The sequence below is a fragment of the uncultured Bacteroides sp. genome (assembly GCF_910585845.1).
In the GTDB taxonomy this organism is placed as follows: Bacteria; Bacteroidota; Bacteroidia; order Bacteroidales; family Bacteroidaceae; genus Bacteroides.
Window position 1 is genome coordinate 57672 of record NZ_CAJUHF010000002.1, and the last position, 57671, is coordinate 115342.

43 protein-coding genes and 1 tRNA gene (1 of these 44 only partly in view) are annotated in these 57671 nt (G+C 47.6%); 26 read left to right on the forward strand and 18 right to left on the reverse strand.

Annotated features, from left to right (window positions below; all coding sequences use genetic code 11):
- Positions 1-76 carry the 5' portion of a hypothetical protein gene (locus QZ323_RS01050; RefSeq protein ID WP_294632082.1) on the reverse strand. Its footprint begins 50 nt before the window's first position, so 76 of the gene's 126 nt are visible here — the first part of the coding sequence; the start codon lies at positions 74-76; the stop codon falls past the left edge of the window.
- 321 nt (positions 77-397) lie between these two features.
- The gene (locus QZ323_RS01055; RefSeq protein ID WP_294632083.1) at positions 398-1360 is read right to left on the reverse strand and encodes a site-specific integrase; all 963 of its coding nucleotides are present in this window, start codon (positions 1358-1360) and stop codon (positions 398-400) included.
- Between the two features lie 939 nt (positions 1361-2299).
- On the opposite strand from QZ323_RS01055, the gene QZ323_RS01060 reads away from it, so the two are divergent.
- Positions 2300-3376: a M20 family metallo-hydrolase gene (locus tag QZ323_RS01060; protein ID WP_294632190.1), complete on the forward strand. Its 1077-nt coding sequence runs from the start codon at positions 2300-2302 to the stop codon at positions 3374-3376.
- Between the two features lie 377 nt (positions 3377-3753).
- Here the strand turns inward: QZ323_RS01060 and QZ323_RS01065 are convergent, their stop codons facing one another.
- Genes QZ323_RS01065 through dut form a run of 4 tightly spaced genes read right to left on the reverse strand, consistent with a single transcriptional unit; the run spans position 3754 to position 7846 of the window.
- Complete coding sequence (locus QZ323_RS01065; RefSeq protein WP_294632085.1) at positions 3754-5058, reverse strand: peptidoglycan DD-metalloendopeptidase family protein; 1305 nt, start codon at positions 5056-5058, stop codon at positions 3754-3756.
- Positions 5055-5645 (reverse strand): DUF4292 domain-containing protein, encoded by a 591-nt coding sequence (locus tag QZ323_RS01070; RefSeq protein WP_294632086.1) that lies wholly within the window; start codon positions 5643-5645, stop codon positions 5055-5057. Before QZ323_RS01070 ends, QZ323_RS01065 begins: the two co-directional genes overlap by 4 nt.
- Positions 5642-7393 (reverse strand): tetratricopeptide repeat protein, encoded by a 1752-nt coding sequence (locus QZ323_RS01075; protein ID WP_294632191.1) that lies wholly within the window; start codon positions 7391-7393, stop codon positions 5642-5644. Before QZ323_RS01075 ends, QZ323_RS01070 begins: the two co-directional genes overlap by 4 nt.
- 18 nt (positions 7394-7411) lie before the next feature.
- Positions 7412-7846: a dUTP diphosphatase gene (gene dut, locus QZ323_RS01080; protein ID WP_294632088.1), complete on the reverse strand. Its 435-nt coding sequence runs from the start codon at positions 7844-7846 to the stop codon at positions 7412-7414.
- A 152-nt stretch (positions 7847-7998) separates the two neighbouring features.
- On the opposite strand from dut, the gene QZ323_RS01085 reads away from it, so the two are divergent.
- Positions 7999-9327, forward strand: coding sequence for a deoxyguanosinetriphosphate triphosphohydrolase (locus tag QZ323_RS01085; RefSeq protein WP_294632090.1), 1329 nt, complete (start codon positions 7999-8001; stop codon positions 9325-9327).
- Between the two features lie 24 nt (positions 9328-9351).
- Here the strand turns inward: QZ323_RS01085 and QZ323_RS01090 are convergent, their stop codons facing one another.
- Entirely contained in the window at positions 9352-10344 is a 993-nt protein-coding gene (locus QZ323_RS01090; RefSeq protein WP_294632091.1) for a GNAT family N-acetyltransferase, read from the reverse strand.
- Positions 10345-10401: 57 nt separating this feature from the next.
- Positions 10402-11241, reverse strand: a complete 840-nt coding sequence (locus QZ323_RS01095) for a 1-acyl-sn-glycerol-3-phosphate acyltransferase (RefSeq protein ID WP_294632092.1) — start codon at positions 11239-11241, stop codon at positions 10402-10404.
- A gap of 229 nt (positions 11242-11470) precedes the next feature.
- Between QZ323_RS01095 and QZ323_RS01100 the strand changes: the two genes are divergently transcribed.
- From QZ323_RS01100 to QZ323_RS01170, 15 genes are all read left to right on the forward strand, one after another.
- Positions 11471-11974 (forward strand): RNA polymerase sigma factor, encoded by a 504-nt coding sequence (locus QZ323_RS01100; RefSeq protein WP_294632094.1) that lies wholly within the window; start codon positions 11471-11473, stop codon positions 11972-11974.
- 855 nt (positions 11975-12829) lie between these two features.
- The gene (gene mraZ / locus QZ323_RS01105) at positions 12830-13303 is read left to right on the forward strand and encodes a division/cell wall cluster transcriptional repressor MraZ (protein WP_294632095.1); all 474 of its coding nucleotides are present in this window, start codon (positions 12830-12832) and stop codon (positions 13301-13303) included.
- A gap of 35 nt (positions 13304-13338) precedes the next feature.
- Complete coding sequence (gene rsmH / locus QZ323_RS01110; RefSeq protein WP_294632096.1) at positions 13339-14253, forward strand: 16S rRNA (cytosine(1402)-N(4))-methyltransferase RsmH; 915 nt, start codon at positions 13339-13341, stop codon at positions 14251-14253.
- 39 nt (positions 14254-14292) lie between these two features.
- The gene (locus QZ323_RS01115) at positions 14293-14661 is read left to right on the forward strand and encodes an FtsL-like putative cell division protein (RefSeq protein WP_294632098.1); all 369 of its coding nucleotides are present in this window, start codon (positions 14293-14295) and stop codon (positions 14659-14661) included.
- Positions 14662-14701: 40 nt separating this feature from the next.
- Positions 14702-16828: a penicillin-binding protein gene (locus tag QZ323_RS01120; protein WP_294632100.1), complete on the forward strand. Its 2127-nt coding sequence runs from the start codon at positions 14702-14704 to the stop codon at positions 16826-16828.
- 54 nt (positions 16829-16882) lie between these two features.
- The gene (locus tag QZ323_RS01125) at positions 16883-18334 is read left to right on the forward strand and encodes a UDP-N-acetylmuramoyl-L-alanyl-D-glutamate--2,6-diaminopimelate ligase (RefSeq protein ID WP_294632101.1); all 1452 of its coding nucleotides are present in this window, start codon (positions 16883-16885) and stop codon (positions 18332-18334) included.
- Positions 18335-18488: 154 nt separating this feature from the next.
- On the forward strand, positions 18489-19757 hold the full coding sequence (mraY, locus tag QZ323_RS01130) for a phospho-N-acetylmuramoyl-pentapeptide-transferase (RefSeq protein WP_294632103.1): 1269 nt from the start codon (positions 18489-18491) through the stop codon (positions 19755-19757).
- Positions 19758-19889: 132 nt separating this feature from the next.
- Positions 19890-21224, forward strand: a complete 1335-nt coding sequence (gene murD, locus QZ323_RS01135; RefSeq protein WP_294632105.1) for a UDP-N-acetylmuramoyl-L-alanine--D-glutamate ligase — start codon at positions 19890-19892, stop codon at positions 21222-21224.
- A gap of 25 nt (positions 21225-21249) precedes the next feature.
- A complete protein-coding gene (locus QZ323_RS01140; RefSeq protein WP_294632107.1) occupies positions 21250-22548 on the forward strand; it encodes an FtsW/RodA/SpoVE family cell cycle protein in 1299 nt (432 codons plus the stop codon).
- A 24-nt stretch (positions 22549-22572) separates the two neighbouring features.
- On the forward strand, positions 22573-23736 hold the full coding sequence (gene murG, locus QZ323_RS01145) for an undecaprenyldiphospho-muramoylpentapeptide beta-N-acetylglucosaminyltransferase (protein WP_294632109.1): 1164 nt from the start codon (positions 22573-22575) through the stop codon (positions 23734-23736).
- Between the two features lie 94 nt (positions 23737-23830).
- Positions 23831-25210 (forward strand): UDP-N-acetylmuramate--L-alanine ligase, encoded by a 1380-nt coding sequence (gene murC / locus QZ323_RS01150; RefSeq protein WP_294632193.1) that lies wholly within the window; start codon positions 23831-23833, stop codon positions 25208-25210.
- Between the two features lie 98 nt (positions 25211-25308).
- Positions 25309-26049, forward strand: a complete 741-nt coding sequence (locus tag QZ323_RS01155; RefSeq protein WP_294632110.1) for a cell division protein FtsQ/DivIB — start codon at positions 25309-25311, stop codon at positions 26047-26049.
- An 84-nt stretch (positions 26050-26133) separates the two neighbouring features.
- Entirely contained in the window at positions 26134-27561 is a 1428-nt protein-coding gene (gene ftsA / locus QZ323_RS01160) for a cell division protein FtsA (protein ID WP_294632112.1), read from the forward strand.
- 122 nt (positions 27562-27683) lie between these two features.
- Positions 27684-28997, forward strand: coding sequence for a cell division protein FtsZ (gene ftsZ / locus QZ323_RS01165; protein WP_294632113.1), 1314 nt, complete (start codon positions 27684-27686; stop codon positions 28995-28997).
- A gap of 110 nt (positions 28998-29107) precedes the next feature.
- Complete coding sequence (locus QZ323_RS01170; RefSeq protein ID WP_294632114.1) at positions 29108-29557, forward strand: GatB/YqeY domain-containing protein; 450 nt, start codon at positions 29108-29110, stop codon at positions 29555-29557.
- Positions 29558-29701: 144 nt separating this feature from the next.
- Here QZ323_RS01170 and recO read toward each other — a convergent pair whose 3' ends face one another.
- Positions 29702-30436 (reverse strand): DNA repair protein RecO, encoded by a 735-nt coding sequence (recO, locus tag QZ323_RS01175; RefSeq protein ID WP_294632115.1) that lies wholly within the window; start codon positions 30434-30436, stop codon positions 29702-29704.
- A gap of 519 nt (positions 30437-30955) precedes the next feature.
- On the opposite strand from recO, the gene QZ323_RS01180 reads away from it, so the two are divergent.
- The 3 genes from QZ323_RS01180 to gyrB all read left to right on the forward strand — a co-directional run bounded on the left by QZ323_RS01180 (position 30956) and on the right by gyrB (position 33489).
- Positions 30956-31027 (forward strand) — tRNA-Glu (locus QZ323_RS01180).
- Positions 31028-31067: 40 nt separating this feature from the next.
- Positions 31068-31322, forward strand: coding sequence for a 30S ribosomal protein S20 (rpsT, locus tag QZ323_RS01185; protein ID WP_294632116.1), 255 nt, complete (start codon positions 31068-31070; stop codon positions 31320-31322).
- A 205-nt stretch (positions 31323-31527) separates the two neighbouring features.
- A complete protein-coding gene (gene gyrB / locus QZ323_RS01190; protein ID WP_294632117.1) occupies positions 31528-33489 on the forward strand; it encodes a DNA topoisomerase (ATP-hydrolyzing) subunit B in 1962 nt (653 codons plus the stop codon).
- 343 nt (positions 33490-33832) lie between these two features.
- On the opposite strand, the gene QZ323_RS01195 is transcribed toward gyrB, so the two are convergent.
- The 3 genes from QZ323_RS01195 to gpmI all read right to left on the reverse strand — a co-directional run bounded on the left by QZ323_RS01195 (position 33833) and on the right by gpmI (position 36687).
- Positions 33833-34414 carry a DUF3109 family protein gene (locus tag QZ323_RS01195; RefSeq protein WP_294632119.1) on the reverse strand — a complete coding sequence of 194 codons (582 nt, stop codon included), beginning with the start codon at positions 34412-34414 and terminating at the stop codon, positions 33833-33835.
- A gap of 9 nt (positions 34415-34423) precedes the next feature.
- Positions 34424-35026 carry a hypothetical protein gene (locus tag QZ323_RS01200; RefSeq protein WP_294632120.1) on the reverse strand — a complete coding sequence of 201 codons (603 nt, stop codon included), beginning with the start codon at positions 35024-35026 and terminating at the stop codon, positions 34424-34426.
- 146 nt (positions 35027-35172) lie between these two features.
- Entirely contained in the window at positions 35173-36687 is a 1515-nt protein-coding gene (gpmI, locus tag QZ323_RS01205) for a 2,3-bisphosphoglycerate-independent phosphoglycerate mutase (protein WP_294632121.1), read from the reverse strand.
- A gap of 223 nt (positions 36688-36910) precedes the next feature.
- On the opposite strand from gpmI, the gene QZ323_RS01210 reads away from it, so the two are divergent.
- From QZ323_RS01210 to QZ323_RS01220, 3 genes are all read left to right on the forward strand, one after another.
- On the forward strand, positions 36911-38467 hold the full coding sequence (locus QZ323_RS01210; protein ID WP_294632123.1) for a PQQ-binding-like beta-propeller repeat protein: 1557 nt from the start codon (positions 36911-36913) through the stop codon (positions 38465-38467).
- A gap of 172 nt (positions 38468-38639) precedes the next feature.
- A complete protein-coding gene (locus QZ323_RS01215; RefSeq protein WP_294632125.1) occupies positions 38640-39695 on the forward strand; it encodes a thioredoxin-like domain-containing protein in 1056 nt (351 codons plus the stop codon).
- 16 nt (positions 39696-39711) lie between these two features.
- A complete protein-coding gene (locus tag QZ323_RS01220) occupies positions 39712-40638 on the forward strand; it encodes a magnesium transporter CorA family protein (protein ID WP_294632127.1) in 927 nt (308 codons plus the stop codon).
- Positions 40639-40824: 186 nt separating this feature from the next.
- On the opposite strand, the gene QZ323_RS01225 is transcribed toward QZ323_RS01220, so the two are convergent.
- Positions 40825-41445: a ribonuclease HII gene (locus QZ323_RS01225; RefSeq protein ID WP_294632195.1), complete on the reverse strand. Its 621-nt coding sequence runs from the start codon at positions 41443-41445 to the stop codon at positions 40825-40827.
- A 143-nt stretch (positions 41446-41588) separates the two neighbouring features.
- Between QZ323_RS01225 and QZ323_RS01230 the strand changes: the two genes are divergently transcribed.
- From QZ323_RS01230 to QZ323_RS01240, 3 genes are all read left to right on the forward strand, one after another.
- On the forward strand, positions 41589-41867 hold the full coding sequence (locus tag QZ323_RS01230; protein WP_294632129.1) for a LysO family transporter: 279 nt from the start codon (positions 41589-41591) through the stop codon (positions 41865-41867).
- Entirely contained in the window at positions 41864-42469 is a 606-nt protein-coding gene (locus tag QZ323_RS01235; RefSeq protein ID WP_294632130.1) for a lysine exporter LysO family protein, read from the forward strand. Before QZ323_RS01230 ends, QZ323_RS01235 begins: the two co-directional genes overlap by 4 nt.
- A 153-nt stretch (positions 42470-42622) precedes the next feature.
- Positions 42623-46702 carry a hybrid sensor histidine kinase/response regulator transcription factor gene (locus QZ323_RS01240; protein ID WP_294632132.1) on the forward strand — a complete coding sequence of 1360 codons (4080 nt, stop codon included), beginning with the start codon at positions 42623-42625 and terminating at the stop codon, positions 46700-46702.
- A 138-nt stretch (positions 46703-46840) separates the two neighbouring features.
- Here QZ323_RS01240 and QZ323_RS01245 read toward each other — a convergent pair whose 3' ends face one another.
- The 5 genes from QZ323_RS01245 to QZ323_RS01265 all read right to left on the reverse strand — a co-directional run bounded on the left by QZ323_RS01245 (position 46841) and on the right by QZ323_RS01265 (position 57641).
- Positions 46841-49420, reverse strand: coding sequence for a glycosyl hydrolase 115 family protein (locus QZ323_RS01245; protein ID WP_294632134.1), 2580 nt, complete (start codon positions 49418-49420; stop codon positions 46841-46843).
- Positions 49421-49878: 458 nt separating this feature from the next.
- Positions 49879-51828, reverse strand: a complete 1950-nt coding sequence (locus QZ323_RS01250; protein WP_294632136.1) for a RagB/SusD family nutrient uptake outer membrane protein — start codon at positions 51826-51828, stop codon at positions 49879-49881.
- Positions 51829-51839: 11 nt separating this feature from the next.
- Entirely contained in the window at positions 51840-54902 is a 3063-nt protein-coding gene (locus tag QZ323_RS01255) for a TonB-dependent receptor (RefSeq protein WP_294632138.1), read from the reverse strand.
- A gap of 532 nt (positions 54903-55434) precedes the next feature.
- Entirely contained in the window at positions 55435-55755 is a 321-nt protein-coding gene (locus QZ323_RS01260; protein WP_294632139.1) for a heavy metal-binding domain-containing protein, read from the reverse strand.
- Positions 55756-56420: 665 nt separating this feature from the next.
- Positions 56421-57641, reverse strand: coding sequence for a cysteine desulfurase (locus QZ323_RS01265; RefSeq protein ID WP_294632141.1), 1221 nt, complete (start codon positions 57639-57641; stop codon positions 56421-56423).
- Between the last annotated feature and the right edge of the window lie 30 nt (positions 57642-57671).

Genomic DNA, 57671 nt, shown 5'->3' on the forward strand with positions numbered 1-57671 from the left:
ATATATTCATACAACCACCCATCACTATTTCTTTTTTGATAGCATCGTAATTCCCAATAGCGTCTAAACTTCCCATTTTTTTTACAACAAGTCCTTCAAAAAACCATTTTCAGGATTCATCTCTTCCCAAGAGATGAATTGGGGCTGCAAAAGTATGACAAACAGGGATAATCTCCAAATAGTTACATGCTTTTTTTATTTTTTTGCACGAAAAGGAGGTATCGGTATATCGAACTGCATATCAATTTATAGAGTCGGACTTTTATATTGATATATTGCTTCTGAGCTATTCCACCCCCGTTTTGGGGTAATATACTCCTATCCAATCCATCTCTTGTTTATAGAAAAATTATCTCCTCAGTCCATCTCTTGGGAAGAGATGAACCACTTTCTTATTCTAAATTGAGTTTAGAATCAACCTATTAGCATTGTCTATTATAGACGTATCGAGTGACGTCAGATAAATCAACGTCGTGTTTTCCGAATCATGCCCCATGCCTTCGCTAATGACGGAAAGAGGAATGTTCTTGCTTTTGGCTACGCTTGCCCACGAGTGACGGGCTACGTACATACTCAAGGGAATAGACGTCCTCGATATCTCCCTGATAAATTTCAACTTTCGATTGATCAGATGGAGTGCATTGATGTATTGCTTCCGCTCTTTCGTTCCCTTTTCCCGAATGATCGGAAGCAGATAGGGAGAACACGGCATTACAGGATACTTGTCAAGTATATCCTGCATGTACTTTTCCCATCTCACCCAAAGCAGTTGTCCTGTTTTCTTACGACGATAGGTAATCATTCCGTTTTTCAAATCGTCTTTCTTCAGATAAGCCATGTCGATGAAAGACATTCCGCGGGTGTAGAAACTGAACAGGAACATGTCGCGGGCATAATCCAGTAAAGGTGCGGAAGAAAGATCCATCTGCCTGATGCTACGGATCTCTTTTAAGGAGAGACCGCGACGGGCTGTCTTTCCGATGCCCGTATATACAGATTTAAAAGGATGGTTCTGTGCGGTCAGCCCTTTTTCTACAGCACGGTTGTAGACGGCACGCAAGATTCGATTGTAAAAGGAGATAGTGTTCATGCTCACTCCGGTCTCTTTGAGATAGGCTTCGTAGGAAACCAGCAGATCCGCATCGAACTCTTTCCACAAGACATCCTTGCCCTGGCGGAAACGCATGAAGCTGTTGAGCGTACTGGTGTAGGTCTCGCCGGTACGTACTTTGCCCAGTTCGTACATGCGGCGGATCACTTCTTGCATGAACGGTTGCAGAAAGTCGTTTGAAGAGATACCCGTTCTCACTCTCTTGTCCCTTGTGGCAGGGAGACTGAATTTGTTCTTGATAGATGACATAACTATTTTTATATTAAATGGATTAATAAAAAGACTTGTGCAGCCGGCAATATACTTCTACATACAGGAAATATTGCATTCTTATCACATGCAAAGTAAAGGAAACGGTTCATCCGACATTTGGGGTGGCTAAAGTTCACGTTTGTGTCGCTAAACCTTAGCTTTGTCATGCTAAACCTTAACTTTGTCATGCCAGACCTTAGCTTTAACTCAGATAGAAGTTTGTGTACATGACTACTACAACTACAGACCGTAGTGAATACGCGAAACCGACGTACCGCATACGACAAACCACGGACAGGAATGTAAGCGTCTCCGGGGTTACAGGTAAATAGGTTCACCTTCCACAAGATGTTTCACCATAATCTTCTGTGTATGACACGATTAACAAATAGGTGAAAGATGTGAGGGATGAAATAGGGTATTTATTGGTTCTTCGTCACTTTTGGGGCAGTAAAATATACTAAACACCTTTATCTATAGACTATACCAGCTTATTTAAGGGAATAAAATTAAAGCTATCAAAAGACACATGTTCAATAGGACAAGCATTACCTTGTTAGGCAATAAATTTACTAGCTTTAACACATGAACTGCCCCAAAAGTGACGAAGAACCTATTTATTTTTAATTGTTGTGTTAGTTCGGAGGAATGCATCATACCATAACTAAGAAGTAATGAAAGGCTTCATTACATTACTTGTTATACCCCTTTACATTACTTGTTATGCCCCTTTACATTACTTGTTATGCCTCATTACATTACTTGTTATGAGACAGATGTAATTCAATTTAGAGCCTGTTTGAATTTTCTTCAAAAAGTTTTTTCTTCACAAAATTTAAACAGGTTCTTAATTCCGCCAACAAGTTTTCCTATTGTCAAATTATTATTCTTATATTTGCAACCATTCCCAACGATAACGACATAAGAAATATAATGATGAACTACGACATCCCCACAATGGTTTCGGAAGCAATCGGGCTACTTAAGTCACTGATTGCCATACCGTCACTCAGCCGTAACGAAGAGCAGGCAGCAGACTACCTGCAAAACTATATCGAGCTGCAAGGAATGACAACCGGACGTAAAGGAAACAACATCTGGTGCCTCAGTCCGATGTTCGACTTGAAAAAGCCTACTCTGCTGCTGAACTCGCACATTGACACTGTAAGACCCGTAAACGGATGGCGGAAAGATCCCTTCAATCCGGTGACGGAAAGCAACGGCAAACTATATGGGCTGGGCAGCAACGATGCCGGTGCAAGCGTGGTCAGTCTGCTGCAAGTGTTCCTGCAACTCTGCCGCACCACGCAGAAGTATAACCTGATCTATCTGGCTTCGTGCGAAGAAGAGGTCTCCGGCAAAGGCGGCATCGAATGTGTGTTACCCGAACTCCCTCCCATCAATTTTGCCATCGTGGGCGAACCGACCGAGATGCATCCCGCCATCGCAGAGAAAGGATTGATGGTACTCGACGTCACCGCTTACGGCCGTGCCGGACATGCCGCGCGAAACGAAGGAGACAATGCTATATATAAGGTATTGGAAGACATCGCCTGGTTCCGCGACCATCAGTTCGAGCGAGTCTCCCCGCTATTGGGTCCCGTGAAGATGAGTGTGACGCAAGTCAATGCAGGCACCCAACACAATGTCATCCCCGACCGATGCACCTTTGTCGTAGACATCCGGAGTAACGAATGCTACAGCAATCAAGAGCTTTTTGCGGAAATACAAAAACATATCTCCTGCGAAGCCAAAGCGCGCTCCTTCCGCCTCAGCTCGTCCCACGTAGAGGAGCAGCACCCGATTGTGCAACGCGCCATCGGCATGGGACGCGTCCCCTTCGGCTCTCCTACCCTTTCGGATCAGGCGCTGATGCCTTTCCCCTCGCTAAAGATGGGTCCCGGAAAGAGCAGCCGCTCCCATACGGCAGACGAGTTTATCTTCATCCAAGAGATAGAAGAGGCTATTGCGCTATATCTGCAATTACTGGACGGGGTAGTCCTTCCCGCCTGAACCCCTAAAACAAAACATGAAAACATTACCTGATATGAGAAGAGCCGGAGGTAACGGAATCCGGATATAATGCAGACATCGGAATGAAGCAAGTTATGCAGGGAATCTGCAATTATCGGCCGAGAAGCAAGAGGCAACTCCATTCCTATGCTTTGGGATTCACACTTCCATGCTTTGGGAGTCACGTTCCCATGCTTTGGGATTCACATTCCCAAGCCGTGGAATTGACGTAACCCAATTTAGGTAACCGCAGTATATGGCTGAGGCAGATGATTAGAATGGCTGAAAAGTAGCACCTAAGCAACATTTGTCCGACAAAAAGAAAGGCAACAGACGACAATCCGCCCGCACTGATGCGACAAAACAGGGACAACAAGTCAGCGGCCAAGCCATAGCTCCGGATTCAGTTTCTCCTTCTCCTTCCTCAACTGGAAATGCAGGACGGTACGTCCGTTATCCGCATTGTCTGAGAAAATCTGTCCGATGGTTTGGCGTGTGGTCACCGTGTCTCCTGTCTTCACAGAAGCGGAAGAGAGATTGCAATAGACGGAGATGTAGTTCCCGTGGCGGATAAGTACATTGAAGAGACCGTTCAACTGGAAGACAGCCGCTACCTTTCCGTTGAAAATGGCCCGTGCCTGCGCACCGGGCTTGCCCTGAATGTCGATGCCTTTATTGTCCAGCTTCACATTGCGGAGTCCCTCTACGGAGTATTGACCGTAACGGCTCGTGATGATATATGGTCCGGTGACAGGCATGGGCAACTTGCCCCGGTTGTTGACAAAACTGCCGGAAAGCTCACGGTCTTCCTTGTTCATGGTATATGTTTCGAGGGGCGCGGCCTTCTTCGCACCATTCCCTGAGGATGTAGTGGCTTTGGCTCCCTGTCCGGAAACTTTCTTAGCCGCAGCTGCTTCCTTGCGCGCCTCTTCGGCGGCACGCTTGCGGGCTTTCTCTATCTCTTCGGCTACCAGGCGGTCGATGCGTGCATTCAGCTGGGCAGCTTCCTTACGCTTCTTGTTCAGTTCGTTCTGCAGGCCGCGCTGTTTCTTCTGCAGGTTGGCAACCAGTGTCTTCTTCTCTTTCTCCTGAGCCTCCAACTTCTCCTTCTCCCGCTCGCGCTCTTTCAGCAGATCGGCTTTGGCACGCTTCACACCCTGAAGTTCCTCTTTCTTCCGGTTTACCTGTTCCTGCTTCTTCAAAATCTCCTCACCCTGAAGGCGCTGGTAATCGGCATACTCGCGCACATAACGCAGGCGGCGGTAGGTCTGTGAGAAGGTCTTGGCAGAAAGGATGAACAGGAGCTTGTTCTGGGCGGATCGGTTCTTATAGAGATATTGTACGGAAGCCTCATACTTCTTCTTCTTATCTTTCAGGTCGCTCTGCAGACGCACCAACTGCCGTTCCAATTTGGATAGTTCGCGGTCGATGGTCTCCATGTCGTTATTGATGGCAAGTATATAGCGTTTCCGCTCTTCAATCTGACCAGTGAGAGCAGCAAGCCCGTTCAACTGGCTGCCGACATCCTTCTTTGTTGTCTTCAAAAGCATTTCCGATTCGGCAATCTGCTTTTGCAATGCGCCCCGTTTGTTCTCCAACTCCTTAATCATCTTGTTGGACTGGGCACAAAGCGGCAGAAGCAACCAGAAACAACCGATAAAGATACAAAGAAAGTGTCTCATAGCTTCATCAACATTTCTAACAGTTCAGTCCATTCCACTTTCACGTAACGAGAAGAGAGTTGGGGCGGTTTCAACGTTATCTCCTTATCGGAGAAGTCCGACAGCACGATTTTTCCTTTCTCCAGCGAAGGTATACCCAGATCTTTCCCGGTCAGGTAGTTCTTTGCTCCGGGCCTGGAGGCGTCAAAAAGCATCTTCTCCAAATGGGCGAAGTCGGCCTTCTTGGGCAGAATGCCTTTCAGCTCTTTGCGTGACGCCTGCACATAACGCTTCCCCATACGGTCCACCAGCAATATGTCATCGGGAGTGATCTCTAAACGTGCCACCTCGCTACGAAGAATCGGCATAAGGAAAGAGAACTGTACCCGCTCGGCACTGATGAGCTTCATCGTGCCGTTCACCGTGATGCTTCCTCCTTTATTAGGAACGGTCAGCTGTACCTTGGAAGATAAATAACGCGGTTCTCCCCACGATGATACCGCCTTCCGGGGAGTCTTACATCCGGAGAGACCTATCAGCAGGCTCAAAAGAAGCAAAAGAGACAGGACATGCCCCGTTGCCTTGTATTTGCCGTATAATGCTTTCATTCTGGTATATATTTCTTTTTCTCAATCTTCTTCTTCAGGGTATTGGACTGATTGTCCATCTCCAGTGCCTGCTTCCAGTACTTCAAGGCTCCCTCCACGTCACCGGTCATGTAGTAGATATCGCCACAGTGCTCCACGATGGTACTGCTTTCGGCACCGTTGTTCTTCATTGCGTCGTCTATATAGAGACGTGCTTCGGCATAATTGCCTTTCTCGAACAGTATCCAGGCATACGTATCCAGATAAGTGGAATTCTTCGGCTCCGCCTTCACTGTCTTATAGCTCATCTCCTCCGCTTTGTCCAGGTCGCGACGTTCCAAAGAAAGGTAGTAGGCATAGTTGTTCAGCGCTCCTATATTGGCTGCATTGTAGACCAGTGCGGAGTCGTATGCGGCGTATGCCTCGGCATTCATCTTCTTTGTGTGATAGATGTCGCCCATGATGGAATAGAAGTCCGAAACCATCTCTTTCTTACTGGCATCCGTGACGTTCTTCAAAGCTTCTTTGCAGACGGCGAGAGCATCATCGGAACGCTCCGCCTGATTGTAGCCGATGGCGAGATAGAAGTAGAACTCAAGCATTTCGGGATTAGCCTCGACACCTGCCTCACACAAACGGATGACCTCCTGATAATCTTCTTTGCTGACAGCCTCGCCAAGCAACATCATGCGGGCAGCCGTATGGGTGGGGTCAATGTTCAGTATCTGCTTCAATACCGGCAACGTTTCCTTGTTCATCTGTTTGGAAAGCAGGTATTGCACGTAGAGCATGGACATCTGCGCATCGTCCTGGTCCTGCTTCAGAATACGGTCGAACAGGGAAATCACGCGCGTACTGTCCCTGCCTGCCCTCTCGTTCTCGACAACAAACTGCCGCATTACGTTCAACTTGGTATCCGAAGGTACCTTCTTGTTCAGCAGAAGCGTGTCGAGTTGCTGCCTATAAAGCTCCTTCTGCCCGGTCTGGTCGTAGTAGGAGGCAAGCGAATACATGGCAAGCGCATTGTCCGGCTCGGCGGAAAGTACTTTCCGGTAGAGGTTATACGCCTCTTCCTTCTTACCGTTCTGCATATAGACATCGCCCAACACCACCTGATAGCGCATGTCCAGCGGATATTCCTCCACCAGACTCTCTATTTCGTGGAAAGCACTCCGGTTATCCTTCATCTGCAGATAGATGCGGAACTTCTCCATACTGAGTTGTTCGTTCTTCCCGGTCTTCTCTTCCAAGCGGTTAAGGGTGGTGATCACTTTCTGGTAGTCTTCTTGGTCGTTGTAGATATCCAGCAAACTGTACAGCGGATCCAACTTACCGGAGAAGCGCACAGACATACCTTCCAGCAGGTCGACCGCTTTCTGCGTCTCGTTCTGTTGCTGGTAGAGGCTTGCCAACCCCTGACTGTACCAATAATTGTCCGGCTCATTCTTCACAGCTTTCTCCAATGCCGCCAATCCCTGAGGCACCTGCTTGAGAAACAGATAATACTGCGAGATTTCATACAGAGCAGACGAGGCATCCGGATTGATGTTCAAGCAGTGCTTCAGCATGTCGAAAGCCGCCCCATACTCCTTTTGTGTCTTCAAGCGGGAAGCTTCCAGAAAGAAATAGTCGTATTTACGCTGTTCTTCAGGCGTAAGCACAACCTGCGACCCGGAAACCGTTCGCAACTTCTTTCCTCCCCGGCGGGAGGTGCCGCACGACATCAGCACCACGCACAATAGGATAAACGGTAATATCTTACATTTCATTGTCATTCCGAATTAATCTTAACTTTTACCCGTATGGCCGAAACCGCCGGCACCACGCACCGTTTCATCCAGTACCTCCACTTCCTGCCATACGACTTGCTCATGACGGGCTATCACCATCTGGGCGATACGCTCCCCATCTTCTATCACAAATACCTCCGATGAAAGGTTCACCAGAATAACGCAAATTTCACCCCGGTAGTCGGCATCAATGGTTCCCGGAGAGTTCAATACCGTGATTCCCTTCTTGAGAGCCAGCCCACTACGCGGGCGGACTTGTGCCTCGAAGCCGGGAGGCAGGGCGATATATAATCCGGTAGGCACCATGCAGCGCTGCATCGGAGCTAAGGAGATAGGTTCTGAAAGATTGGCACGGAGATCCATTCCCGCTGATTGTTCGGTGGCGTAAGCCGGAAGCGGGTGTTTCGATTTATTAATGATTTGTACGTTCATGACACAATGATGAATGATAAATTGGGGCGAAAATACAGATTTTAAAGCAAAATAGTGATACATTTGCAGTTAAATAATAACAAAGGGCGGATGCCACCACATCCGCTTCTTACCATATTGTAAATTGCAACTCAAAATCTGTAGTTATCACCATGAACTGGAATACCCTCATATCTGCCAAGCGTTTCGGACTGGAAGAGTTTCATCAGGAACGTCACGAGAACCGCTCTGAATTTCAACGCGACTATGACCGACTTGTTTTCTCGGCACCTTTCCGCCGCCTGCAGAACAAGACACAAGTATTTCCCCTGCCGGGCAGCATCTTCGTGCACAATAGGTTGACACACAGTCTGGAGGTCTCTTGCGTAGGACGCTCGTTAGGGAACGACGTAGCCAAGGCACTTCTTTCGCGACATCCCGAACTGCAACAAACCTCCTATTTGTCCGAAATAGGTTCCATCGTATCTGCCGCCTGTCTGGCGCATGACTTGGGTAATCCTCCTTTCGGACACTCCGGCGAACGCGCCATATCCACCTTCTTCTCTGAAGGGAAGGGAATGTGGCTGAAAGAAGAGCTGTCTGCCGCCCAATGGGAAGACCTGACGCACTTTGAAGGAAACGCAAACGCTTTCCGCCTGCTGACCCACCAATTTGTGGGAAGGCGCAAAGGGGGCTTTGTGCTGACTTACTCCACGCTTGCCAGCATCGTGAAATATCCCTTTTCATCGAGCCTGGCAGGCAAGAAGTCGAAGTTCGGCTTCTTCACGACCGAAGAAGAGAGTTTCCGCCGCATTGCCGAAGAGTTGGGCATGAAACAGCTTAATGAGAGTCCATTGAAGTACGCCCGACACCCGCTTGTCTACCTGGTAGAGGCAGCGGACGACATCTGTTATCAGATGATGGATATCGAAGACGCCCATAAACTGAAGATACTGACCACCCGCGAAACGCAAGAGTTACTTCTGTCCTATTTTCCGGAAGAGCGCAAGGCACACATGCTCAAGACACTGGGTTTCGTAAGCGACATCAATGAACAAATTGCCTACTTACGCTCCTGCGTCATCGGCCTGCTCATCAACGAATGCGCGCAAACGTTTCTGGAGAATGAAGAGAAGATACTGGAAGGAGAGTTTGAAGGCAGCCTCATCAAGCACATCTCCGAACTACCGGCAAAGACTTATAAGCATTGCGAGGCACTCTCGATGGAGAAGATCTACCGTTCGCGGGATGTATTGGACATTGAGCTTGCCGGTTTCCGTATCATCAGTACCCTGCTCGACCTGATGATCGATGCCGTACGTTCGCCGGAAAAGGCTTACTCGCAGTTGCTCATCAACCGTGTTTCGGAGCAATACAACATAAAAGCGCCTGCACTCTACGAAAGAATACAGGCGGTATTGGATTACATATCCGGCATGACGGATGTCTTTGCACTCGATCTATACAGAAAGATCAACGGGAACAGTCTCCCTGCGGTGTGAGCATGTTCCCTGCCCACGCCTCTTTCATTTACAAGAGTTAGAGAAGAAGACTTTATTCACCCCGGAGGTAAATTTGCATGCCTCCGGTTCATTTTCGATGAACGACTGAATGTGCCGTATGCGTTTCTCTGCCAAGATTTCGTCTACGGCAATCAAGATACCTGTTTCCTCTACATCGCCGAAACCATAGTTGATGGCAGTGCCGAACATACGCATCGTGGGGCTTAAACTCATATAGGCGTTCACCAAGGGAGGAATGTTATACCCCAACTTACGTATCTCACTGTTCAATATCTTATAATCTTCTTTGAACGTATCCTTACAGAAGAGAGTTGCCAAATCCTCTTCATTAGCTTCCATTTCCAGCGGTTTCATCGGAGTAATCAAAGATTCCTTATCGGCAAAATGCTTCTTCAAGAAATAAAGAATCATGTCGCGCCCCTGACGGTGATAACTGGGGTACATGGTCACCTTGCCAAAGAAATACTTCACATTGGGCATCACTACCGTCAGCGCTCCCAAACCATCCCAAAGATTGTCTAAAGCAAACAACCCTTTGCTTCCGGCACGGGTGGACTGATACTCGACAGTCACAAACGAACGTCCCAATTCTATAGTAGTAGGAAGATATTCCTTTAGAAACTTCTCGGAGAAGTTGAACATGTGTGCCGTAGCCAATATGGGCGAACCATTTTCATCGAACCGTACATCCGTTCCCAGAATATAGCGATAACCTCCCAAGATCTCTTCTGCCTCCGGATTCCAGACAATCAGCTGTTTATAAGGGTTCTCCATGATATCATATTCATCGATATCCAACGATTTTCCCGTTCCGCCGCCTGCTGCCCGGAAAGCGATCTCACGCAAACGTCCGATTTCCTTCATCGTGTTCGGAGAGTCCTGAGACGTAACGATATATATCTGGTTATGGCTTTTGTTCGTCATGCGCAGACGTTTCTCCTCGGTGAGTTCTGCTTTTAACAATTCCTTACTTATAGGTTCAATAATCTCTTCCATACAATTCTGTTAGTTGTTCATCGTCAATCGGTAAACGCCGACCAATAATTCTTATATTTACGATTTCTGGTTTTCAATCCCCAATTTGTACACAATGTCTTTCACATATTCCGCCCACTCGACAGGAGTCTTCGATTTATCGAAAGTCTGCCAAGGTATGGGCTTTCCGATGGTGACGGTAAAGGTCTTATGCCGATTCTTCAGCATTTCATCGGCGAGGTAAAGCATTGCAATGTTAAATTTGATACCCAAGAATTTACAGATGTTCGCCAAATTATAAAAAAAGTCGGAATTACGTCCCTCGAAATGGACGGGTACCACATCTCTCTGAAACTGTACACTCTTTACAATGAAAGTCTTCTTCCAGTCCAGATCGCGTATTACTCCGTTCCGGCGCCGGGAACACAATCCGGCAGGAAACATGATCAGCTGGTTGTCCGACAAGAAACCGGCTTCCACCATCTTCGGAAAATCTTTTGCTTGCTTGCCCGTCTTATTAATAGGTATGCAAAGTGGTGCCAACCCGTGCAGGTTCATCAGCAGGTCGTTGACCATGTATTTCACCTTGCCATCATAAAAAGAGCCCAGCACGTAACCCAGTGCCACACCGTCCTGTCCCCCCAACGGATGGTTGGAGACAAAAGTATATAATCCTTCTTTCGGCAGGTTCTCTTCTCCCTTGACCACAATCTTGGCATCAAGAAACTCCAGACAGGCTTTCAAGAAGTCCACCCCCTCCTTATCCCTCGATTCGCGCAAGAACACGTTCAGTTCTTCCTGATGAACGATTCTTTTCAGATAAGAGACAACGAATTTTGGGATATACTTATAGTACTTCGGAGCCTTTTCGCGAAGCACTTTATCAATATCAATCAGAAACAAAGAGTCGTCAGTCATTCTTTTTAAGATGAAATGATTGTGCAAATTTAGCTCATCTTTTTAATTATACGCAATAAAACAGGGGAAAACTACACCTGAAAACAAACAAAAGGCGCCTAAAAACTACTAATTGATAGTTTTCGCCCTAAAGATTGCCAGAAATACGTCTGCCGGAGTGAGCTAACTTCCGTAAAATTGCAGTGTCAAAATTAAAACGAATCTATAACCATTATTTAAAAAGAACGATATGAACAGTATTACATTTCAAAAGGATTTGCTCGGAGTACAAAACGACCTGTTACGCTTTGCCTATAAATTAACCTCCGACCGTGAAGAAGCCAACGACCTGTTGCAAGAAACTTCATTAAAGGCATTAGACAATGAAGACAAGTACACGCCCGACACTAATTTCAAGGGCTGGATGTACACCATTATGCGCAATATATTCATCAATAACTACCGAAAAGTGGTACGCGACCAGACTTTCGTAGACCAGACCGATAACCTCTATCACCTGAATCTCCCGCAAGACTCTGGTTTCGAGAGCACTGAAAGCGCTTACGACCTGAAAGAGATGCACCGCGTAGTAAACGCACTGCCCCGCGAATATAAGATTCCATTTTCAATGCACGTTTCCGGTTTCAAGTACCGCGAGATTGCGGAGAAGCTCGGTTTACCGTTAGGAACAGTCAAAAGCCGCATCTTCTTCACACGCCAGAAACTGCAGCAAGAACTGAAAGATTTCAGATAACCTAATCCTTAACTATCGAACGTTCTGAAGAACCTATTCCTTAACCATACATATATAAACGTTCTCCTGATTGAATTTCTCAAATAGCCACTAACTAAGAGGGGGCGGAAAACTTGAAAAAGTCTTCCGCCCCTCTCTTTTAGGGACAAGCAGCCCGCCGGACAAGCACCCGAAAACTATCAAAACACCACCTGAAAGCTATCAATACTACACCTGAAAGTTATCAACTATCATCCAGAACAAATTAATAATCAAACAATTACAACACAGCACTCAGATAAAAATAAGAGCATGCACAATCAGGGGATAAATATCATCCATTCCGGATATAACAATCGGTAGAATAAGAATGAATTTTGCCTCGTGAGACGAATAAAATCATCCCATGAGACGATTTTTTTCAGCCCACGGAACGATTTTTTTCGGCTCATGAGACAAATTTATTCAGCTCATGAGACAAATTTAGCCGTTTTGCAAGATAAACATCACCACTTTCACGCGCTTTTATCCGGACATCCTACCTGCCATATTCATCTGCACGGCAAACAGAAAGAAGGCTATGCCTGGAATCTCGTTCTATAGATGCAGATTTTAATAGCGTACATTTTAATCCCCTATGTTTTATCTTTCAGCTCTTTCTGATTTTAGCAAACAGCTAAAACGGAGAAGCCACAAAGAAGAAGGCAAAGAAGCAGTTATTCCCCACCCAGAGAGCGTTCCAACACCCTATTCATTATCAATGGAATAAGCTATAAACAGGTTGTTGAAAACTTCTCTGAAAGTTTTTAGTTAAAACATGTGGGGGATTGTGGGGAAATGTGTACTTTTACCGTCGCTTATTATAATAAGGTAACAATGATACGTTTTTTGGGCAACATAGAAGCAAAAACCGACGCTAAGGGACGCGTATTTATCCCCGCCGGATTCCGGAAGCAGCTGCAATCTGCCTCCGAAGAGAGGCTTGTGCTGCGCAAAGACGTATTCCAGGATTGCCTCATACTCTATCCGGAAAGTGTCTGGTTCAAGACCCAAAACCAGTTGCGGAAACGCCTGAACAAGTGGAACGCCCGACACCAACAAATCTTCCGGCAGTTTGTGAGCGATGCAGAAATTGTGGTTCCTGACGGGAACGGACGTATCCTGCTGCCCAAGCGTTATCTGCAAATGGCAGGCATACAGAATGACGTACGCTTCATCGGTATGGATAACACCATCGAAATCTGGGCCAAAGAGAAAGCCGAACAACCGTTTATGAAACCTGAAGAATTCGGCGAGGCACTGCAAGACATCCTGGGCGATGAAGATTATTGGGAAGACGAAGAGGAGTAAAAGGAGTGAAGAACAAACAGTTGATTGAAAATCGGATGGAAAAAGAAGAATTGATATACCACGTACCAGTACTACTGATGCCGAGCGTGGACGGAATGGATATCCGCCCGGACGGGACGTATGTAGACGTTACCTTTGGTGGTGGAGGACACTCGCGCGAAATACTGTCGCGGCTGGGAGACGGCGGACGATTGCTGGGATTCGACCAGGACGAAGATGCAGAACAGAATATCGTGAACGATCCGCATTTCATCTTCGTACGGAGCAATTTCCGGTATCTGCACAATTTCCTGCGTTATCATGGGATTGAAGAGGTAGATGCCATACTCGCCGACCTGGGTGTATCTTCGCACCACTTCGACGACTGTGAACGGGGATTTTCATTCCGTTTTGACGGTGCACTGGACATGCGCATGAACAAACGGGCGGGATATACTGCGGCTGACATCATCAACAACTATGACGAAGAACGGCTGGCTGACATCTTCTATCTGTATGGAGAACTGAAAAACAGCCGTAAACTGGCATCCGCACTCGTGAAAGCACGGGGTAAACAGAAGATTACGACCATTGCAGAGTTCTTGGAGGTTGTGAAACCCTTCTTCGGCCGCGAACGGGAGAAAAAAGAGCTTGCCAAAGTCTTTCAAGCATTGCGCATCGAAGTCAACCAGGAGATGGAAGCACTAAAAGAGATGTTATATGCCGCAACCGAAGCTTTGAAACCGGGTGGGCGACTGGTGATAATCACCTACCACTCACTGGAAGACCGGATGGTGAAGAATATGATGAAGACCGGAAACGTGGAAGGCAAGATGGAGAAAGACTTCTTCGGAAACGTGCAGTCTCCCTTCCGGTTGGTGAACAACAAGGTGATCGTGCCAGATGAAGCTGAAATAGAACGCAACCCAAGGTCGAGAAGTGCCAAACTGAGGATAGCGGAGAAGAAGTGACGACAATGTTTAGAGTTGAAACGATTAGTGACGAAAGAAATGGAAGAAAAACAAGGATACGAAAATACAGAGCAGACAGAAAAGGCGAAGAAGACAAAAGGGCATACTTCGCTGAAGAATATCATCGGAGGCGATATTCTCGCCACGGACTTTTTCCGCCGTCAGACCAAAATGCTGGTGTTGATCGTGGTGCTGGTACTGTTCTATATACACAACCGTTATGCCTGCCAGCAACAGATGATAGAGATAGACAAACTGAAAAAAGAACTCATAGACATTAAATACGATGCCCTCACCCGCAGTTCGGAGCTGATGGAACGGAGTCGGCAATCGCGTATCGAAGAGTACATCGCAACCAAAGAGAGCGATTTGCAAACTTCAACCAATCCACCGTATTTAATCAGATAAGGCAAGGTAAGAAAAAGGTTTAGTCAACCCCAATAAAAGAATGGCAGTAAACAGGAAAAATATCATGATCCGCTATTTCTTCGTAGTCCTCATCATGGGACTGCTCGGGATAGCTATTATCATAAAAGCCGCAATCATCATGTTTGCCGAAAGGAAATACTGGCATGATGTGGCGGACCGTTTCGTCAAGGAGAATGTGACCGTCAAACCCAACCGCGGGAATATCCTTTCCGCCGACGGCAAGCTGATGGCAAGCTCCCTGCCCGAATACCGCATATACATGGACTTCAAGGCAGGAGGATACACCAAAGATACCATGTTAGTGAACCATCTGAACGAGATTTGCGAAGGGTTGCACAAAATATTCCCCGACAAAAGCGTCGCCGAATTTAAAGCACACCTTCAGAAAGGACGCAAAAAGGGCAGCCGAAACTACCTGATTTATCCGAAACGAATCTCATATATTCAATATAAGGAAGCAAAACGGTTACCCGTATTCAACCTGAACAAGTACAGAGGGGGATTCCACGAACAGACGTACAACCAGCGCAAAAAGCCTTTCGGCTCACTCGCTGCCCGTACGCTGGGCGACCTTTATGCCGACACCGCACAGGGGGCAAAGAATGGTATCGAACTCTCGTTCGACACCTTGCTGAAAGGACGTAACGGCATCACCCATCGGCAGAAAGTGAGAAACAAATACCTGAACATCACGGATATTGCTCCCGTGGATGGCTGCGACATCATAACCACTCTCGATGTAGGCATGCAAGACATCTGCGAAAAAGCGTTGGTAGACAAGCTGAAAGAGATCAATGCCAACGTAGGTGTCGCCGTACTGATGGAAGTGGAGACCGGTGAAATCAAAGCGATAGTCAACATGACAAAAGCTGGAGACGGAAGATACTACGAGATGCGCAACAACGCTATCAGCGACATGATGGAACCAGGCTCTACTTTCAAGACCGCCTCCATCATGGTGGCATTGGAGGATGGGAAAATCACTCCGGATACGGAAGTGGATACAGGCAACGGCATCATGAACATGTACGGAAGCCAAATGAGGGATCACAACTGGCACCGAGGAGGATATGGAAAAATCGACGTTACACGCATACTGGAAGTATCCTCCAACATAGGCGTCTCCTACCTCATCGACAAATACTACAAGGACAATCCGCAAAAGTATGTAGATGGGTTGAAGCGTATGGGCATCGACCAAACTCTTCAACTCCAGATTTCCGGAGAAGGGAAACCGAATATCAAAGGACCCAAAGAGAAGTATTTTGCCAAAACCACTCTGCCTTGGATGAGTATCGGGTATGAGACACAGATTCCGCCTCTCAATATCCTAACCTTCTATAATGCTATTGCCAACAATGGCGTTATGGTTCGCCCTAAATTCGTGAAAGCGGCAGTGAAGGATGGCGAAGTGGTGGAAGAATACCCCACTGAGGTGATAAATTCGAAGATATGCTCCGACCACACCCTGGCGCAGATACGCGAAATTCTGGAGAAAGTCGTTTCACAGGGACTGGCAAAGCCGGCAGGAAGCAAGCAGTTTGCCGTGGCAGGCAAGACCGGCACGGCACAGATTTCTCAGGGTACAGGCGGATATAAAAGCGGACAGGTCAACTATCTGGTTAGCTTCTGTGGTTATTTCCCGGCAGATGCCCCGAAGTACAGCTGTATCGTTTCCATCCAAAAGCCGGGTCTTCCCGCTTCGGGAGGTCAGATGGCAGGTAGCGTATTCGGAAAAATTGCCGAAAGAGTGTATGCAAAAAATCTGCGGTTCGACATCCGGAGCGCCATAGATAGCACTACGAATGTCATTCCTGTCGTAAAAGCCGGAGAGATGAACGAAGCTTTACAGGTTTTGCACAGCCTGGACGTCCCCGTACAGAAACACTTCTCTTCGCACAAAGGAGAGAAAACGTGGGGACATACTCAGGCTTCGCCCAACTCTGTCATACTGCAGAGCAAGGAAGAAAACAACCCGAATGTCGTTCCCAGTGTCATCGGAATGGGAGCGAAAGATGCAGTCTTCTTACTGGAAAGTAGAGGGCTGAAAGTGAGACTAAACGGAGTAGGAAAAGTGAAACAGCAGTCAATACCGATCGGCAATCGTGTGGTAAAAGGGCAAACAGTGTTCCTTACCCTTCGCTGACAGAGGATAAGCAGTTGGTTTTAGAAAAAGAGCATAATATATATATAATAAGGTATGGTATTAAGAGAATTACTGAGGACAATACAACCGATACAAATTATCGGAAGCACAGAAGCGGAAATAACGGGAGTGAACATAGACTCTCGCCAGATAGAAGCCGGACATTTGTTTATGGCCATGCGCGGCACCCAGACGGACGGCCACACTTACATTTCTGCTGCAATAGAGAAAGGAGCTGTCGCCGTGCTTTGTGAAGACGTGCCTGAGACGCAAAAAGAGGGTGTTACTTATATTCAAGTGAAGGATAGCGAAGATGCCGTAGGCAAGGTAGCTACTGCTTTCTACAACGATCCGACCTCCAAGATAGAGTTGGTAGGCGTGACCGGAACAAACGGGAAAACTACCATCGCCACCTTATTATATCATACCTTCCGTTATTTTGGTTACAAAGTAGGCTTGATATCCACCGTCTGCAACTACATAGACGACCTGCCCATACCGACCGAGCATACCACTCCAGACCCCATCACCTTGAACCGGCTGCTGGGACAGATGGCGGACGCCGGATGCAAATATGTCTTTATGGAAGTCAGTTCACACTCTATCGCTCAGAAACGCATCAGCGGCCTGCGTTTTGCAGGAGGTATCTTCTCCAACCTGACGCGTGACCATTTGGACTATCACAAGACAGTGGAGAACTACCTGAAAGCTAAAAAGAAGTTTTTTGACGATATGCCCAAGAATGCATTCTGCCTGACTAACCTAGATGATAAGAATGGACTTGTCATGACGCAGAACACCCGTTCTAAAGTGTACACCTACTCTTTGCGAAGCCTCTCCGACTTCAAAGGCAAGATTCTGGAGTCGCATTTCGAAGGGATGCTTCTCGACTTCAATAATCAGGAACTGGCAGTCCACTTTATCGGACGTTTCAATGCCTCAAACCTGTTAGCCGTGTTTGGTGCCGCCGTATTGCTCGGCAAGAAGGAGGAAGATGTATTGGTTGCGCTCAGCACCCTGCACCCGGTTGCCGGACGTTTCGACGCTATCCGCTCGCCAAAGGGGTATACCGCCATCGTGGATTATGCACATACACCGGATGCACTCGTCAATGTATTGAATGCGATTCATGGCGTGCTCGAAGGAAAAGGGAAAGTCATCACCGTAGTAGGTGCAGGCGGTAACCGCGACAAAGGCAAACGCCCCATCATGGCGAAAGAAGCCGCTAAAGCAAGCGACCGCGTGATCATTACTTCCGATAATCCGCGCTTCGAAGAGCCGCAAGACATCATCAACGATATGCTTGCCGGACTGGACAAGGACGATATGCGAAAAACCATCAGCATAGCCGACCGACGCGAAGCCATTAAGACAGCCTGTATGCTGGCACAGCCTGGCGATGTAATTCTTGTAGCCGGAAAAGGGCATGAAAACTATCAGGAGATAAAAGGAGTGAAACACCACTTCGATGACAAAGAGGAACTGATGCAAGTCTTTAAGTCCTGAGTTTATGAGTTCCAGAGTCCTCGGATTCTCGAATCACTCACAATTCTAAGAGGTAACAAGGTTAAAGGCTCAACGGCTAAAAAGCCCCAAAACTTTAAAGAATAGAAACTTAAAGACCTAAGAATTTAAGAACCTAAAAAATTAGAAACTTAAAATGCTATATTATTTATTTCAATGGTTGGATAAATATGACATTCCCGGTGCGGGTATGTTCGGATATACATCATTTCGGGCACTAATGGCGATCATCTTGTCGTTACTCATCTCAAGCATCTGGGGCGACCGTTTCATCAAACTGCTGAAGCGGAAACAGATCACGGAAACGCAGCGCGATTCCCGTATCGACCCGTTCGGGGTAAACAAAGTAGGCGTGCCGAGCATGGGTGGTGTGATTATCATCGTTGCCATCCTCATCCCATGCCTGTTGCTAGGTAAACTGGAAAATGTCTACATGATCCTGATGCTTATCACCACGATATGGCTGGGATCACTGGGATTTGCCGACGATTACATCAAGATCTTCAAGAAAGACAAGGAAGGCCTGCACGGAAAATTCAAGATCATCGGGCAGGTAGGTTTAGGATTGATTGTCGGTTTGACGCTTTACCTCAGTCCGCAGGCAGTCATTCGAGAAAACATCGAGGTACAAAAGCCTGGACAGGAAATGCAGGTGATTCATGCCAGACAGGACATCAAGTCCACACAGACCACTATTCCATTTTTCAAGAGCAACAACCTGGACTATGCCGACCTCGTAGGCTTTATGGGCGAACATGCACAAGCTGCCGGTTGGGTATTATTTGTGATCATCACAATCTTTGTAGTGACAGCAGTCAGCAACGGAGCAAACCTGAACGACGGCATGGACGGAATGGCAGCAGGAAACTCTGCAATCATCGGACTGGCTTTAGGAATACTGGCATACGTATCCAGCCACATCCAATATGCCGGCTATCTGAACATCATGTATATACCAGGATCGGAAGAACTGGTGATCTTTATCTGTGCCTTCATTGGTGCCCTGATCGGTTTTTTATGGTATAATGCTTATCCGGCACAAGTGTTCATGGGTGATACGGGTAGCCTGACAATTGGAGGAATCATAGCAGTGATTGCCATCATCATACACAAAGAGTTACTGATTCCCATCCTTTGCGGTGTGTTCTTGGTAGAGAATCTATCAGTCATCATGCAACGGTTCTATTATAAGACAGGAAAACGGAAAGGAGTGAAACAACGGCTATTCAAGCGGGCGCCCATTCACGATCACTTCCGCACGTCCATGAGCCTGATAGAGCCGGGGTGCACAGTGAAGTTCACGACACCGGAACAATTGTTCCATGAGTCGAAGATTACAGTCCGCTTTTGGATTGTGACTATTGTGTTAGCAGCAATAACGATTATAACATTAAAAATCAGATAACAGTGTTACTGGTTGCAAGCTATAAGCTGCAAGTGCTCGCTACCGGTAACCGATAAAAAACAAACTTGTAGCAACTGTCAGCCCCTGTTACAAACAGTAACCCGTAGCTGGCAGACAGTAATTGAAAAAAACATGAGTAGAATTGTTGTATTAGGAGCTGGAGAAAGCGGTGCAGGTGCCGCCGTACTTGCCAAAGTGAAAGGGTTTGATACGTTCGTATCCGACATGTCAGCCATCAAAGACAAGTACAAGGCATTGCTGAACAAGTATGACATTGCCTGGGAAGAGGGACAACACACAGAGGAATTGATTTTGAACGCTGATGAGGTGGTGAAAAGTCCCGGTATCCCCAACGATGCTCCGATGATACTGAAACTGAAAGAACAAGGCACGCCCATTATCTCTGAGATAGAGTTTGCCGGGCGCTACACTGCCGCTAAAATGATTTGTATTACCGGGTCTAACGGTAAGACCACTACCACCTCGCTCATTTACCATATTTTCAAGAGTGCAGGACTGAATGTGGGCTTGGCGGGAAACATCGGCAACAGCCTTGCCTTGCAAGTGGCAACGGAACAACATGATTATTATGTAATTGAACTTAGTTCTTTCCAGCTGGATAACATGTACAACTTCCGCGCCAACATTGCCGTATTGATGAACATCACACCCGACCATTTGGACCGTTACGACCATTGCATGCAGAAGTATGTGGACGCCAAGTTCCGCATCACGCAAAACCAGACATCGGAAGATGCCTTCATTTTCTGGAACGATGACCCTATCATCAAGCGCGAACTGGCAAAACATGGGCTGCGCGCCCACCTCTATCCGTTCTCTGCCGTAAAAGAAGACGGTGTCATCGCATACGTAGAAGACGGAGAAGTGGAAATCAATGAACCGATAGCCTTCAATATGGAACAAGAAAGGCTTGCCCTGCAAGGTACGCACAATCTGTATAATTCGCTTGCTGCCGGTATCTCTGCCAATCTTGCCGGAATAAAGAATGAGTATATCCGTAAGGCATTGTCCGACTTCAAAGGTGTAGAACATCGATTGGAAAAGGTAGCAACCGTACGCGGGGTAGAGTTTATCAACGATTCCAAGGCTACAAACGTGAACTCATGTTGGTATGCTTTGCAAAGCATGAAGACCAAAACCGTGCTCATCTTGGGTGGGAAAGACAAAGGTAACGACTATACAGAAATAGAAGACTTGGTACGCGAAAAGTGCTCTGCACTGGTCTACATGGGATTGCACAATGAAAAGTTGCACGACTTCTTCGACCGCATGGGATTGCCCGTTGCCGAGGTGCAAACCGGTATGAAGGATGCTGTAGACGCCGCCTATCGCCTGGCAAAGAAAGGTGAAACGGTGTTGTTAAGTCCCTGTTGTGCCAGTTTCGACCTCTTCAAGAGTTATGAGGACCGCGGTGACCAGTTCAAAGAGTGCGTAAGAGCATTATAATTTTAATTACTAATTTTGTGAAGCATTGGATTTATTAAAAAGCATATTTAAAGGCGACAAGGTCATCTGGATCATTTTCCTTTTCCTTTGTATCATTTCTATCATAGAAGTGTTCAGTGCCGCGTCTACCCTGACGTATAAAAGCGGAGACCACTGGGGACCAATCACACAACACAGTATCCTACTGATGGTAGGTGCAGTCATTGTGGTGTTGGTGCACAATATACCTTATAAATGGTTTCAGGTCTTTCCGGTATTTCTGCTTCCGATCTCTATCGGATTGCTTGCCTTTGTCATGCTGATGGGTATCGTTACCGGTGACCGTGTTAACGGTGCCGCCCGCTGGATGACATTCATGGGAATCCAGTTCCAGCCATCGGAGATAGCTAAAATGGCAGTTGTCATTGTCACCGCTTTCATTCTCTCGAAGGGACAAGATGAAGACGGTGCCAGTCCGAAGGCCTTCAAGCGCATCATGATAATCACTTGCATCGTTTGCGGACTTATCCTACCGGAGAATTATTCGACAGGAATATTGCTGTTCGGCACGGTTTATCTGATGATGTTCATCGGACGGGTATCTGCCCGCAAACTATTGATACTGGGAGGAGGGCTTCTCGCTTTTGTTGCGATATTTGTCACCTTTCTGCTGGCCACGCCAAACGATACCCTTGAAAAGATTCCAATGGGCCATCGTTTCACGACAGTAAAATCTCGTATAGCCGACTTCACGGACAAAGGAGAAATACCTGCCGCCAAATATGACATAGACGGAAATGCACAGGTAGCGCATGCCCGCATAGCCGTAGCCACAAGCAATGTCGTCGGCAAAGGTCCGGGCAACTCTGTACAACGCGACTTCTTGAGCCAGGCATTTTCTGATTTTATTTATGCCATTATTATTGAAGAATTGGGGTTGGTGGGTGGAATTGTTGTCGTGTTTCTCTACATCTGTCTGCTGATACGTGTAGGACGCATTGCTAGAAAGTGTGACCGTACTTTTCCGGCTTTCCTGATTACAGGGATCGCCTTGTTGCTTGTCACGCAAGCACTGTTCAATATGATGGTAGCCGTAGGATTGGCTCCCGTCACGGGACAACCGCTTCCACTTATCAGCAAAGGCGGAACTTCCACATTCATCAACTGCGCTTATATCGGCATGATATTGAGTGTGAGCCGCTATACTGCAAGATTAGATGAACAACAAAAGAACGGCGCGCAAACACCAATGCAGATAGAAGCCCTCAGTGAGGAAAACAGTGATGTGCAAACAGCTGCCGAACCGACTGCTGAAGTATTGAACAGTGATGCTGAATTTGAATAAATTAAAGCTAATAGAAGACTGGATATGGAAACTAAGAATAACGGGCCGCGCATCATCATCAGCGGCGGAGGTACAGGAGGACACATCTTCCCCGCAGTATCTATTGCCAATGCTATCAAGGAGCTTCGGCCTGACGCCGAAATCCTCTTTGTAGGTGCAGAAGGACGAATGGAGATGCAACGTGTGCCCGATGCAGGATATAAAATCATCGGTTTGCCCGTTGCCGGGTTCGACCGAAAACATTTATGGAAAAATGTTGCTGTTATCGTGAAATTACTGCGAAGCCAGTGGAAGGCGCGCAAGATAGTAAAAGAATTCCGCCCGCAAGTGGCCGTAGGTGTAGGAGGTTATGCCAGTGGTCCTACCCTGAAGGTGGCAGGCATGATGGGGGTGCCAACTCTGATACAAGAGCAAAACTCCTATGCAGGAGTAACTAACAAGTTGTTAGCCCAAAAGGCACGTAAAATTTGCGTGGCATATAACGGAATGGAGAAATTCTTCCCCGCTGACAAGATCATTATAACCGGAAACCCTGTCCGCCAGAATTTGCTGGCTAACAAACCGGAGCATGGAGAAGCAGTAGCTTCCTTTGGTTTCAATCCGCAAAAGAAAACCATACTGATATTAGGAGGCAGTCTCGGTGCACGTAGTATCAATCAGACAATGATTGCCGCACTGGATGCTATAAAAGCACATAGCAACGTCCAGTTTATCTGGCAAACGGGAAAGATATACATCCAACAAATCAAGGATGCCATTACTACGGCAACCGGAGAAGCCGTACGCAATTCGCGTATTTCAGCGATCCCGAACCTGTATGTAGCGGATTTCATCAAAGACATGTCCAGTGCATATTCGGCTGCTGATCTGGTTATTTCACGTGCTGGAGCCGGTTCCATATCTGAATTTTGCCTATTAGGCAAACCTGTTATTCTGGTACCTTCTCCTAATGTGGCAGAAGACCATCAAACAAAGAATGCCTTGGCGCTGGTAGATAAAGAAGCGGCTATCTATGTGAAAGACGCAGATGCAATGGAACAATTAGTCTCTACTGCTCTTGAGACAGTGGCCGACGATGAAAAACTAAAGGTTCTGAGTAAGAACATATCCACATTGGCTTTGCCTGACTCGGCAGCTATAATTGCAAAAGAAGTATTGAAACTGGCAGCATGTAGCCCGGATGAATAACAGTCCTGCACCTGCACTAAGAGCATAATGTGCGTATGGACAAGAAACTATCGCCCATATATACTGCCAGATAATTAAAATAAGAAAGAACATGCTGAATATAGAGAACATCAAATCCGTATATTTTGTTGGCGCCGGCGGCATTGGCATGAGCGCCTTGATACGTTATTTCCTATCAAAAAACAAACTCGTTGCCGGCTACGACCGTACACCGAGCGAACTGACCAAAAACCTGAAGGAAGAAGGTGCACAAATACATTATGAAGAGAATGTAGCCCTTATCCCCGAAGCCTGCAAAGACCAGACTACAACATTAGTGGTATACACTCCGGCCGTGCCACAAGAGCATGCCGAACTGGTCTATTTCCGCAACAACGGTTTTGAAATACAGAAACGTGCACAAGTTCTGGGAACCATCACGCATAGCAGCAAGGGTTTGTGCGTTGCTGGAACACATGGTAAAACCACTACCAGCACAATGGCAGCCCATTTTCTTCACCAATCACACGTAGGATGTACGGCGTTTCTCGGAGGTATTTCCAAGAACTATGGAACCAACTTACTGTTATCTTCATGTAGCCCCTACACAGTTATCGAAGCAGATGAGTTTGACCGTTCATTCCATTGGCTGTCACCTTATATGAGCGTAATTACGGCTACGGATCCTGATCATCTGGACATCTACGGCACCGAAGAAGCCTATTTAGAAAGTTTCCGACACTATACTACTCTCATTCAACCAGGCGGTGCCTTGATTATCCATAAAGGAATAAGTCTGCAACCGGCAACAAATCCCGACGTACGCGTTTACACCTATTCACGTACAGAAGGTGACTTCCATGCTGAGAATATCCGTATCGGAAATGGCGAAATCCTCATCGACTTTGTAACTCCCGATACACGCATCAACGACATCTGTTTAGGTGTACCCGTCAGTATCAATATCGAAAATGGCATAGCAGCTATGGCGCTTGCCCACCTTAACGGTGTAACAGACGAAGAGATCAAACGTGGCATGGAAAGTTTCCGCGGTGTAGACCGCCGTTTCGACTTCAAGATCAAGAATGACAAGGTGGTATTCCTGAGCGACTACGCCCATCACCCTGCCGAAATAGCCCAAAGTGTAAAGTCTATCCGCGACCTGTATCAGGACAGAAAGATCACAGCTATCTTTCAACCGCATCTTTATACACGTACTCGTGATTTCTATAAGGACTTTGCCGACAGTTTGTCTCTGCTCGATGAAGTAATTCTCACAGATATCTATCCGGCTCGTGAACAACCTATCCCCGGTGTCAGCAGCAAATTGATATATGACAATCTGCGTTCGGGTATTGCAAAATGCATGTGTAGAAAAGAAGATATATTGGAGTTGCTCTCCCAAAAACAGATTGAAGTTCTGATCACGTTAGGTGCCGGTGACATTGACAATTATGTACCCGAAATTACAAAACAACTTAATTCGAGAATATAAGGATAAAGCATGAAAAATTTAGTTGCGTATCTTTCATACTTACATAACGTAACTAAATACTCATTCTTTATTCTTAATTCTTCATTAATATAAAGATTATGCTAAAGCGAATCCTATTACTCATCGTTCTGCTGCTCATCAGCACATATCTGGTGGTAGCCATCACAGCTTTCAACCGGAAGCCTGCCGGTCAGGTGTGTCATGACATGGAATTGGTTATCCGGGATACAGCTTACGCCAGTTTTATAACCAAAAAGGAGGTGACGGGCATACTGGAGAAGAAAGATATTCTCCCCATAGGCAAACCCATGGACCACATTCGCAGCAAAACTCTGGAAAAAGAACTTGCACAACATCCCCTTATCGATGAAGTGGAATGTTATAAGACTCCCAGTGGAAAGATCTGCGTAGAGGTTAGCCAACGGGTTCCCATCCTAAGAGTGATGAGTACCAACGGAGAAAACTACTATCTGGACAACAAAGGAGAAGTGATGCCTCCCAATGCAAAATGTATCGCCCATCTTGCCATTGTAACTGGAAAAGCAGAAAAGTCGTTTACCATGAGGTATTTATATAAGTTTGGTGTATTTTTGCAGAACAATAAGTTTTGGAACGCACAAATCGAGCAGATACATGTGCTTCCCGACCGAAATGTGGAACTGGTACCGCGCGTAGGGAACCACATCATCTATTTGGGCAAGTTAGACGATTTTGAGCATAAGCTCGATCGGGTAAAGACTTTCTATGAGAAAGGGTTAAATAAGGTAGGCTGGAACAAATATTCTCGCATCAACGTTGAATTTAGCAACCAGATTATCTGTACAAAACGAAAAGAATAAGTGAACAAGAAGACAAGCGAACAAGTTAGCAAAGCATTTGTTTCTATGATTTGTCTACTTGTCAATTAAATAATATAAAAAAATATGGCAACAACAGAATTTATCGCTGCTATTGAATTAAGTTCTTCCAAGATTTCCGGCATTGCAGGAAAGAAGAATGGTGACGGAAGCATGCAAGTGCTGGCTTATGCGCGTGAAGATGCCACTTCGTTTATTCACAAAGGAGTCATCTACAACATTGACAAAACCGCACAAGCCCTGACCTCCATCATCAATAAACTGGAAAGTCAACTGAATAACTCCATTGCCAAAGTATATGTCGGCATCAGCGGACAGTCATTGCGCACGGTAAAGAACACGGTAAGCCGTGTACTCGAAGAAGAAGGGATTATCTCGCAAGAGTTGGTTGATGCAATCTGTGACGAGAACCTCGAGATCCCATTGATAGACATGAGCGTGCTGGATGTGGCACCGCAAGAATATAGAATTGATAATAATTACCAAGCCGACCCAGTGGGCGTGGCTGGTAAACGCATCACTGGTAACTTCCTGAATATTGTGGCACGTGCTTCGCTCAAAAAGAATCTGGAACACAGCTTTGAACAAGCCAAAGTGGAGATTGCCGATTTGGTTATTGCGCCAACAGCTTTGGCAAAGGCTGTACTGACCGAAAGCGAGATGCGCTCCGGTTGCGCATTGATAGACTTTGGGGCAGATACTACTACTATACAAGTTTACAAGAACAACATCCTCCGTTTCCTCAGCGTGCTTCCGTTGGGTGGAAATAATATCACCCGTGACATCACCTCCCTGCACATGGAAGAGACCGAAGCCGAAATACTGAAACAGAAGTATGGCGACCTGCTCTACAAAGAAGAAGAAAGTGAGACCCCTGCTGTCTGCCTACTGGAAGACGGTCGCAGCATAGAAATCAATGCATTGAATAACATCATTGAAGCACGTGCCGAAGAAATCATTGCTAACGTATGGAACCTGTTGCAACTGTCTGGCTATGAAGACAAGCTACTGGCAGGTATCATCCTCACAGGCGGAGGTGCTAATCTAAAAAATATGGAAACAGTATTCCATAAACGCTGTAAGATTGACAAGGTGAAAACCGCGAGGTTCATCCACAATAGCATTTATGGTTTTAACGATGTACTGAAGAAAGACGGTATGCAGAATACACTGCTCGGATTGCTTGCTGCAGGAAACGAGAATTGCTGCCTGCAAGAAGTGAAACCTACTCCTGCCGCCAACGTTACCCCTTCGAAATCTGTCGATATGTTTGAAGACGATGAAGCCCTAAAAGAACAGGAAGTTGCCGCTCGTGCAGCGAAAGCCCAACGAGAGAAGGAAGAAAAGGAACGCCGTGAACGGGAGCGTAAGGAGAAAGAACGTAGAGAAAAAGAAGAGAAGAAGAAAAAGAAAAAAGAAGGTCCTAACTGGTTTGAGAAAGCTTTTGTTAGAATTTCAAATGAAATTTTCTCGGAGAGTGATGATATAAAGTGAATTCTGAATTTCAAATTATGACTTATAATATATAAAGTACGATATATGTCGCATGGCAATTCATAATTCATCAATCCTATAACGTATAAACAAAATTATAAATCACATAAATTCCATTAATCATGGACGATATAGTACAATTCGATTTCCCGACAGATTCCCCAAAGATTATCAAAGTAATCGGTGTAGGTGGTGGTGGTGGAAATGCCGTCAATCACATGTATCGGGAAGGTATACATGATGTGACATTCGTTCTGTGTAACACGGACAACCAAGCGTTGAAAGCCTCTCCCGTTCCCGTGAAACTGCAACTGGGCCGTTCTATCACTGAGGGGTTAGGAGCAGGAAACCGTCCCGAACGTGCCCGCGAAGCTGCCGAAGAGAGTAGCGAAGAGATCAAAGCATTGTTGGACGATGGGACAAAGATGGTATTCATCACTGCCGGAATGGGTGGAGGAACCGGAACGGGAGCTGCTCCCGTCATCGCCCGCATCGCCAAAGAAATGGATATCCTCACCGTCGGCATTGTCACCATACCTTTCATTTTCGAGGGTGAGAAGAAAATCATCCAGGCACTGGACGGCGTGGAACGTATCGCCCAGCATGTAGATGCACTACTGGTCATCAACAACGAGCGCTTACGGGAAATCTATTCCGACCTTACATTTATAAATGCTTTTGGAAAAGCAGATGATACGTTGTCCATTGCTGCTAAGAGTATTGCTGAAATCATCACCATACGCGGAACGGTGAATCTAGACTTTGCCGATGTGAAAACCATACTCAAGGACGGTGGTGTAGCAATCATGAGTACCGGTTTCGGTGAAGGAGAAAGCCGTGTGACAAAAGCCATTGACGATGCCCTACATTCGCCGTTACTGAACAACAACGATATTTTTAACGCCAAGAAGGTGATGCTGAACGTATCCTTCTGCGAAACTTCAGAACTCATGATGGAAGAGATGAACGAAATACATGAATTCATGAGTAAGTTCCGCGAAGGTGTAGAGGTCATATGGGGTGTAGCAATGGACAATACACTGGAAACCAAAGTAAAGATTACCGTACTTGCCACCGGATTCGGCGTAGAAGATGTTCCCGGCATGGATAGCGTGCTCGAAAAACGTAGTCAAGAGGAAGAAGAACGGCAACTTCAACTGGAAGAAGAAAAAGAAAAGAACAAAGAGCGTATCCGCAAGGCATACGGTGAAAGTGCCAGTGGCATCGGGAGCAAGAACGTCCGCAAACGCCGTCATATCTACATCTTCAATCCTGAGGATCTGGATAATGCCGACATCATCAACATGGTAGAAGACTCGCCCACCTATCTGCGCGATAAAACCACGCTGAGCAATATCAAGACCAAAGCAGCTGCCGAAATAGCAACAGAAGAAGCGCAAGTAAAAGAAGATTTAGGAGGAGTGATTACTTTTTGAACCGAAAGTTGAGAGTCAGGAGTTAAGCATCGAAAAGCGGTTGCGTCTTCATGCCACACAGCAATTCTTAACTCCCAGCTTCCAGCATGCAACTTATAAATAATAGTATTATGGATTTATTTGAAAAAGTCAGCGAAGACATTAAAAACGCAATGAAAGCCAAAGACAAAGTGGCTCTCGAAACACTTAGAAACATAAAAAAGGTATTTCTGGAAGCAAAAACCGCTCCAGGTGCCAATGATACCCTAACTGACGATGCAGCATTAAAAATCATGCAGAAACTAACGAAGCAGGGCAAAGATGCAGCAGAAATCTACGTACAGCAGGGACGCCAAGATCTGGCAGATGCCGAATTGGCACAAGTGAAAGTAATTGAAGCCTACCTGCCCAAACAGATGTCGGCAGAAGAGCTGGAAGCTGCATTGAAGGAAATCATCGCCGAAACCGGCGCCACCAGTGGAAAAGACATGGGTAAAGTGATGGGAGTTGCTTCCAAAAAGCTTGCCGGACTTGCAGAAGGACGTGCCATTTCTGCCAAAGTAAAAGAACTACTGGGATAAAATCCGTCTTTTATTAAGCTCATACAAGCCATACTTTCTTGGGTATGTATCAAAACTCACCTAATAAGAAAGCATGGCTTGTTTCTTTTTCTCAAGTAGAGGAAGCCGAATGCGATCTACATTGCGCAGATACAAAATAAGCCATCAGTCTGCATCAAAGAGTTCTTTAAGAACCTCAAGCGACTTCAAGACCGGAAAGCCAGGCAAGTGAAAACGATAAAATTCATTCATTATCGTAAGGCAACGTACGCGCTCGGTGCGGTGCATGGAGAAAAGATGCATCGTATCATAATTCATACGCATCAACACCGTCAGTTGCGCTGCCTCCTCAGGTAGCAGGTACGAAGAATGGAACTGCGGACGCAAGGGAGTGAAACAGGCACTCTGCAAATCGAAGTAATCGCCACTATGATAATTGTCTAAATTGGGATATAACCCCAAGAAACGAGACAGACGCATCTGAAAAACCAAATGGAAATTGGCATAACTGTCGCGACACTCATCCAGCCAGATAATGGAATGCTGCAAATAAGCAAACAACGGACGATTCTCCGCCTCCTCACGCACGGCATAATATAGAAATTCCGAAAGAAACAGAGCAATAGCCGACTTGTACGGATCGTAGGGTATAGTAGAAAACGGATAAAAAGATTTAGCTTCCTTTATTTTATATAGGTTGGCATTCGGAGGGAAGTCCGCCTCCAACTCCACCAAAGCCAGCGGTTGAAACAAGACCGACTTCACCGTTGTCTTGCGCGAGCGTGGTATTCTCACAATGAACGAGGCACGCCCCACAACCTCCGTATAGAGATCGGCAATAAAGGAAGTATCGTTATATTTCAGGGTACGCAACACGATACCCAACGTTTTCTGTAGCATCACTCAATTACGATTTTAAAACTAATCAAGTAACAAAACTACAAAAAAAGACGGAAACAGCGAGAAGAAACAGAAGAAGAAATAGTATCCCATATCACGAACATACCGGATATAACTTCATTATACAAAATGTGTAGATTCACCACACTGAATACACAGGCTTACCATGTACGCTCCATATCCCCAACAAGACCAAGTAACCAACGGAATAATAAAAACCGCGTTCTCTCGCCTGAGAACACAATAAGCCACAAAACAACCCTCCTTTTTGAAGAGCCAAAACTAGAAATTCCCAATATCCAACTCCGAAAGCCATGAAATTGCGTACAAATGGAAGGAAAAAAGCAAAAGCATATCTGACTGATTTTCAACACATATACAATACACCCAAAATAAAAATGCAATAAACCACGTCATTTTTTTCCAAGATTATTTTGTCAATTCAAAAATAGTCCCTACATTTGCAACCGCAAAAGAGAAACAAACCACTCTTTAAGAGCAGAGATGCTCACTAAGGAAGGCCCGTTCGTCTATCGGTTAGGACGCAAGATTTTCATTCTTGAAAGGGGGGTTCGATTCCCCCACGGGCTACAACTAAAAGAATAAACGAACTAAAAACAGATTAGTCGAGATGGCAAATCATAAATCATCACTGAAAAGAATCAGACAAGAAGAAACTAGAAGACTTCACAACAGATATTATGGCAAGACCATGAGAAATGCTGTTAGGAAGCTTCGTTCTACGACCGACAAAGCAGAAGCTACTGCTATGTATCCGGCTGTAACTAAGATGTTGGACAAATTGGCTAAAACCAATGTTATCCATAAAAACAAGGCTAACAACTTGAAATCTAAGTTAGCTCTTTACATCAATAAATTGGGATAAAGATTTAAGTCACATTATATTGAGCGGTCAAGCTTTAGGGCTTGACCGTTTTTTTATGCCCTTCTCTACCTCCCCCTAGTATCCCTGTTGTGTTTAGTAGAAGCTAAAAAGCTGTAAACGAACGAAATTTATGAGATACTTTCGTTTCCCATATCACGACTTTTCACTATATTTGCTCTGTTATTAGAATAAGAAAATTATATTTATGACTGAAGAACAGATTAACTCCAATAACGGGAGCTATTCAGCCGAGAACATTCAGGTTCTGGAAGGGCTGGAGGCCGTCAGGAAGCGTCCCGCAATGTATATTGGTGATATCAGTACAAAAGGACTTCACCATTTGGTTTACGAGGTTGTAGACAACTCTATCGACGAAGCTCTCGCCGGCTATTGCGACCACATCGAAGTAACGATCAATGAAGACAACTCCATCACCGTGCAAGATAACGGACGCGGTATTCCGGTCGACTTCCACGAAAAGGAGAAGAAATCGGCGCTGGAAGTCGTCATGACCGTACTGCATGCCGGTGGTAAATTCGACAAAGGTTCCTACAAAGTGTCCGGTGGTCTCCACGGTGTAGGTGTATCCTGCGTCAATGCCTTGTCCACACATATGACCACACAGGTCTTCCGAAATGGAAAAATCTACCAGCAAGAATATGAATGCGGTCATCCGAAATATGCAGTGAAAGAGGTCGGCACAAGCGACATTACGGGAACGCGTCAGCAATTCTGGCCCGATGGCAGCATCTTTACCGATACCATCTACAATTACGAGATACTTGCCACACGTATGCGCGAGCTTGCCTATCTGAATGCAGGCATCAAGATTACACTGTCCGACCTTCGCGTAAAGGATGAAGAAGGAAACTGCAAAACAGAAATATTCTATTCGGAAGAAGGTCTGAAAGAGTTCGTACGCTACATCGACTCTTCCCGCGAGCACCTGATGAACGACGTGATCTACATCAACACCGAAAAACAAGGCACACCCGTGGAAGTAGCCATCATGTATAACACTTCCTACAGCGAGAACATACACTCCTACGTAAACAATATCAATACCATCGAAGGGGGTACGCACCTGGCCGGCTTCCGCCGCGCGCTGACCCGCACGCTGAAGAAATATGCCGACGACAACAAGATGCTGGAAAAAGCCAAGGTAGAGATAGCCGGCGATGACTTCCGCGAAGGTCTGACAGCTGTCATTTCGATCAAGGTGGCCGAACCGCAGTTTGAAGGACAGACCAAGACGAAGTTGGGAAACAACGAAGTGATGGGAGCCGTAGACCAAGCTGTAGGCGAAGCACTGAGCTACTATCTGGAGGAACATCCGAAGGAGGCAAAGTTGGTGGTAGACAAAGTGATACTGGCTGCGCAGGCACGTGTTGCAGCACGCAAGGCACGCGAATCCGTGCAACGCAAATCGCCGATGTCAGGCGGTGGCATGCCGGGCAAACTTGCCGACTGTTCGAGCAAGGATCCGGAGGAATGCGAATTGTTCCTCGTCGAAGGAGACTCGGCAGGCGGTTCGGCAAAACAGGGTCGCGACCGCAGGTTCCAGGCCATTCTGCCGCTTCGCGGTAAAATCCTGAACGTGGAAAAAGCCATGTGGCACAAAGCATTCGAGAGCGATGAAGTAAACAACATCATACAGGCCATCGGAATACGCTTCGGTGTGGACGGAGAAGACAGCAAGGAAGCCAACATCGACAAACTGCGCTACAAGAAAGTCATCATCATGACCGATGCCGATGTCGACGGAGCACACATCGCCACGCTGATCATGACACTCTTCTTCCGCTATTTCCCGCAAGTGATACGCAGCGGTTACCTGTTCATCGCTACCCCGCCTCTCTACCTCTGCAAGAAAGGTAAAGTGGAAGAATACTGCTGGACAGAACAGCAACGCCAGAAGTTCATCGACACCTACGGCGGCGGTTCGGAAAATGCAGTGCACTCACAACGCTACAAAGGTTTGGGAGAAATGAACCCGGAACAATTGTGGGAGACGACCATGAATCCGGAAAACCGCATGTTGAAACAAGTCAGCATAGAGAATGCCGCTGAAGCAGACTACATCTTCTCCATGCTGATGGGTGACGACGTTGGTCCACGCCGTGATTTTATCGAAAAGAATGCAACGTATGCCAACATCGATGCATAAAAGAAATCAGCGACTAACGGTGCCGGCAGGCAGCCAATGGCTGACCGTTGAGCGCCAGCACGTATTCGCTGAATAACACGTTTTTATTAACCAACCTCACATCTTACAACGAGGAAGTGCCGGACGGACAGGATAATCCTGTTATCCGGCACTTTTCTTTTCGCCCTGTGGAACGAAGAGAACCGTCCCGTAAGATAAAAAAAATCGTCCCACGAGACCGTTTTTTTCATCTCGTGGAACGAATATTTTCACCTCGCGAGACGGATTTTTTTATCTCATGGGACGATTTTTCCCGGCTCACGAGACGATTTCCTTCAATTCATGAGACCGATCAGACATTCTCCTATAACATATCTTGTTTCTTCATCTCCTCTGCCACCAGTTCCAGCTCAGCATACCAATCCTCGCCAAACTTGCGTATTAGCGGTTCTTTCAGAAATTTATATACCGGAAGATTTTCTTTCCGTCCCAGCAGCACAGCTGCCTTGCAGACGTCCCACCGATTATAGTTCACTGCCTTATATGCACCGTAATTCCCTACCCTTATCGGATAGAGATGGCAGGAAACCGGTTTATAGAAGTCAGTCTTACCCTCCCGATAAGCCTTCTCGATGGCACAATAGCAACAGCCTTTTTCGTCATAGCAAGTAAAGACACAATCCTTATTGTTGACAATGGAAGTGACCAAGTCGCCTTCGCAATCTGTATAGACAACACCTTGCTTTTCCAACACGGCGTGTGCCTCTGGCGAAAGTTCATCCCAAATCACCGGAAGCACTTCTTCCAGCTTTTCTACCTCCTCCAACTCCACGGGAGCACCGGCATCCCCCTCAATGCAACATGCACCTTTGCAGGCACCCAAGTCGCAAAGAAATTTCTCACGCAGTACGTCAAAACTTACTACAACATCTCCTATCTGTATCATATAAACATTTTATGGTTGAATAGACAAATCGATCACATAGCAATCGTCCACATAGAAAGTGGTACCTGCATAGCTATGAATCTCAAAAACGAAAGTATTTGCAATAGCCGGAACTCTTATTGTATAGTCAAATAATTTCCATTCCCCTCCTGTATCAGAAAAACGGGGAATCCCATATCCTCCCCCTCTTATAATGTCCAGCGTATCCTCATCATAAAAGGTTCTCAAAACATCGTTGGATATATTGGAAGAAGCACTCTTACGGAAATAGCAATACATCCTCGCTCCATTGCCAGATTCCCCATCCATCAGATAATGATGAACAATCCTGATGCGATGCCCGGGCACAACAGATACAGGCTGGCTAATTAACGCCGTAATTCCTGTCCTCGGTGAGCATAGTTTAGCAGAAGCAGTACCTTCATAAACAATCTCGCGTTCAGCAAATACACATTCTTGCTGTGTGCGCATAGACCAACCATCGAGATACTCCTTACTCCCGAATATTCCACCACTCCATCTCTCACAATTACCGTTAGTCAGCAGATTCATAAGTTGCGTCGGCTCTTCCAGCGGCGGCTGTTCGTCCGTATCCTCCTCTATTTCCTTCACACAGGAAGAACAGACAAGGGTCAAGCAACAAAAAAGTATAAGATAGCAATAATGCATGAATTACCCTAAAAGAATAGAGTGCATCAAAACGTCAACAGTATCCATCTTCAGTTTCAACACACTCTATTCCGGTTTTCGTATATATCTTACTTTATCAAATCCTTACCCGTAATCTCAGCCGGCTGCTCCATGCCGAGAATATGCAGGATAGAAGGAGCCACATCTGCCAGAACACCGTTCTCCACCTTGGCATCCTTGTTTTCCGTTACGTAAACAAAAGGAACAGGATTCAGGGAGTGGGCCGTGTTCGGAGTGCCGTCTTCGTTCAACGCATGGTCAGCGTTGCCGTGGTCGGCAATGATGATGACTTCGTAATCGTTGGCCTTGGCAGCTTCCACAGTATCCTTTACGCATTCGTCGATGGCTTTCACGGCTTTCTCGATAGCACTATAGATGCCGGTATGACCTACCATGTCACCGTTTGCATAGTTCACGACGATGAAGTCGAACTTCTGGGTATTAATAGCTTCTACCAGTTTATCTTTCACCTCGTAAGCGCTCATTTCCGGCTTCAGGTCGTAAGTCGCCACCTTCGGAGAGGGAACCAGAATACGTTCTTCTCCATCGTAGGGAGTCTCGCGGCCACCGTTGAAGAAGAAAGTAACATGAGCATACTTTTCTGTCTCTGCAATGTGCAGCTGCGTCTTGCCCTGAGTAGACAGATACTCGCCCAACGTATTCCGCACATTCTCCTTGTCGAAAAGGATATGAACACCCTTGAACGAAGCATCATACGGGGTCATGCAGTAATACTGCAATCCCGGAATGGTATGCATGCCTTGTTCGGGCATATCCTGCTGCGTCAGTACAATGGTCAACTCTTTGGCACGGTCGTTACGATAGTTGAAGAAGATCACCACGTCGCCTTCCTTGATGGTACCGTCTACATTACCATTGACAATCGGCTTGATAAATTCGTCCGTCACACCTTCGTCATACGATTCTTGCATCGCCTGAACCATATCCGTGGCTACCTTGCCTTCACCGTTCACCAACAGATCGTATGCTACTTTTACACGCTCCCAACGTTTGTCTCTATCCATTGCGTAGAAACGTCCCACGATAGAAGCTACCTTACCGGCAGACTGTGCACAGTGTGCTGTCAGTTCTTCAATAAAGCCCTTACCGCTCTTCGGGTCGGTGTCACGACCGTCCATAAAGCAGTGAATGAACGTATTGTCCAAGCCATATTCCTTAGAAATATCACACAACTTGAAGAGATGGTCCAAAGAACTGTGCACACCACCGTTGGAAGTCAATCCCATGAAGTGGACATTCTTGCTGTTCTCTTTGGCGTAAGAGAAAGCGGAGATCACTTCGGGGTTCTTCAGGATGCTATTGTCTGCGCAGGCACGGTTGATCTTCACCAAATCCTGATATACGATACGGCCGGCGCCGATATTGAGGTGTCCTACCTCCGAGTTACCCATCTGTCCGTCGGGCAATCCCACGTTCTCGCCGCTCGCCTGGAGCTGTGAATGCGGATATGTCGCCAACAGATAGTCCCAGTACGGAGTGGGAGTATTGAAAATCACATCGTCCTTCTGATGGTCGCCACAACCCCAACCATCGAGAATCATTAAAAGAGCTTTCTTTGCCATAATATTAATCGAAATTTAATTGTACAATTATCTATATCTGTCCTTGTTTCCTTCTTTAGCAACAGCCACAGACGCAATCTGTTGATAAAAAACAAACTTTCGGGCTGCAAAGTTACGAAAAAGCACGGTTTATGCGTACATTTTCAGGTGATTTATATACTTTTGTGCCCAAAGGGAGTCCTAACCTTCAACCATCAACAGTCAACAATTAAAAGCAAAGCGTATGAACACACATCGACTTTTTGCACTAATATGCCTCCTGCTCACAACTGCAGTAACCTACGCACAGTCCGAAACCCTCGTCGTAGGAAAGAAGACAGACGGAACCGATCTGAAAGCCCAATGCTACACCTTCCCGCAACGAATAGAGACTTTCGCCATGAGCGAACAAGGAGATTATCTCTGCATCTGCTTCAGAGAACTCTCACAAAACGGAAGAACCCCGAAGAGCAAAGGAGAACTCGGATTCTACGACACACAAAGCAACCGGCTGTTATGGAAGCAACCTTTCAACTTTGCCAGAGCACAAATCACCTGCCTCTCGGATGGTGTACTGGTGGTCGACATAAACAACAAGATATCCCTGCTCAACAAAGAAGACGGAACTAAGAGATGGGAAACCAAACTATTCCCGGTGCATGTGGACGACTCGTTGGGACTGGTCTTAGGCTATAACTCCCCCACCGCCAACAAGCTCCGCGCCATCAGCCTGAAGTCCGGCAACGTACTCTGGAAAAACAAGATGCCCCACCAATATGGCTGGAACCAGGTGCTCGACCTCAAAGAGAACAAGCGACTGATCGTTGCCGACGAATTGCACCGGCTGGACTTCATGACTGGAGAGCTCCTCACCTACCCGGGCAAACCGGGAGCGCACGACACTAAAGCAGCATTGTTGCAAGGACTCGCCATGGTGGCACAAGCCGCTCTCGGTGCAGCAATCTCCGGTGGAATGTACTACGGTTATTACGTCCCCGCCGGCAACAACACCATCACGGGACTGACCTCCAACATCCTCCCTCAAGATTCGGTCTACTACTGGGCGGACCGCGAACAGATTTCCTGCGTAGACACCGCACTCAACGTAGTCTGGCAAAAAGAATTCCCGAACGTAAAGGCGTCGCGTTCCATGCTCTTCATGCAAGACGGCAAACTGTTCATGCTGAATTACGGCTACGGCCTGCGCGAGGGCAGAAGCCGCAAAAAATACGGACGCCCGTTCATCGCCTGCTACGACCCGCAGAACGGCGAAGAACTCTTTTTCAATCAACTGAGCGTCAAGAAAGACATTATTGAGAATGCCCTGCATACAAGCAATGCCCTGTATATGCTGTTTGACGACGGAATGGCCTATCAGGAACTGGCGGACTCGGTCGTGAACATCGTGCCGTGGGACACCAAGCGACACGGCAAACTGGAAGAGATACTGCCCAATACCTTGTACGTTGCCAACGACGATAAGACCGTTTTCCAATCGCTTGCCTTCGACGGCGAGCATTGCCTGGTCTACAACGAACAGGGCATCATCTACGAAGTGGATAAAGACCTGCACATCAGCAACACCTACGAACGCAGCCGCGTTTACGTCCCCCGTATCCGCCTGAAAGACTACTTGTGCATCGGCAACGGCAAGGACTATTGGTTCATCCACGAGATAGGAATGCCCGTCGCCCACCTGAAAGCAGACTTCAAAAAAGGACAAGTGGTCGGCAACAAGCTCCTGTTGCTGGATGGAAACAGCCGGTTCCTCTTCATTGACTTGGACGAAGCAATAGAATAACCACCCGGAACTTCCCCAGCATCCGCCTGCAAGATTACAAAAAAGGAGACGGGCATGTAAAGGATTAATCTACGTTAAGTTAAGGTGACTTCTTAAGGTTCTTTGGAAAGAATACTTACCTTTGGACGCAAAGAAGCAATATCCATACGATTTGCATAACACCGGAAACAACATGAAAAAGATTTTCCTCTGCCTGCTGCTCTTGGTTTCGGGAGTACTGAAAGCACAAGTCATCGAGAACCCCACGTTCAAGGCACGTAACGGAAGCATCCGCAACATCACGCGCATCGAACGTACTCCGCAGTACACCAAAATCTACATCCACGCTATCTTCCGCCCACGCTGGTGGATCATGGAAGAGGGAGACAACTACCTGGAAGATGCCGTTACCGGCAAGCACTACGCGCAGACAGGCATTGAAGGCATCGAACTGAATAAGAAAGTCTTCATGCCCGATTCCGGCGAAATGGACTTCGTGATGCTGTTCGAGCCGTTGTCCAAGGAGATTCGGAGCATACACCTCATCTCTCCCGGCAGCGACGAATACAACACCTACGACATCTCACTTGTTCCCTCCGCCCCCAGACAGAAGTCTCCTCTGGAGCAAGTGGAAGGCAACTGGTTTACCCACGACGCACAAGGACGCTGGACGTATGGCATCCACGACTCCATCGTTATCTTGAACAACCGCTTTTACACGACCGTGGAATGCAAGAAAAAGGGTAAGCGCCTCACGCTGACCGCCAGGGAGCGCACAGACGGTTCCATCGCCACCCTGCTGCTGACCCCGGACAAAGACGGCTCCTGCCTCATCGCCCCTTATGCGGGCAAGTTGTTGTTCATTGACTTCTGGGGCACCACCTGCGCCCCTTGCCGCGCCGGCATCCAGAACACCGCCCACCTGCGCGAAGCATACCGTAACCATCCGGAGTTCCAGTTCGTCTACATCACCGGTGAGAGCGAATCTCCCGAAAAAGACTACACGATGTACGTGGAGAAACACCTGAAAGGCGAAGTCTGCTACCGCCTGACGGACACGGAGTACAAATATATGCGCCAGCTCTTCCGCTTTAACGGCATACCCCACTACGTGGTAGTAGAGAAGGACGGTAGCATCTCCACCGAAAATGTCGGAACCCACGAACTGGCCGATTTCCTGAAACGCCGTCTCGACAGCGGGAAACAGGCAACGGCTCCTTCCGACGACAATCCCCATACACAACTATAAGAAAGGAGGCACCCCGATGAGAACATATCTTGATTGTGAATCCGGCTTTATAGAGAAAGCGCAGTGGATGCCCAACTGCTGGATAAACGTCGAATGTCCGGACGACGACGACTTCGACTTCCTGACCAAAAAACTGAAAGTTCCCGAATCTTTCCTGGAAGACATCGCCGACGCAGACGAACGCCCACGCACAGAGACGGAGGAGAACTGGCTACTCACCATCCTGCGCATCCCCATGCAAAGCAACCAGCAGGACATCCCGTTCATCACCGTGCCCATAGGCATCATTACCAACGACAAGATTATCGTATCGGTATGCTACCACAAAACGGAACTTATCCCCGACTTCATCCTGCACGCACGCCACAAGGGCACCACCGTGAACAACAAACTGGACCTGATCTTGCGAATGATCCACTCTTCCGCTGTCTGGTTCCTGAAGTACCTGAAGCAAATCAACAACGAAGTAGCCAGTGCAGAAAAGAAGCTGGAGAACAGCATCCGTAACGAAGATTTGCTCCGCCTGATGAAACTGCAAAAGACGCTTGTGTACTTCAAAACCTCCATACGCGGCAATGAAGTGATGATAGGACGACTGAGAAACATCTTCCAGAATACCAGCTACCTGAACAAGGAGCTACTGGAAGACGTCGTCATCGAACTGAAACAGGCCTACGACACCGTAAACATCTATAGTGACATCCTCACAGGCACGATGAATGCGTCTGCTTCCATCATCTCAAACAACGTCAACGCCATCATGAAACGCATGACGAGCCTCTCCATTACGCTCATGATACCGACACTAATAGCCAGCTTCTACGGCATGAACGTAGATATCCATCTGGAAGATTTTCCGTATGCTTTCTTCTTCATCATACTGATCTCCGCTATTCTTTCGGCAGGGATATTCATTTGTTTCAAAAAAATCAAATGGTTCTAAAAGTAATGCAGGAAGGTAAACTCTGACTTTCTGCCCTTGTGCCTTCCCCCCACTGCACCATAGCCCAAAGGTTATTGCTCTGTACCAACTCTGTATCAGCTCTGTACTATCTCCGTACAAAGGTACTTGGAGATAATACGGAGCAAAACCGCTACGGAACCGATGGAGAGATGTAGAAAATCCTTTTCAGGATTTACTGTCTTCACCGAAGTCCAGCGTCAACTGTGCGTCGCCCAACAGGTTGAACGTCATGCGATGATAAGGCGTAGTGCCGTATTGTGCAATGGCGGCACGATGTTTTTTAGTGGGATAGCCTTTGTTGTTGTCCCAGTCATAATAAGGAAACTCTTTGTGCAGACGGTTCATGTAGTCGTCACGGTAGGTCTTTGCCAGGATGGAAGCGGCGGCGATAGAGAGGTATTTGCCGTCTCCCTTGACCACGGTAGTATGCGGCAGTTCCTGATATTTCCTGAAACGGTTTCCGTCAATCAGCAGATGCTCCGGGCGTACTTTCAGTTGGTCTACCGCACGATGCATGGCGAGGAAAGAAGCGTTCAAGATATTTATCTTGTCGATCTCTTCGGGAGATACCACACCTACGGCCCATGCCACGGCTTCTTTCTCAATCACTTCGCGCAGGGCATAGCGCTGATGTTCTGTCAACTGTTTGGAATCATTCAGCAACTCATTCTTGAAGTCTTTCGGAAGGATGACAGCAGCCGCATACACAGCCCCTGCCAAGCAACCACGCCCCGCCTCATCGCAGCCGGCTTCTATCAGGTCTTTATTTAAGTAAGGTAACAGCATATATTCTTTGTTTATCTTCTGCACGGCTTTTCATTTTGAGGAATTAAAAGAGTTAAAGCCATGTATCTTCTGTTATTTAAAGATGCAAATTTAGATATAAATCGTGATTTATATCTAAATTCGTCCCCCAAAACGCCATTACCATGTTTACTATTATCGGATTGATGCTCACAGGCATGTTGCTGGGCTACTTCTTACGGAAACAGAATCTGGGAAAGATACACAAAGCCATCACTGTACTGATCTGGCTACTTCTCTTCCTATTAGGCATCGAAGTGGGAGGCAACGAACAGATCGTCAAAGGACTACACACCATCGGACTCGAAGCCCTTATACTCACCATAGGCGGTACCTTGGGCAGCGTGATTGCCGCCTGGATACTGTGGAAAGCCTTATACGGACAGAAAGGAGGGCAAGCATGAAAGGAAGCCTCATCATTGTCGGTTTCTTCATCGCGGGCACGCTATGCGGCGTCTGCCAGTTGATCCCTGCCGACTTCATAACAGATAGCCGAATCAGCTTCTATGCCCTCTGCGCACTGATGTTCTGCGTAGGCATAAGCATAGGCAATGACCCGCAAACGCTAAAGAACTTCCGCTCGCTCAACCCGAGGTTGGTCTTCCTGCCCGTCATGACCATCTTGGGCACGCTTGCCGGCTCTGCTGCCGTAAACCTAATATTGACGCACCGCTCACTGACCGACTGCCTGGCTGTAGGGTCGGGATTCGGTTATTACTCGCTTTCCAGCATCTTCATCACCGAATACAAAGGTGCCGAACTGGGTACCATCGCCCTGCTTGCCAACATCAGCCGCGAAATACTGACCCTGCTTGCCGCCCCTCTGCTGGCACACTGGTTCGGTAAACTCGCCCCCATCTCGGCAGGTGGAGCAACCAGCATGGACACCACGCTACCCATCATCACACGCACTTCCGGCCAGCAGTTTGTTGTGGTATCCATCTTCCACGGATTCATAGTAGACTTTAGCGTGCCATTTCTCGTAACCTTGTTCTGTTCGCTTTAAGCGTTTTGCCCGGTGATGGTGGCATGCAGAAGAGAAAAATACGCCAATATCCAAACAGTCAGGCTCAACAAAGGCAATCGCATTTATTCATATGAAAAGATTGGAGATGACTCTAATAATTACTACATTTGTAACTATGTTTAAAAGAGCCTTATGAACCGAAAATCAATTATACCCTATATCCTCTTTTCATGGATATCCGTATTGTGCCATGCGCAAACAGGTCGTATGTTCACCGTTGAACGAGAATTATCGAGCAGCATGGTAAACTCCATTTACCAAAGCCACGACAACATTGTCTGGATCGCCACCGAAGACGGACTGAACAAGTATGACGGTGCCAAGTTCTCCATCTACAAAAACAATAAGAACGATGAACACTCGTTGGCTAACAACTACGTGCGCTTTGTGTTCGAGAGCAGTCACAAGGAGTGCTTTGTGGGTACACTAACCGGATTGCAGCACTACGACGCAGACACCGACAGCTTTACCGACATCCCACTGATCCGGCAAGACGGTACAATCGTCAAGCCGAACGTGGCCACTATAAAAGAGTTAAGCAACGGTGAGTTACTGGTGGGTACTGCCAGCCAAGGAGTATTCAAAATAGAAAGTACCCAACAAGGTCTGATTGGAACAAGCATGCAGAGCACCATCCCTGTATCTACCATCAACGTGATTCACGAAGACACCAACGGAAACCTCTGGATCAGTACAGGTGAAAAGGGCATTTTCAGGATGGACCGGAACCGACAATTGCATTGCTATCTGAAAGAGGAAAACGAAGCTGAATTTACCATCAGCAGCATCTGCGAGACACCCGACAAACAGATCTACATCGGCACTTTGGGCAAAGGGTTACTGAAATATGATCCTGTTTGCGACCTGTTCGAACCTATCACCTATACCGGTTATCCGAAACTACCCGTCAAGAGCCTGCTGCTTGCCAATCCGGACGAGATATACATCGGTACGGACGGATGCGGACTGAAAGTCTATAACACGAAGAGCCATACCTTTACAGAAAACCTGCTGAACATCACGACCTTCGACCTCGCCAAGTCGAAGATACATTCCATCATGAAGGACAGTTTCGGTAACCTTTGGTTAGGATTCTTCCAGAAAGGTGTACTGCTGGTGCCTGCCATAGCCAACGGCTTCCAATACATAGGATATAAATCGGAGCGCAACAATATCATCGGTTCCAATTGCATCATGTCTGTATGCTACGACAACAACGGAACACTATGGGTAGGTACCGACAACGACGGATTGTACAAAGTGGAAAGCAACGGTAAGCAGTCCGTCCACTTCTCTCCCACGCAGGGACCCGGTTCGGTACCTTCAACCATCATGGGTATCTACGAGGACTCGCGCCATAACCTGTGGTTAGGCTCATACATGCAGAGCATAGCCAAGATTGACAAAAAGAGCGGACACTGCCAATACTTCAAGAGAAAAGACGGCACGGACAACAAGGAAGGAAAGTTGCGCGTGTACAGTTTTGCCGAAGACCGGAACGACCGCCTTTGGATAGGAACGATGGGTCACGGTCTCTACTACATCGACCTGAACACAGAAACCTTGCATCATTACGAACAGGAGGACAGTACACACCACGAACCCGGACACATCTTGCCCAACGGCTGGATAACCAGCCTGCTGCACAGCCACGACGAACGGCTCTATATAGGTACGTACAACGGTCTGAATTGCCTCGACCTGAAGACTATGTGTTTTGACACTACCATCAGTAACAACGCAATCCTTTCAACTTCCGTCGTCCATTCCCTCTTTGAAGACAAAGAAGGAACACTGTGGATAGGAACATCGGAAGGACTGAAAGCCATGCGCCCACAGCAGGACACGATAGAAGAATACACACAGGAAAACGGATTACCTGGCGATATCATCTGCGCCATCACCCAAGATACCAACGGTGCCTTATGGTTCAGCACGAGTCACGGGATAGCACGCTACAATAGACAGAAAGGAAACTTCACTCCCTACTACGCCAACGATGGCCTACAAGGCAACGAATTCAGCAAAGGAGCTGTGTGTACCGACAACAACGGACGTATTCTGTTCGGAGGCATCAACGGAATAACTTATTTCAATCCTGCGGAAATCAAGGACATAGTCCCCACCCCTTCCGTACACCTCACCGGGTTTTATATCCACAACCAGAATGTCAACAGCAATACCCTGTCGGGAGGAAAAAGGATCATAGAGACTTCGGTGATGAATGCCAGCCGCTTCAACCTGTCCCACAAGCATAACTCTTTCAGCATGGAGTTCTCCGTCATGGAGTTCTTCAATCCCGAGCGCATCACCTATATGTATTCGGTCAACAACGGTCCTTGGATAACGATGCAGTCGGGCACCAACCGAATCTCTTTCAATGACATGGCACCCGGCACTTACTTGTTCAGCATCAAAGCGAAAGACTATACGTTCTATTCCGAACCTAAGCACATCACAGTCAGCATCTCTCCCGCATGGTATGCCTCAAGCTGGGCAAAAGGAGCATATCTGTTGCTGGCACTGAGCATTATCTACGCTATCGGCGCACAGATACGCCACCGCTATCAGGTACGCCGAAAACTCTTGGAGCACATCCATGCAGAAGAGATCAATGAGGCAAAGTTGCAGTTCTTCATCAATATCTCCCACGAAATCCGTACTCCAGTCACCCTTATCCTCAGCCCGCTGCAAAAGCTGATGAACAAAGACGAAAACGAAGAACGGCAAAAGAGCTACCAAACCATCGCACGCAATGCCGATCACCTTCTGCAACTGGTCAACCAGCTACTGGATATCCGCAAGATAGACAAAGGACAGATGCGGTTGAGGTTCAGAGAGGTAGAGATGGTGGAGTTCATACGCAAACTGTCCAGCAGTTTCGACTATCAGGCCAATACCAAGCAAATCAGCCTGAACTTCCACCACGACGCGGAAGAGTTATATGCCTGGATAGACCCTAAGAATCTGGACAAGGCTATCTTCAATGTACTTGCCAACGCTTTCAAATTCACCAAGACAGGAGGTGAAATCAATCTTTACCTGCGTACTTGCGAAGCATGCGGAACAGAACCGGCTTATCTGGAAATCGTGGTAGAGGATAACGGCATAGGCATCGACGAGAAAGAGATAGAGCGCATTTTCGACCGCTTCTATCAGGTCAGCAACATGTCCAATAACTCCGGTACCGGCATCGGGCTGCATCTGACCCATTCGTTAGTCGAACTGCATAAAGGCACCATCCACGCCGAAAACAACAAGGAGAAAGCGGGTAGCCGGTTCATCATCCACCTCCCGCTGGGAAAAGAACACCTCAAACCGGAAGAGATTGAGGAAGCGCCCAATAACGAACAGCCGGTAGCGGACAACCAGTCCACCCTGCCCGTCTTCTTGCCCGACGAGAATGAAGAGAAAGAGAAAATACGCACCAAGACCCGATATCGCATCCTGATAGTGGATGATAACGAAGAGATACGCAGGTATATCCGCCAGGAACTGGCTCCCGACTATCACATTGCCGAATGCAGCAATGGGCAGGAGGCTTTCGAGCAGATCATGAAAGATGCGCCCGACGCCATTATCAGCGACGTCATGATGCCGGAAATGGACGGAATGACCCTTTGCCGCAAGATAAGGCAAAACATTCTTATCAGCCACATTCCTGTCATCTTGCTGACTGCCAAGGTCAATGAGGAAAGTAACTTGGAAGCCCTGGAGGGTGGAGCGGACGCCTACATCACAAAGCCGTTCAACATAGACATACTGAAAAAGACAGTCTACAACGTCATCGTAAGGCACGAACTGATAAAGAGCACCTTCAATGGAAGCATGGAGCAGACGGACAAAGTCCAGCAGGTAGAGGTGCAGTCGCCGGACGAAAAGCTGATAGCACGCGTAATGGCGATCATCAATAAGGAGATGGCGAACCCCAACCTCAGCGTAGAAATGATTGCATCAGAAGCCGGACTGAGCCGTGTGCATCTGTATCGCAAGATAAAAGAGCACACCAACCAGTCACCCCGTAACTTCATACGTAATGTCCGCCTGAAACAGGCGGCTGTCCTGCTCTCGCAGAAACGTCACAGCATCGCGGAAGTGGCCGATGCGATAGGCTTCTCCAGTGTCACGCATTTTTCTACGGCTTTCAAAGAGTTGTACGGGGTTTCTCCTACAGTGTATATGGAACAGAAGAACCAGGAAGGGAGTTTGTAAGTTTGTGAGAGGATGAGTTTGTGAAAGAGTAAGTTTGTGAAAGGGTAAGTTTGTAAGTTGATGAGCCCATAAGTTATTCTCATTAGTACGCTAACTCAAAAACTCATCGACTCATCAACTTACCTCATTTCCGTTTAACTATTTCTCTCTCCGACAAGGAGATTCATTCATGAACAGATAGGAATCGCGATATCCGCCGAAGTCTACCACTATCTTCTCGAACACGATACCCGGATCCAAAGGTTTCAGGCGGAGTGTCCGCATACCATCCTGCGATGCGGGCAGAGACAGTTTCACTTTGCTTTCGACTACTCTGCGGGCAACGGTAGGATACAGAAGGGTATATACGTTCTGCGGCTCTTCGTTGAGGTTGGCATTGAAGTTGACCGTCTCTGCGCTGCCGCCGTCAAAGCCCACTTCATACTCGTGCCCTTTCTTGTCGTGGAACGCCAGTGTCGACTTCACCACAACATGCACGGTCACCTCCTTGACATCCTGCGGAATCTCCATCCTGTAGGCAAGTGAAGCTCCGGCCACCCCTTCCGAATAGGGCATCAGTGCCATTCCGCTCAGCGTGCGCCCCATGTAGGGCAAGACAGTCCATTGTGCCCTGCCGGCATCCTGCTTCTCGAAATAGTGCTCAGCCTCCATCACTACTACCGCGTTGTCGGAACGGAAAAGATAGCCTCCGACGGCCTTGTCCGGTTCTGCCATACGGTAGACTTCCGGCAGTTTGTCGGCAGGGAAGTTGTCGTTCCACGACGTGTAGCCGATGTGCTTCTGTATCATCATGTTCTTCCACTTGCCGCCCGACATTACGTTGTTGTAGTCGTCGCACAAGGCCTTATCGCGCTGGAATGCCTGTTCCACCTTGTCGGCCCAGCAGTTGGCCTGCGGGTTGTGTTCCGCATAGAGTTTATGGTTCATGGCTTGGGCGTAGTACATCTCGTAGATGTTTGCCATGGCTTGCACGGGGAAGAGTATCAGCTGCTTGTACGCATCCTTGTACTCCGGACTCAGGGCGATATACTGGCGCAGGGCTTCCGCTTCGAGCTTCGTGAATTCATCGGTCACCTGCTTCCATTCTCCTGTCTCCAGGTTGTAGGTTGTGCGGTCGAGCATTTCGGCCGTTACCCTGCCGGCATACTTGCTGTAGAGGTTCAGTATGCGCGCTGCCTCGTCTGCCTGCCCTTCGCCAAACTGCTGCGCACAGAACTGGCGCGGATGCTGCAACAGGTTGTCGACGGTGTAGCGGCGGGGATTCCAAGCCATGTCGAGGAAGAGTGTGATAGGATATTCCATCGGCTTGAGGTCGCCCACGTTGAGTACCCACAGTTTGTCCACTCCGTAGTCGTAGGTCAGTTGCAGTTGTTCCCACATGTTCTGTATGGGCGTCACGTTGAGCCACTTCGTATTGCGTGGCGCACCCACGTAGTCCACGTGGTAGTAGATTCCCCATCCTCCGGGATGTTTCCTCTCTTCCGCGTTGGGCAGACGGCGCACGTTGCCCCAGTTGTCGTCGCTCAACAGCATGATGACGTCATCGGGCACGCGCAGCCCCATATCGTAGAAGCGTTGCACCTCCTTGTAGAGTGCCCACACCTGCGGACGTTTCTCCGGAGCTTTTCCCGTCACCTCCTTGATGATGCGCCGCTGGTTTCTGAAGATTTTCTCCATCAGGCGCATGTTCTCCTTGTCGCGCGCCACGTACTTGTCGTCTTCTCCTTCCTTTCCGCCCATAGGGGTGTCGCCGTCACCGCGCATGCCGATAGTAATGAGGTCTTCCGTACCGACGGCACGCTCTATGCCTTCGCGGAAGAAGCGGTCGATTACCGCTTGGTTGGATACGTAGTCCCATGCACCGTACTCCTTGCGCTTCCTTGCCCACTCCTGGTGGTTGCGTGCCATAGGCTCATGATGGGACGTACCCATGATGATGCCCATCTCATTGGCGGTACGGCTGTTTTCGGGATCGTCGGCATAAAAGCTCCAGCCCCACATGGCGGGCCACATGAAGTTGCCGCGCAGGCGCAGGATAAGTTCGAAGACGCGCGCATAGAAGCGGTGGTCGCCGTAGTTTGTCCCGTACGTATGTTTCACCCATCCGGTCAGGCAGGGTGCCTCGTCGTTCAGGAAGATGCCGCGATACTTCACCACCGGTTCGCCTGCCGTATAGCTTCCGCGTACGATAGAGAGATTCTTCTGCGGGATAACCGGCACATCGGCCCAGTCGTACCACGGAGAGACCCCGATCTGTTCCGACAGCTCGTATATGCCGTATATCGTTCCGCGCTTGTCGCTACCGGCTATGACCAGTGCTTCGTCCACTCCTTTCAGCGGAGAGGATACGACCGTCATCAGATACTTCTCGTTCTTGCCTTCCAGCTGCGAAGCGTCTATCTTCTTTGCCTTGGCCAATTCCTTGATGTAGCGGCTCTTGAGGGTTCCCACTATCACCATGCGCCCGGAACCGGGAGCCGTCTGCAAGTCGGCCGCCTTACCGGAGACCCGCTTGAAGTCTTCGCTAAGGTTCCCTGCCGCAATCTTTACACCGGCATCTTCCTGCTCGTCCACCAATATGGCATTGGGCGTGCCGCTTTCCAGAAGCGTAAAGCGATCGGGAGAAAGACTACCGAATGTTATTCCTTTATTGTCGATGGCTTCCGCTTTCAGGAAGCATATCGACAACAGCAATACTAATCCAAAATACTTTTTCATGTTCGTAATATATTTAATTAAAAAGGTTTTTCCAAAGATACAGAATAAGCAGTGGTATGGACAAAAGGCATGTTTCAGATACTTGAGTGTATGTTACTTAAATGTTCCTTTATGTTACAAATCCGTTTTCTGATGTTACACATTGTGCATAGAGGACATTCTCACTACCTTCTATGTCGATATCCTACTACTTCTCCAACAAAAAAATCGTCCCACGGGACGGATAATTTCGTCTCATGGGACAAAATAATCCGTCTCGTGGGACAAATATTTTCAGCTTAGGAGATGAATTTATCCGTCTCGTGAGACAAAATCGATTATGCAAATAGTCTATGACAGTTATGGAAAGAGCTATCGAAGAGGATAATCAGGAACCAAGAGTTAAGCAAAGGATAACACTCCATCCAATTCCCTTTTCAACTCCTGAATAACTCCCGATAACTCCTTCTATCAAAAAACTAATCCCTATATCCCGGGTTCTGATATGCAGCCTTTTCCTCTTTAGTCATCTCCATACCGTCCAGCTGTCCTTGCGGAATGGGGCGGAGATAATGGAACGGCTCGATCGTACGCTGGTAAGTCTTCGGAGTATGGTCTCCCTTTGCATCACCACAAATCACATAAGTGTCGGCATATTCGTTCCACTTCTGCGTGCGTACAAGGTCGAACCAACGATAACCCTCACCAAAGAACTCGCGTGAACGTTCGTCAAGGATGTAGTTGATGTCGATGACGGCAGGAGTGGCGTCAACCATCTCTTCGCTATAGTCCTCGGATACTTCCGACTTAAGGGCATTGCTATATGTCCACTTACCGGCACGGGCACGAAGCACATTCACCAGTTCGCGTGCATTCTTTCCGTTCTTAACCGTCGCACCCTCTACGGCAGCTTCGGCGGCCAGAAGGTAAAGCTCAGAGAACTTGGCGATATTGTAAGGACGAGTGCTACCGGCGTTCGGCTGTCCTACACCATTACCGTTGTCTGTACGGTACGTGCCTAATTTCCACAATCCGGGGTAGATGCGGCGGCTGATTCCGCTGGGGTTCATCACCCAGTCGGCACGACCGGGCAAAGTGCCTGCTCCTAAATTACCCTGATTGGAACCTGCGGGACCATAGTCCACATTATCATCTTCTTCAAGCAGGAAGGAGAAGATAGGCTCTCCCTCTCTTACCAACATTCCGTTGGCATTCTCCACGGCATCCCATGTAGCACCGTTGGTCGACCAGTTGGCACGATACACCGTCGTGAATGTACCGTCATAGCGGGAGTCGTTCACCTTGTCGGCAAAAGTATGATTGAACACACCGTGGGGAGGAGCCATACGGGTCCAAGGACGACCGTAAGCCTGTTCTGCCACACGAATAATGGGAGCTACGGTTTGACCATTCCATTTGGACTGTGCATCCGTATAGTTCCAGTTCATCATCCAACCGGCAAAGTTGTCCGGCGCACCACCACCGCCGTATGTCAGGCTACCGCCATTGTAATACTCGTCTTCCTGAGTATGGTCGGCATAGAGCAGGATTTCCTTGTTACGGTCATTAGGACCTGCATTCACTTTCCAGAAACTCTCTTCCAGACCGAAGGGACCGGGATTTTCAATAGCTTCCACAGCCACATCGTAAGCCTTCTGGAAATACCAAGCTGCATCATGTCCGTCAGGATCGGTACGCTGGCATTCCGGATAGGTGGGAATATCTTTCGGATTCTTCAGCCACCATGCGTAGGTCAGATAAGCCTTCGACAAATAGAGGCGGGCCACTGTCTTAGTCACGCCACCGATTACTCTGGGATTCTCCGGCAAATTCTGAATAGCCGTAATCAAATCGGGGAAGACCACTTTGGTATAGACTTCCGGCACCGTATTACGCACGGACGTACGCGACGGAGTGATGTTGAAAACCAACTCACCGGAACCCATATCCAAAGGCACACCGCCGAAGGTCTGCACCAACAGGAAATAGTCCAGCGCACGGAAGAAGCGCGCTTCGGATATCAGAGATTCGGAGATGCCCACTTCACTGCCGTTGGCAATCACACCGTTGCACGTATTGATATTGGTAAAGGCTGTGCCCCACAGAACATCCGCACGGCAAGTGGAAGAAGTCAGATTTCCCACTCCCGAAAGGTCGGCATCCTTGAAGTTACCGTCAGCACTCTGTCCGTAGGTAGCCTCATCCGTACCCGTAAGACAAGAGTTATAATAGTAGGCTTGTCCGTAAATGTAGCGCAAGTGGGCATACATGGAAGTGATACCTCCTTCTACACCTTTCTCTGTCTTGAAGAAAGTGGGGTCATAACCGCTACGGGGCTGTTCGTCCAAGATATCGGAACAAGAGGTCGCCAGAAGCAAACCCAAAGCAGCTGTTCCGAGCACTCTTATAGGGGAATATATTGATTTCATCTTCATAATATTTAGAATGTCAAGTTAATACCAAATAAATAATTACGCGTAGAGGGCGAGTTCGTACCTACGGTCAGGAAACGTCTTTGGAAGCCTGCCACAGCCGTGTTCTCGTCACCGTATGAGTTGGTCTCCGGATCAAGCCCTGTCTCCTTGTGGAACGGGGAACAGATGACGAACGGATTCTGGATCGTCACGTAAGCACGCAGGCTTTGTACTCCCAGTTGTTTCAGCCAGCGTTGGTTGTCCATGTTGTAACCCAATGTAATGGCACGCACTTTCCAGTAGGAAGCGTCGAAGTATCCCAATGTAGAACCATACTTCGGATTGTCACCGCTCTGTATGCCGCCCGGTTTCGGATATTTGGCACCGGTATTCTCTTCTGTCCAATAGTCCACGTCTACCTGACCGCGACGACCGCTCAACATATTCAGATAACCGCTGGAGTGATGGAGCGTACTCAACAGCTTGCCACCACACTTGAATGCGGTAATCACATTCAGGTCGAAGTTCTTATAAGCCACGCGTGTGCTGAAACCTCCTTGGAACTTGGATTCCAAGTCTATGACCTGACGGTCGTCCGGTCCGATGGCACGCACGGGAGTACCGTCTGCATTGTATTCATCGGTGTATTTCACCTTGATCATACCTACGTTGCCGCCCGGTTCAAGAATATCGAGATAGGGATCGCCTTCTTGCCACAAACCGATATATTCATAATCATACACAGCATCGATAGGATGACCTACAAACCAACTGTTAGAAATATCTTGCAGTGAACCCGAAGCCAGTTCAGTCAGCTTGTTACGGTTGGCTGAAAGGTTCAGGCTGGCATCCCATGTCCAACCGTTATGGTTGTCGAGAATCGTGCCGTTCAAGGTCATTTCAAAACCTTTGTTCTCCGTCTTACCTACATTGGCCATATAGCTGCCTACACCTGAAGTAGAAGGCAGGTTTACGCTCTGCAACAAGTCGTGTGTCTTCTGAATGTAGTACTCGAAGGTACCGGACAGACGTCCATTGAACAAAGTGAAGTCCAAACCGACGTTCCATGTAGAAGAGTATTCCCAACCCAACGCCGGATTAGGCAATTCAGAGATGTAATATCCGGTAGCAAAATTAGTAGGTCCGAAGTTATAAGGACGTGTGTTCAGCCTGCCTAATGTTTTATAGGGAGCTACTGCCTGATTGGAAGTCTCGCCATAGCCGACACGCAGTTTCAATATATCCAGCCACTCAATGTCATCCATAAAGGCTTCGTTGCGGATGTTCCAACCGGCAGATACAGCCGGATAAGTGTGCCATTGGTGTCCCTTCGCCAAACGTGAAGAGGCGTCCGAACGGACGGTCACCATCAACATGTAACGATTGTCGTAAGTGTACATCGCACGTCCCATCCATGACATCAGACCGGTCTTCTGATAATCCCAATTACCGGGATTCACCGTGATGGTACCTTCGGCACGCCCAATGTTATAGTATTGGAAATACTCGGCAGGAATATCCCGGCCAGCCACGTGGGATTTCGTGTAGACTGTCTGTTCGGCAGAATACATGCCGACGATGTTGAACTGGTGCTTGCCAATGGTGCGGTCGTAAGTCAAGAGGTTTTCAACTGCCCAGTTCGTCGTCTCCGTATGTGCCAAAGCGGCAGTGGAAGGAGTCTCCGCATTCGTGCTGTTAATGCCGTAACCGGTAAACTCACCCTGCTTGGTGGAACGGTAGTTCAAACCTAAGTTCATGCGATACTTCAGTCCCTTGATCCACGGGCACTGAACTTCTGCGAAAAGGTTGTTGTAAGTACCGAAACCCTTGGTTTCGTTCAGCCATTTCTCTTCCAGGTTCTCTACGATATCGCGGGTCACCACAAACGCCTCATCCTGGCTGTTGTATTTCACTGTACGTTTCAGCGTGCCGTCTTCATTGTACGGATTGGCAATAGGAGAAACAGACAATACACCATACAGGCCGATGTTCTGACCCTTGGTCACATTGTAATTGCTGTTCGTGGTCAGGCCGAAACGGAAATACTTGCCTACACCTTGGTCGAACGAACCGCGCAAGGAGTAACGGGTATAGTTCTGTGTAGGAATCACGCCCTGGTCTTTGTAGTATGCGCCGCCGAAGCTGTAGTTTCCGCCTTGCGTACCGCCTGAGATGTTCACATCATGGCTGGTTACAAAGCCATTGCGATACATCAGGTCCTGCCAGTCGGTATCGACATCGTCCGACTCGTCCATAGAGTTTTCGAACTTGCCTGCATACTTACGCATCTCGGCAAACTTCTCACCGCTCATCATAGGATATTTGGAGAATACCTTCTTCAGACCTACATATCCATTATAGGTTATTTTGGCAGGTGCACCGGCCACACCCTTGTGGGTAGTGATTAAAATCACACCATTGGCACCGCGCGAACCGTAGATTGCCGTCGAAGAGGCGTCTTTCAGGATATCCATACTCTTGATATCACTGGGGTTGATGTCGGTCAGGCTACCCATAAACGGTATTCCGTCCAACACGATCAGCGGGTCGTTGCTTGCATTGAGCGAACGCGTACCACGAATACGTATCTGCATCGTAGCACCCGGACGTGAAGAGGTCTGCGACATATCCACACCGGCTACGCGGTTCTGCAAAGCATAGGACACATCGGCCGCAGGTACCTCACGCAACTTGTCGCCACCTACAGAAGCGATAGAGCCTGTCACGTCCGACTTACGCGCCGTACCGTAACCGATTACGACCACTTCTTCCAGTGCCTTGGAGTCTTCTTTCAGCACGATATTAAGTTGTGTTTCACCTTTTACAGGAATTTCCTGCGCTACATATCCGATATAAGAAATGACCAACGTAGCCCCTTTCTGCACGGAAAGAGAGAATTTACCATCCAAATCGGTAATCATACCGTTTGTAGTACCTTTTTCAGTCACATTAGCTCCAATGACTGATTCACCTGTGTTGTCTTTCACGATGCCTTGTACCCGGACACTTTGTGCATAACTCCACAAGGGGATTACGCAAAGCATAAATAATAGTACTAAAGGCCTAAAATAAGAATTAGTGCTTTTCATAAAAACATTGTTTAATTAAAAATTTACCATTAAATTAAAAGTCTAAATTCACACATCAGATTTGTCTTTCTATGTCTTCATACTCATTCTATTTATAGATTAAACATGTTTTACTGCCCGCAACAGACCACTTGCAGCAAAAAAACTTTCGAGATAAAATTATATCATAAGAGAATAACAGCAAAAAGCAAATGATACACATCTATTACACTACGTAACATTGGGTAAGCAACATGTTACATAATCATTAAAGTAGGTTACACATAAAGCTACAACGGCTTCTAGGGCATTATTTAAGTATCATTTCCCCTGTTCATCTACTAAAACCGAATCACACGATACTTCACGGATTATCTTGGAAACATCGGATAAAAAGAAGAGATTTGATGTCGAAAAAACGCATTTTCGGCATGCAATAGAAAAGAAAAAAAGATAAGATGAGAGAAAAAAGAGACTCTCTGCCTCAAAAAAGAGGCAGAACAGAAAAGGAGAGCGCGCATGCCCTATCCAAACGGATTAGCATATCACTGGCCTATTCGATAGTCACCGCTGTTCCGCATGCCGTCACCATCAGCATGCTGCCGCTTCCCCCAACCGTTTCGTAGTCGAGGTCAACACCGATCACAGCATTAGCTCCCAGTCTGCGGGCTTGCTCCTCCATCTCGCGCAATGCCGTATCTTTGGCCTCGCGGAGCACTTCTTCATACGAGCCACTACGTCCGCCCACTACATCGCGGATGCTGGCAAAGAAATCACGGAAAACATTGGCACCGATAATCGTCTCACCGGAAACGATACCATAATAGCGGGTGATGCGTCCACCCTCAATCGTTGGAGTTGTTGTTACTAACATAATATGATAAATTTGTTAACGGAATTATAGTCAATTCTGTTTGACTATGAATTGATTTATATGCAATATTCGCACTATTTCCGAACATATGCAAGCAAAGTCGCCGGAAATTCAGTCAATCATCACGGATTCATTTACAGGATTTGTCATTTCGTTAGGAGTTATAGCCAAACAGAAATATCCTGCGCATATTTCTGTCCTTAGGAGTTATCGGGAACTATTCGGAAGTTATCACTTCGCTCCGTTAGGAGTTAAAACCAATAGTTTAACTTAGGTAAAGCGAAGTATCGACCGATAACTCCTGTCAATGAAAAACTGTGTATCAGCCAAGACTTTTGGCCGGAGAGGTATAAAACAGTCGGATTGTCCCGGGCTTTGTGTCCGAATCCCGTGGGGTTTGTGTTCGATTCTCCTGGGGTTTGTGTTCAATTCCCCTGGGGTTTTCCGGACAAATGCGGGGCAACGTTCCAGCAAACCCCAGGGGATTCGGACGCAAATGCGGCGGCTTTTTACCCGCAACTCCAGCTTCCAGCGTTGCAGGCGGTCGTTCCACAGGGAGTGATCGTCGGGAAGTGCAGGGGCGTTGTCGGGGATGGGGCGGCCGTTGTAGATATGGCGTCCTTGCAGCTACTGCTCGTGACGGATGCCTACCGCCTTAAGATTTACTACAGAATAGAAAACATCTTACTGATACGCCCGATTCCTGCTACCAGCACGTCCACTTCTTCCTTCGTATTGTAAAGTCCGAAAGAAGCACGCACAGTTCCCTCAATACCCAGACGCTGCATCAACGGTTGGGCGCAATGGTGCCCCGTACGCACGGCAATGCCCAAACGGTCGAGCAAGGTTCCCATGTCGAAGTGGTGAATATCGCCAACGAGGAAAGAAATGACACTCCCTTTCTCTTCCGCTTCACCGAAAATGCGCATGCCGGGAATTTCCTTCAGACGCTGCATGGCATATTGGGTCAACTCATGCTCATGCGCGGCAATCTGCTCCATACCAATGGCGGACACATAGTCCAGTGCCTTGGCAAGTCCGGTAGTCCCGATATAATCCGGCGTACCCGCTTCAAACTTGAAAGGCAGTTCGTTGAAAGTGGTCCGTTCAAAGGAGACATGCTGTATCATTTCGCCGCCACCTTGATAAGGAGGCATGCGATCCAACCACTCCTCCTTGCCATAAAGCACACCTACGCCCGTGGGGCCGTAAACCTTATGACCAGAGAAGACGTAGAAGTCAGCGTCCAGCGCCTGCACGTCCACCGGCAGATGGGGTATGGACTGTGCACCGTCCACAAGTACCGGCACTCCCTGCCCGTGGGCAAAGGCAATCATCTCCCGCACCGGATTGACCGTGCCCAGCACATTGGAGACATGGGCCACGCTGACAATCTTGGTGCGTTCGGAAAACAGTTTCTTATACTCTTCCAAAAGCAACTCGCCTTTGTCATTCATCGGAATCACCTTGATAGCGATCCCTCTCTTGGCGGCCAGCAGCTGCCACGGGACAATATTGCTGTGGTGTTCCATCACGGAAAGAATCACTTCGTCTCCTTCCTGCATGAACTCTTCGCCGAAACTGGACACAAGCAGGTTGATGCTTTCCGTCGTCCCCCGCGTAAACACGATCTCATTCGTGCTGCGGGCATTGATGAAGCGCCGCACCGTCTCGCGCGAAGCCTCATGCAGTTCCGTAGCCTGCTGCGAGAGAAAGTGCACTCCACGATGCACGTTCGCATTCACCAAATAGTACTCGTCCGTAATGGCATTCACCACGCAACGGGGCTTCTGCGTAGTCGCCCCGTTATCGAAATAGACCAACGGTTTGCCATAGACCTCGCGGGAGAGGATGGGGAAATCGGCTCTTATCTTTTGAATATCCATTTTTTACTTCAAATTAAATATGAATAGAGA

Excerpts from the sequence above, each read along its gene's own strand:
- QZ323_RS01250 (WP_294632136.1), bottom strand. The coding sequence starts at position 51,828 with ATGAAATCAATATATTCCCCTATAAGAGTGCTCGGAACAGCTGCTTTG.
- QZ323_RS01215 (WP_294632125.1), top strand. The coding sequence starts at position 38,640 with ATGAAAAAGATTTTCCTCTGCCTGCTGCTCTTGGTTTCGGGAGTACTG.
- QZ323_RS01125 (WP_294632101.1), top strand. The coding sequence starts at position 16,883 with ATGGTATTAAGAGAATTACTGAGGACAATACAACCGATACAAATTATC.
- QZ323_RS01070 (WP_294632086.1), bottom strand. The coding sequence starts at position 5,645 with ATGAAAGCATTATACGGCAAATACAAGGCAACGGGGCATGTCCTGTCT.
- QZ323_RS01220 (WP_294632127.1), top strand. The coding sequence starts at position 39,712 with ATGAGAACATATCTTGATTGTGAATCCGGCTTTATAGAGAAAGCGCAG.
- QZ323_RS01225 (WP_294632195.1), bottom strand. The coding sequence starts at position 41,445 with ATGCTGTTACCTTACTTAAATAAAGACCTGATAGAAGCCGGCTGCGAT.
- QZ323_RS01155 (WP_294632110.1), top strand. The coding sequence starts at position 25,309 with ATGCTAAAGCGAATCCTATTACTCATCGTTCTGCTGCTCATCAGCACA.
- QZ323_RS01120 (WP_294632100.1), top strand. The coding sequence starts at position 14,702 with ATGGCAGTAAACAGGAAAAATATCATGATCCGCTATTTCTTCGTAGTC.
- QZ323_RS01085 (WP_294632090.1), top strand. The coding sequence starts at position 7,999 with ATGAACTGGAATACCCTCATATCTGCCAAGCGTTTCGGACTGGAAGAG.
- QZ323_RS01260 (WP_294632139.1), bottom strand. The coding sequence starts at position 55,755 with ATGTTAGTAACAACAACTCCAACGATTGAGGGTGGACGCATCACCCGC.
- QZ323_RS01055 (WP_294632083.1), bottom strand. The coding sequence starts at position 1,360 with ATGTCATCTATCAAGAACAAATTCAGTCTCCCTGCCACAAGGGACAAG.
- ftsZ (WP_294632113.1), top strand. The coding sequence starts at position 27,684 with ATGGACGATATAGTACAATTCGATTTCCCGACAGATTCCCCAAAGATT.
- QZ323_RS01075 (WP_294632191.1), bottom strand. The coding sequence starts at position 7,393 with ATGAAATGTAAGATATTACCGTTTATCCTATTGTGCGTGGTGCTGATG.
- rsmH (WP_294632096.1), top strand. The coding sequence starts at position 13,339 with ATGGAAAAAGAAGAATTGATATACCACGTACCAGTACTACTGATGCCG.
- QZ323_RS01235 (WP_294632130.1), top strand. The coding sequence starts at position 41,864 with ATGAAAGGAAGCCTCATCATTGTCGGTTTCTTCATCGCGGGCACGCTA.
- ftsA (WP_294632112.1), top strand. The coding sequence starts at position 26,134 with ATGGCAACAACAGAATTTATCGCTGCTATTGAATTAAGTTCTTCCAAG.
- QZ323_RS01265 (WP_294632141.1), bottom strand. The coding sequence starts at position 57,641 with ATGGATATTCAAAAGATAAGAGCCGATTTCCCCATCCTCTCCCGCGAG.
- gpmI (WP_294632121.1), bottom strand. The coding sequence starts at position 36,687 with ATGGCAAAGAAAGCTCTTTTAATGATTCTCGATGGTTGGGGTTGTGGC.
- QZ323_RS01245 (WP_294632134.1), bottom strand. The coding sequence starts at position 49,420 with ATGAAAAAGTATTTTGGATTAGTATTGCTGTTGTCGATATGCTTCCTG.
- recO (WP_294632115.1), bottom strand. The coding sequence starts at position 30,436 with ATGCTACAGAAAACGTTGGGTATCGTGTTGCGTACCCTGAAATATAAC.
- QZ323_RS01195 (WP_294632119.1), bottom strand. The coding sequence starts at position 34,414 with ATGATACAGATAGGAGATGTTGTAGTAAGTTTTGACGTACTGCGTGAG.
- QZ323_RS01090 (WP_294632091.1), bottom strand. The coding sequence starts at position 10,344 with ATGGAAGAGATTATTGAACCTATAAGTAAGGAATTGTTAAAAGCAGAA.
- QZ323_RS01210 (WP_294632123.1), top strand. The coding sequence starts at position 36,911 with ATGAACACACATCGACTTTTTGCACTAATATGCCTCCTGCTCACAACT.
- QZ323_RS01100 (WP_294632094.1), top strand. The coding sequence starts at position 11,471 with ATGAACAGTATTACATTTCAAAAGGATTTGCTCGGAGTACAAAACGAC.
- murD (WP_294632105.1), top strand. The coding sequence starts at position 19,890 with ATGAGTAGAATTGTTGTATTAGGAGCTGGAGAAAGCGGTGCAGGTGCC.
- QZ323_RS01240 (WP_294632132.1), top strand. The coding sequence starts at position 42,623 with ATGAACCGAAAATCAATTATACCCTATATCCTCTTTTCATGGATATCC.
- mraY (WP_294632103.1), top strand. The coding sequence starts at position 18,489 with ATGCTATATTATTTATTTCAATGGTTGGATAAATATGACATTCCCGGT.
- QZ323_RS01230 (WP_294632129.1), top strand. The coding sequence starts at position 41,589 with ATGTTTACTATTATCGGATTGATGCTCACAGGCATGTTGCTGGGCTAC.
- mraZ (WP_294632095.1), top strand. The coding sequence starts at position 12,830 with ATGATACGTTTTTTGGGCAACATAGAAGCAAAAACCGACGCTAAGGGA.
- dut (WP_294632088.1), bottom strand. The coding sequence starts at position 7,846 with ATGAACGTACAAATCATTAATAAATCGAAACACCCGCTTCCGGCTTAC.
- gyrB (WP_294632117.1), top strand. The coding sequence starts at position 31,528 with ATGACTGAAGAACAGATTAACTCCAATAACGGGAGCTATTCAGCCGAG.
- QZ323_RS01060 (WP_294632190.1), top strand. The coding sequence starts at position 2,300 with ATGAACTACGACATCCCCACAATGGTTTCGGAAGCAATCGGGCTACTT.
- QZ323_RS01170 (WP_294632114.1), top strand. The coding sequence starts at position 29,108 with ATGGATTTATTTGAAAAAGTCAGCGAAGACATTAAAAACGCAATGAAA.
- QZ323_RS01095 (WP_294632092.1), bottom strand. The coding sequence starts at position 11,241 with ATGACTGACGACTCTTTGTTTCTGATTGATATTGATAAAGTGCTTCGC.
- murG (WP_294632109.1), top strand. The coding sequence starts at position 22,573 with ATGGAAACTAAGAATAACGGGCCGCGCATCATCATCAGCGGCGGAGGT.
- QZ323_RS01115 (WP_294632098.1), top strand. The coding sequence starts at position 14,293 with ATGGAAGAAAAACAAGGATACGAAAATACAGAGCAGACAGAAAAGGCG.
- QZ323_RS01255 (WP_294632138.1), bottom strand. The coding sequence starts at position 54,902 with ATGAAAAGCACTAATTCTTATTTTAGGCCTTTAGTACTATTATTTATG.
- QZ323_RS01065 (WP_294632085.1), bottom strand. The coding sequence starts at position 5,058 with ATGAGACACTTTCTTTGTATCTTTATCGGTTGTTTCTGGTTGCTTCTG.
- rpsT (WP_294632116.1), top strand. The coding sequence starts at position 31,068 with ATGGCAAATCATAAATCATCACTGAAAAGAATCAGACAAGAAGAAACT.